The sequence below is a fragment of the Sphingobium sp. JAI105 genome (assembly GCF_015752145.1).
Taxonomy (GTDB): domain Bacteria; phylum Pseudomonadota; class Alphaproteobacteria; order Sphingomonadales; family Sphingomonadaceae; genus Sphingobium; species Sphingobium xenophagum.
Map to the genome: position 1 here is coordinate 2238293 of NZ_JADOUC010000001.1, position 56570 is coordinate 2294862.

The 56570-nt window shown below is 62.9% G+C and carries 57 protein-coding genes and 1 tRNA gene (2 of these 58 running past the window's edge); 32 read left to right on the top strand and 26 right to left on the bottom strand.

Annotation, left to right across the window (positions count from 1 at the left end; translation table 11 throughout):
* From sufB to IWY39_RS10730, 9 genes are all read left to right on the top strand, one after another.
* On the top strand, positions 1-854 hold the 3' portion of the coding sequence (gene sufB / locus IWY39_RS10690) for a Fe-S cluster assembly protein SufB (protein WP_107124984.1). The gene continues 634 nt to the left of window position 1, outside the view; the window shows 854 of its 1488 coding nt (coding positions 635-1488); its start codon lies off the left edge, out of view; it ends in the stop codon at positions 852-854.
* Positions 855-903: 49 nt separating this feature from the next.
* Positions 904-1359, top strand: coding sequence for a hypothetical protein (locus IWY39_RS10695; protein WP_019053173.1), 456 nt, complete (start codon positions 904-906; stop codon positions 1357-1359).
* 3 nt (positions 1360-1362) lie between these two features.
* Positions 1363-2121 (top strand): Fe-S cluster assembly ATPase SufC, encoded by a 759-nt coding sequence (sufC, locus tag IWY39_RS10700; RefSeq protein WP_107125032.1) that lies wholly within the window; start codon positions 1363-1365, stop codon positions 2119-2121.
* A gap of 128 nt (positions 2122-2249) precedes the next feature.
* On the top strand, positions 2250-3002 hold the full coding sequence (locus IWY39_RS10705; protein WP_026002476.1) for a SufD family Fe-S cluster assembly protein: 753 nt from the start codon (positions 2250-2252) through the stop codon (positions 3000-3002).
* Positions 3003-3132: 130 nt separating this feature from the next.
* Positions 3133-4344: a cysteine desulfurase gene (locus IWY39_RS10710; protein ID WP_107124985.1), complete on the top strand. Its 1212-nt coding sequence runs from the start codon at positions 3133-3135 to the stop codon at positions 4342-4344.
* Entirely contained in the window at positions 4341-4793 is a 453-nt protein-coding gene (locus IWY39_RS10715; protein WP_019053175.1) for an SUF system Fe-S cluster assembly protein, read from the top strand. The genes IWY39_RS10710 and IWY39_RS10715 overlap by 4 nt, the downstream gene beginning before the upstream one ends.
* Positions 4793-5152 carry a HesB/IscA family protein gene (locus tag IWY39_RS10720; protein ID WP_107124986.1) on the top strand — a complete coding sequence of 120 codons (360 nt, stop codon included), beginning with the start codon at positions 4793-4795 and terminating at the stop codon, positions 5150-5152. Before IWY39_RS10715 ends, IWY39_RS10720 begins: the two co-directional genes overlap by 1 nt.
* A 121-nt stretch (positions 5153-5273) precedes the next feature.
* Positions 5274-6080 carry an NAD(P)-dependent oxidoreductase gene (locus IWY39_RS10725; RefSeq protein ID WP_107124987.1) on the top strand — a complete coding sequence of 269 codons (807 nt, stop codon included), beginning with the start codon at positions 5274-5276 and terminating at the stop codon, positions 6078-6080.
* A gap of 87 nt (positions 6081-6167) precedes the next feature.
* Positions 6168-6323 (top strand): hypothetical protein, encoded by a 156-nt coding sequence (locus IWY39_RS10730; RefSeq protein ID WP_181316766.1) that lies wholly within the window; start codon positions 6168-6170, stop codon positions 6321-6323.
* A 4-nt stretch (positions 6324-6327) separates the two neighbouring features.
* On the opposite strand, the gene IWY39_RS10735 is transcribed toward IWY39_RS10730, so the two are convergent.
* The 10 genes from IWY39_RS10735 to IWY39_RS10780 all read right to left on the bottom strand — a co-directional run bounded on the left by IWY39_RS10735 (position 6328) and on the right by IWY39_RS10780 (position 13795).
* The gene (locus IWY39_RS10735) at positions 6328-6744 is read right to left on the bottom strand and encodes a hypothetical protein (protein ID WP_019053178.1); all 417 of its coding nucleotides are present in this window, start codon (positions 6742-6744) and stop codon (positions 6328-6330) included.
* A 73-nt stretch (positions 6745-6817) separates the two neighbouring features.
* Positions 6818-7351, bottom strand: a complete 534-nt coding sequence (locus IWY39_RS10740) for a hypothetical protein (RefSeq protein ID WP_019053179.1) — start codon at positions 7349-7351, stop codon at positions 6818-6820.
* A 13-nt stretch (positions 7352-7364) separates the two neighbouring features.
* A complete protein-coding gene (locus tag IWY39_RS10745) occupies positions 7365-7919 on the bottom strand; it encodes a demethoxyubiquinone hydroxylase family protein (RefSeq protein WP_017183579.1) in 555 nt (184 codons plus the stop codon).
* On the bottom strand, positions 7916-8401 hold the full coding sequence (locus IWY39_RS10750) for a disulfide bond formation protein B (RefSeq protein WP_026002472.1): 486 nt from the start codon (positions 8399-8401) through the stop codon (positions 7916-7918). The genes IWY39_RS10745 and IWY39_RS10750 overlap by 4 nt, the downstream gene beginning before the upstream one ends.
* A 96-nt stretch (positions 8402-8497) precedes the next feature.
* Positions 8498-9844, bottom strand: coding sequence for a S41 family peptidase (locus tag IWY39_RS10755; RefSeq protein ID WP_019053181.1), 1347 nt, complete (start codon positions 9842-9844; stop codon positions 8498-8500).
* A gap of 121 nt (positions 9845-9965) precedes the next feature.
* Positions 9966-11183 (bottom strand): murein hydrolase activator EnvC family protein, encoded by a 1218-nt coding sequence (locus IWY39_RS10760; protein ID WP_107124988.1) that lies wholly within the window; start codon positions 11181-11183, stop codon positions 9966-9968.
* Between the two features lie 22 nt (positions 11184-11205).
* The gene (locus IWY39_RS10765) at positions 11206-11628 is read right to left on the bottom strand and encodes a 23S rRNA (pseudouridine(1915)-N(3))-methyltransferase RlmH (RefSeq protein ID WP_107124989.1); all 423 of its coding nucleotides are present in this window, start codon (positions 11626-11628) and stop codon (positions 11206-11208) included.
* A gap of 117 nt (positions 11629-11745) precedes the next feature.
* Entirely contained in the window at positions 11746-12135 is a 390-nt protein-coding gene (gene rsfS, locus IWY39_RS10770; RefSeq protein ID WP_017183718.1) for a ribosome silencing factor, read from the bottom strand.
* Between the two features lie 12 nt (positions 12136-12147).
* Positions 12148-12777: a nicotinate-nucleotide adenylyltransferase gene (locus IWY39_RS10775; RefSeq protein WP_107124990.1), complete on the bottom strand. Its 630-nt coding sequence runs from the start codon at positions 12775-12777 to the stop codon at positions 12148-12150.
* Positions 12778-12829: 52 nt separating this feature from the next.
* The gene (locus tag IWY39_RS10780) at positions 12830-13795 is read right to left on the bottom strand and encodes a PQQ-dependent catabolism-associated beta-propeller protein (protein ID WP_107124991.1); all 966 of its coding nucleotides are present in this window, start codon (positions 13793-13795) and stop codon (positions 12830-12832) included.
* Positions 13796-13934: 139 nt separating this feature from the next.
* Here IWY39_RS10780 and pedF point away from each other — a divergent pair, with 139 nt between their 5' ends.
* The 4 genes from pedF to IWY39_RS10800 all read left to right on the top strand — a co-directional run bounded on the left by pedF (position 13935) and on the right by IWY39_RS10800 (position 17874).
* Positions 13935-14360 (top strand): cytochrome c-550 PedF, encoded by a 426-nt coding sequence (pedF, locus tag IWY39_RS10785; protein ID WP_107125033.1) that lies wholly within the window; start codon positions 13935-13937, stop codon positions 14358-14360.
* A 4-nt stretch (positions 14361-14364) separates the two neighbouring features.
* The gene (locus tag IWY39_RS10790; protein ID WP_107124992.1) at positions 14365-15219 is read left to right on the top strand and encodes a substrate-binding periplasmic protein; all 855 of its coding nucleotides are present in this window, start codon (positions 14365-14367) and stop codon (positions 15217-15219) included.
* Between the two features lie 113 nt (positions 15220-15332).
* Positions 15333-17078 carry a methanol/ethanol family PQQ-dependent dehydrogenase gene (locus tag IWY39_RS10795; protein ID WP_107124993.1) on the top strand — a complete coding sequence of 582 codons (1746 nt, stop codon included), beginning with the start codon at positions 15333-15335 and terminating at the stop codon, positions 17076-17078.
* A 13-nt stretch (positions 17079-17091) separates the two neighbouring features.
* Positions 17092-17874, top strand: a complete 783-nt coding sequence (locus IWY39_RS10800; protein WP_017183712.1) for a response regulator — start codon at positions 17092-17094, stop codon at positions 17872-17874.
* Positions 17875-17892: 18 nt separating this feature from the next.
* Here the strand turns inward: IWY39_RS10800 and IWY39_RS10805 are convergent, their stop codons facing one another.
* The 6 genes from IWY39_RS10805 to IWY39_RS10830 form a co-directional block, all read right to left on the bottom strand.
* Positions 17893-20112 carry a hybrid sensor histidine kinase/response regulator gene (locus IWY39_RS10805; protein WP_107124994.1) on the bottom strand — a complete coding sequence of 740 codons (2220 nt, stop codon included), beginning with the start codon at positions 20110-20112 and terminating at the stop codon, positions 17893-17895.
* On the bottom strand, positions 20109-21251 hold the full coding sequence (locus IWY39_RS10810; protein ID WP_107124995.1) for an FIST N-terminal domain-containing protein: 1143 nt from the start codon (positions 21249-21251) through the stop codon (positions 20109-20111). Before IWY39_RS10810 ends, IWY39_RS10805 begins: the two co-directional genes overlap by 4 nt.
* A gap of 66 nt (positions 21252-21317) precedes the next feature.
* A complete protein-coding gene (locus tag IWY39_RS10815) occupies positions 21318-21722 on the bottom strand; it encodes a DUF779 domain-containing protein (protein ID WP_019053191.1) in 405 nt (134 codons plus the stop codon).
* Positions 21723-21824: 102 nt separating this feature from the next.
* Positions 21825-23345, bottom strand: coding sequence for an aldehyde dehydrogenase (gene adh, locus IWY39_RS10820; protein ID WP_017183708.1), 1521 nt, complete (start codon positions 23343-23345; stop codon positions 21825-21827).
* A 75-nt stretch (positions 23346-23420) separates the two neighbouring features.
* Positions 23421-23864 carry a pseudoazurin gene (locus IWY39_RS10825; RefSeq protein WP_196871442.1) on the bottom strand — a complete coding sequence of 148 codons (444 nt, stop codon included), beginning with the start codon at positions 23862-23864 and terminating at the stop codon, positions 23421-23423.
* A gap of 90 nt (positions 23865-23954) precedes the next feature.
* Positions 23955-24497, bottom strand: a complete 543-nt coding sequence (locus IWY39_RS10830) for a rhodanese-like domain-containing protein (RefSeq protein WP_107124997.1) — start codon at positions 24495-24497, stop codon at positions 23955-23957.
* Positions 24498-24579: 82 nt separating this feature from the next.
* Between IWY39_RS10830 and IWY39_RS10835 the strand changes: the two genes are divergently transcribed.
* Together IWY39_RS10835 and IWY39_RS10840 are read left to right on the top strand one after the other, a co-directional pair.
* Positions 24580-25377, top strand: a complete 798-nt coding sequence (locus tag IWY39_RS10835; RefSeq protein WP_107124998.1) for a quinoprotein dehydrogenase-associated SoxYZ-like carrier — start codon at positions 24580-24582, stop codon at positions 25375-25377.
* Positions 25374-26324 (top strand): quinoprotein relay system zinc metallohydrolase 1, encoded by a 951-nt coding sequence (locus IWY39_RS10840; RefSeq protein WP_107124999.1) that lies wholly within the window; start codon positions 25374-25376, stop codon positions 26322-26324. Before IWY39_RS10835 ends, IWY39_RS10840 begins: the two co-directional genes overlap by 4 nt.
* Here IWY39_RS10840 and IWY39_RS10845 read toward each other — a convergent pair.
* The 4 genes from IWY39_RS10845 to paoA all read right to left on the bottom strand — a co-directional run bounded on the left by IWY39_RS10845 (position 26308) and on the right by paoA (position 32490).
* Positions 26308-28617, bottom strand: coding sequence for a TonB-dependent receptor (locus IWY39_RS10845; protein WP_107125034.1), 2310 nt, complete (start codon positions 28615-28617; stop codon positions 26308-26310). The two genes, IWY39_RS10840 and IWY39_RS10845, sit on opposite strands and share 17 nt — an antisense overlap.
* An 80-nt stretch (positions 28618-28697) precedes the next feature.
* Positions 28698-30905: an aldehyde oxidoreductase molybdenum-binding subunit PaoC gene (gene paoC, locus IWY39_RS10850; RefSeq protein WP_107125000.1), complete on the bottom strand. Its 2208-nt coding sequence runs from the start codon at positions 30903-30905 to the stop codon at positions 28698-28700.
* On the bottom strand, positions 30902-31858 hold the full coding sequence (locus IWY39_RS10855; RefSeq protein ID WP_107125001.1) for an FAD binding domain-containing protein: 957 nt from the start codon (positions 31856-31858) through the stop codon (positions 30902-30904). The genes paoC and IWY39_RS10855 overlap by 4 nt, the downstream gene beginning before the upstream one ends.
* Complete coding sequence (gene paoA, locus IWY39_RS10860) at positions 31855-32490, bottom strand: aldehyde dehydrogenase iron-sulfur subunit PaoA (RefSeq protein WP_107125002.1); 636 nt, start codon at positions 32488-32490, stop codon at positions 31855-31857. Before paoA ends, IWY39_RS10855 begins: the two co-directional genes overlap by 4 nt.
* Before the next feature lie 365 nt (positions 32491-32855).
* Here paoA and IWY39_RS10865 point away from each other — a divergent pair.
* The 13 genes from IWY39_RS10865 (at position 32856) to IWY39_RS10925 (ending at position 43829) form a co-directional block, all read left to right on the top strand.
* A tRNA-Gly gene (locus IWY39_RS10865) sits at positions 32856-32930 on the top strand.
* A gap of 634 nt (positions 32931-33564) precedes the next feature.
* Complete coding sequence (locus IWY39_RS10870) at positions 33565-34257, top strand: helix-turn-helix transcriptional regulator (protein WP_196871443.1); 693 nt, start codon at positions 33565-33567, stop codon at positions 34255-34257.
* A gap of 185 nt (positions 34258-34442) precedes the next feature.
* The gene (gene trbB, locus IWY39_RS10875) at positions 34443-35408 is read left to right on the top strand and encodes a P-type conjugative transfer ATPase TrbB (RefSeq protein ID WP_196871444.1); all 966 of its coding nucleotides are present in this window, start codon (positions 34443-34445) and stop codon (positions 35406-35408) included.
* Positions 35408-35740: a TrbC/VirB2 family protein gene (locus tag IWY39_RS10880; protein WP_196871445.1), complete on the top strand. Its 333-nt coding sequence runs from the start codon at positions 35408-35410 to the stop codon at positions 35738-35740. The genes trbB and IWY39_RS10880 overlap by 1 nt, the downstream gene beginning before the upstream one ends.
* Entirely contained in the window at positions 35740-36009 is a 270-nt protein-coding gene (locus IWY39_RS10885) for a VirB3 family type IV secretion system protein (protein WP_196871446.1), read from the top strand. Before IWY39_RS10880 ends, IWY39_RS10885 begins: the two co-directional genes overlap by 1 nt.
* Positions 36006-38441, top strand: a complete 2436-nt coding sequence (gene trbE, locus IWY39_RS10890; RefSeq protein WP_196871447.1) for a conjugal transfer protein TrbE — start codon at positions 36006-36008, stop codon at positions 38439-38441. Before IWY39_RS10885 ends, trbE begins: the two co-directional genes overlap by 4 nt.
* Positions 38438-39139 carry a P-type conjugative transfer protein TrbJ gene (trbJ, locus tag IWY39_RS10895; protein ID WP_196871448.1) on the top strand — a complete coding sequence of 234 codons (702 nt, stop codon included), beginning with the start codon at positions 38438-38440 and terminating at the stop codon, positions 39137-39139. The genes trbE and trbJ overlap by 4 nt, the downstream gene beginning before the upstream one ends.
* A gap of 73 nt (positions 39140-39212) precedes the next feature.
* The gene (gene trbK-alt / locus IWY39_RS24590) at positions 39213-39425 is read left to right on the top strand and encodes a putative entry exclusion protein TrbK-alt (protein WP_443019994.1); all 213 of its coding nucleotides are present in this window, start codon (positions 39213-39215) and stop codon (positions 39423-39425) included.
* Positions 39418-40698 (top strand): P-type conjugative transfer protein TrbL, encoded by a 1281-nt coding sequence (trbL, locus tag IWY39_RS10905; RefSeq protein ID WP_196871450.1) that lies wholly within the window; start codon positions 39418-39420, stop codon positions 40696-40698. Before trbK-alt ends, trbL begins: the two co-directional genes overlap by 8 nt.
* Before the next feature lie 2 nt (positions 40699-40700).
* Positions 40701-41384, top strand: a complete 684-nt coding sequence (gene trbF, locus IWY39_RS10910; RefSeq protein WP_196871451.1) for a conjugal transfer protein TrbF — start codon at positions 40701-40703, stop codon at positions 41382-41384.
* Positions 41381-42382, top strand: a complete 1002-nt coding sequence (trbG, locus tag IWY39_RS10915) for a P-type conjugative transfer protein TrbG (protein ID WP_196871452.1) — start codon at positions 41381-41383, stop codon at positions 42380-42382. Before trbF ends, trbG begins: the two co-directional genes overlap by 4 nt.
* Positions 42379-43593: a TrbI/VirB10 family protein gene (locus tag IWY39_RS10920; RefSeq protein ID WP_196871453.1), complete on the top strand. Its 1215-nt coding sequence runs from the start codon at positions 42379-42381 to the stop codon at positions 43591-43593. The genes trbG and IWY39_RS10920 overlap by 4 nt, the downstream gene beginning before the upstream one ends.
* On the top strand, positions 43593-43829 hold the full coding sequence (locus tag IWY39_RS10925; RefSeq protein ID WP_196871454.1) for a DUF2274 domain-containing protein: 237 nt from the start codon (positions 43593-43595) through the stop codon (positions 43827-43829). Before IWY39_RS10920 ends, IWY39_RS10925 begins: the two co-directional genes overlap by 1 nt.
* On the opposite strand, the gene IWY39_RS10930 is transcribed toward IWY39_RS10925, so the two are convergent.
* Entirely contained in the window at positions 43789-44712 is a 924-nt protein-coding gene (locus IWY39_RS10930; RefSeq protein WP_196871455.1) for a LysR family transcriptional regulator, read from the bottom strand. The genes IWY39_RS10925 and IWY39_RS10930 overlap by 41 nt on opposite strands.
* 443 nt (positions 44713-45155) lie before the next feature.
* On the opposite strand from IWY39_RS10930, the gene IWY39_RS10935 reads away from it, so the two are divergent.
* The 3 genes from IWY39_RS10935 to IWY39_RS10945 are packed head-to-tail and all read left to right on the top strand — an operon-like array spanning position 45156 to position 47749.
* Positions 45156-45290, top strand: a complete 135-nt coding sequence (locus tag IWY39_RS10935) for a benenodin family lasso peptide (protein WP_156358333.1) — start codon at positions 45156-45158, stop codon at positions 45288-45290.
* 54 nt (positions 45291-45344) lie between these two features.
* Entirely contained in the window at positions 45345-46007 is a 663-nt protein-coding gene (locus IWY39_RS10940) for a lasso peptide biosynthesis B2 protein (protein ID WP_196871456.1), read from the top strand.
* Positions 46007-47749 carry an asparagine synthase-related protein gene (locus IWY39_RS10945; protein WP_196871457.1) on the top strand — a complete coding sequence of 581 codons (1743 nt, stop codon included), beginning with the start codon at positions 46007-46009 and terminating at the stop codon, positions 47747-47749. Before IWY39_RS10940 ends, IWY39_RS10945 begins: the two co-directional genes overlap by 1 nt.
* 13 nt (positions 47750-47762) lie before the next feature.
* Here the strand turns inward: IWY39_RS10945 and IWY39_RS10950 are convergent, their stop codons facing one another.
* From IWY39_RS10950 to IWY39_RS10970, 5 genes are all read right to left on the bottom strand, one after another.
* A complete protein-coding gene (locus IWY39_RS10950; protein WP_331274472.1) occupies positions 47763-49904 on the bottom strand; it encodes an Atxe2 family lasso peptide isopeptidase in 2142 nt (713 codons plus the stop codon).
* Between the two features lie 5 nt (positions 49905-49909).
* Positions 49910-52480 carry a TonB-dependent receptor gene (locus IWY39_RS10955; protein WP_196871459.1) on the bottom strand — a complete coding sequence of 857 codons (2571 nt, stop codon included), beginning with the start codon at positions 52478-52480 and terminating at the stop codon, positions 49910-49912.
* Positions 52481-52573: 93 nt separating this feature from the next.
* Complete coding sequence (locus tag IWY39_RS10960) at positions 52574-53584, bottom strand: FecR family protein (RefSeq protein ID WP_196871460.1); 1011 nt, start codon at positions 53582-53584, stop codon at positions 52574-52576.
* On the bottom strand, positions 53565-54125 hold the full coding sequence (locus IWY39_RS10965) for an RNA polymerase sigma factor (RefSeq protein ID WP_196871461.1): 561 nt from the start codon (positions 54123-54125) through the stop codon (positions 53565-53567). Before IWY39_RS10965 ends, IWY39_RS10960 begins: the two co-directional genes overlap by 20 nt.
* 274 nt (positions 54126-54399) lie before the next feature.
* Entirely contained in the window at positions 54400-55329 is a 930-nt protein-coding gene (locus IWY39_RS10970; protein WP_196871462.1) for a nucleotidyltransferase and HEPN domain-containing protein, read from the bottom strand.
* 602 nt (positions 55330-55931) lie between these two features.
* On the opposite strand from IWY39_RS10970, the gene IWY39_RS10975 reads away from it, so the two are divergent.
* Positions 55932-56570, top strand: partial view of a class I SAM-dependent DNA methyltransferase gene (locus IWY39_RS10975; protein WP_196871463.1) — the 5' end (the start) only. The gene runs 780 nt beyond the window's last position; only the first 639 of its 1419 coding nucleotides appear in the window; the start codon lies at positions 55932-55934; the stop codon falls past the right edge of the window.

Consider the following 56570-nt stretch of genomic DNA (forward strand, 5'->3'; position numbering starts at 1 on the left):
AGGGCGTCCGCTGCCCGATGGAACTCAGCACCTATTTCCGCATCAATGCGGAAAATACCGGCCAGTTCGAACGCACCCTGATCGTCGCCGACGAAGGCAGCTATGTCTCCTATCTCGAAGGCTGCACCGCACCGATGCGCGACGAAAACCAGCTGCACGCCGCCGTCGTCGAACTGGTGGCGCTCGATGATGCGGAGATCAAATATTCGACCGTCCAGAACTGGTATCCCGGCGACGCGGACGGCAAGGGCGGCATCTATAATTTCGTGACCAAGCGCGCGCTCTGCCAAGGCCGCAATTCCAAGGTCAGCTGGACCCAGGTGGAAACCGGCAGCGCCATCACCTGGAAATATCCCAGTTGCGTGCTGAACGGCGAAAACAGCGTAGGCGAATTCTACTCGGTCGCGCTGACGAACAATATGCAGCAGGCCGACACCGGCACCAAGATGATCCACAATGGCAAGGGGTCGCGATCGACCATCGTGTCGAAGGGGATCAGCGCAGGACGCAGCAACAACACCTATCGCGGCCTCGTCCGCGTCGCGCCGGGCGCGGAAGGCGTGCGCAACTTCACCCAGTGCGACAGCCTGCTGCTCGGCGACCAGTGCGGTGCGCACACCGTCCCCTATATCGAGGTGCGGAACCCTAGCGCCCAGATCGAACATGAAGCGACCACCAGCAAGATCAGCGATGATCAGCTCTTCTACGCCATGCAGCGCGGCCTGGACCAGGAAAGCGCCGTAGGCCTGATCGTCAACGGCTTCGCCCGCGAAGTGCTGCAACAACTGCCGATGGAGTTCGCGGTCGAGGCGCAGAAATTGCTGGGGATCTCGCTGGAAGGCAGCGTGGGGTGATCCCCGCGATCGCCCGCATCACATATTTGAAAGCCAAGAGGACGGAAACTTGAGCGACGAAGACGATATTCAGGATGCCCTCGCGGATTTTGCGGAGGATGTTGGCAATGGCCAGTCATGGACCGCCGCGATCCGCATCCTGACCGAGGATTATGAGCTGGAAGAGGGCGAGCTGGAACAGCGCGCCCGCGCCGATTTCGGCGATCTCGACACATTCGAGGCCGACAGCCGCGCCGCGCTGGACAAGGCGGACGCCGCGATGACCGAGAAGCTGCGCAAGGACAAGGCGTTCCACAAGGCGAAGGCCCCCAACCTGGCCCGCATGGGTCCGGTCAGCGAATTCGTGGTGGCGCTGCTCGAAAAAGGCCCGCCGGAAGAGAATGTCGACTGGTGGCCCTATATGCCGATCAAGCGGCATATCGACACGCTGTTTCCGGCGCCCGGTGATGTGCGGGACATGGCCTTCTGGACCGCCCGCACGCTCCAGCGCGCGCACGAAGGATAAATGATGCTGACGATCGACCAACTGACCAACGAAATTGACGGCAAGGCGATCCTGAAAGGCCTGTCGCTCCAGATCCACGCGGGGGAAATCCACGCGATCATGGGGCCGAACGGCGCGGGCAAATCGACGCTGGCCTACACGCTGGGCGGGCGGCCGGGTTATGAAGTGACCGGCGGCACCGCGACGTTCGATGGCGCTGACCTGTTCGACCTCGACCCGCATGAGCGCGCCGCCGCCGGTCTGTTCCTGGGCTTCCAATATCCGGTCGAAATCCCCGGCGTCTCCAACCTCCAGTTCCTGCGCGAAAGCCTCAACAGCCAGAAGCGCGCACGCGGGGAAAAGGAACTGAATGGCGGCGAATTCATCCGCCTCGCCAAGGAAAAGGCCGCTTTGCTCGGCCTCGACATGGATATGCTCAAGCGCCCCGTGAATGTCGGCTTTTCGGGCGGCGAAAAGAAGCGCGCCGAAATGGTGCAGATGGGCATCCTCGATCCCAAGCTGGCGATCCTCGACGAAACCGACTCCGGGCTGGACATCGACGCGCTCAAGATTGTGGGCGCTGGCATCAACGCGATCATGCGCAAGCCCGAAAAGGCCGTGCTGCTGATCACCCATTATCAGCGCCTGCTCGACTATGTGAAGCCGGACTATGTCCATGTGCTGGCTGGCGGGCGGATCGTGAAGTCGGGCGGCCCGGAACTGGCGCTCGAACTGGAACGTGAAGGCTATTCTGATGTGGTTGGGGCCGAGGTGGTCGGATAACGGAATATCTGTCCTATCGCGGCGAAATACGGGATAATATACTTAAATTACAAAGGCTTATACCGAAAACACCGTGCATATGGACGAAGTTGGACGAGTTTGAACCGCAAGGCATTGAAAACAAAGCGATGAACATGTTGGACCTTCCCACCCGCCGCGACGAAAGCTGGCGTTATAGCGACCTTTCGGCGCTCCAGAGCGTCTGGCCGCTGCCCGCGCCGGTGCGAATCGACGTTGCGGCGGGCGAAGCGGCGCATCACCATCTGTTGCAGGACGCAGCCGATGGCGCGACGGCGGTGCATGATTATGTCGTGACCGTGGCCGATGGCGCGCGTTGCGATTTTCATGTCCTCAACATTGGCGGCCAGCTGGGGCGAGTGACAATCGACGTGACGCTGGGCCGGGGCAGCCATTTCGAACTGGGCGGCGCCATTCTGGGCAGTGGTGATCAGACGTTGGAAATCGTCACCAGCGTCACCCATGCGCAGCCCGACGCGACCAGCGGCCAGACGATCCGCTCGATCCTGAGCGAGCGCGCCACCGGCAGCTATCTCGGCAGGATCGCGGTCGCCCGCGACGCGCAGCGCACTGACGCCTTCCAGTCGGTCAAGGCCATGCTGCTGGATCGCACCGCAACCGCCAACGCCAAGCCGGAACTGGAAATCTATGCCGACGACGTGAAATGCGCCCATGGCGCGACCGTGGGCGAACTGGACAAGGCAGCGCTTTTCTACATGGCCTCGCGCGGGATGGACCCGGCGACCGCCAAAACGCTGCTGCTGCGCTCCTTCGTGGCGGGCGTATTCGACAGCGTGGCGGATGAGGCGGTGAAGGACAGGCTCGAAGCAGCGGCGATCGCCAAGCTGGAGGCGATGGTATGACACGCAACGTCATCCTCCCCTGCAAGGGGAGGTGGCTGGCCGCAGGCCAGACGGAGGGGTATCACCCTATCGATAGCACGACACCCCTCCACCACTTCGTGGTTCCCCTCCCCTTTCAGGGGAGGATCGCATGAACGCCATCCTTGCCCCCGAACGCCTGTCGCTCCGCGCGGATTTTCCCGGCGTCCTCGACTGGCATTATCTCGACAGTGCCGCCACCGCGCAAAAGCCGCAGGCGGTGATCGACGCCATCGCCCGCGCCTATGGCCCCGACTATGCCACCGTTCATCGCGGCGTCTATGCGCGGTCCGCCAACATGACGCTCGCCTATGAATCGGCCCGGCGCAAGGTGGCCGGTTTCATCGGCGCGAAGTCGGACAGCGAAATCGTCTATGTCCGCGGCGCGACCGAAGGGATCAACCTGGTCGCGCAATGCTGGGCGGGCGAACAGCTGAAGGCGGGCGACCGCATCCTCCTGTCCACGCTGGAACATCACAGCAATATCGTGCCGTGGCAGATGGTGGCGGAAAAGGTCGGCGCCCATATCGACGTCGTGCCGCTGACCGATGATGGCCGGATCGATCTTGACGCGATGCGCGCGATGATCACGCCCCGGCACCGCATGGTCGCGCTCGCCCATGTGTCCAACGTGCTGGGCAGCGTGCTGGATTGCCGCCGCGCGGCCGGCATCGCGCATATGGTCGGCGCGCGGATATTGATCGACGGTTGCCAGGCCGTGCCGCGCCTTGCCGTCGACGTGCAGGCGCTCGATTGCGATTTCTACGTCTTTTCCGCGCATAAACTCTACGGTCCGACCGGCATCGGCGTGCTGTGGGCGCGGCAGGAACTGCTCGACGCCATGCCCCCCTATCAGGGCGGCGGATCGATGATCGACAAGGTGACGTTTGAAAAAACGACCTACGCGCCCGCACCGACCCGGTTCGAAGCGGGAACGCCCCACATCAGCGGCGTGATCGGCCTGTCGGCGGCGATCGACTATGTGCAGGCGATCGGGCTGGACGCGATCCACGCGCATGAATGTGCGCTGGTGGCGCAGGCGCGCGCGGCGCTCGACAATCTCAACAGCGTGCGGGTGTTCGGGCCGGACGACAGTGCGGGAATCCTCTCCTTTGAAGTCGAGGGGGTGCATCCGCACGATGTCGGCACCATATTGGACGAAGCGGGCGTCGCGATCCGTGCCGGGCATCATTGCGCCCAGCCGCTGATGCGCCATCTGGGCGTGGAAGCAACCGCACGGGCCAGCTTTGGCATTTATAGCGATCAGGGCGACGTCGATGCGCTGGTCGCGGGTTTGGAACGGGTAAGGAAGATCTTCGGATGACCGAGGCGAACAAGATCGTGGTGGAAGAGGTAGAGGCCGTTGACGCCCCGCCCAAGGCACGGGTGGAAGAAGCGCCGCGCCAGCGCGACTATCTGGACGGCTTCCTGGCCGCCAAGCCTGCCGAAAGCCCGGCGGGGGAACCGGGCGGCGATGTCTATGATGGCGTCATCGACGCGCTCAAGGATATTTTCGACCCGGAAATCCCGGTCAACATCTATGATCTGGGGCTGATCTATGGCGTCGACGTGTCGCCCGACAATCATGTCGTCGTCACCATGACGCTGACCACGCCGCATTGCCCAGTGGCCGAATCCATGCCCGGCGAGGTCGAACTGCGTGTCGGGGCGGTCCCCGGCGTCGGCGATGCGCAGGTCAATCTGGTCTGGGACCCGCCATGGGATCCGGCCAAGATGAGCGATGAGGCCAAGCTGGAACTGGGGATGCTGTGATGACGACCGAAACCAAGACCCGCGCCCGCCCCGCCGCCGTCACGCTGACGCCCAGCGCCGAACAGCGCATCGCCGACCTGATGGCCAACGCGCCGGAGGGCACGATCGGCGTCAAGCTTTCCACGCCCCGGCGCGGCTGTTCGGGCCTGGCCTATTCGGTCGATTATGTGAGCGAGGAAGCCAAATTCGACGAGAAGATAGAGACCCCCGGCGGCACCTTCTACATTGACGGCGCGTCGGTGCTCTATCTGGTCGGATCGACGATGGACTGGGTGGAGGATGACTTCACCGCCGGCTTCACCTTCGCCAATCCCAATGCCAAGGGCGCCTGCGGCTGCGGCGAGAGCTTCACGGTCTAGTCTCTGTCTCCGTTCGTTTCGAGCGAAGCCGAGAAACGGTGCACAGGTTTCTCGACCTTGCCTGTCCTGAGCGCCTGCCCTGGCATGCAGTCGAAGCGCTCGAAACGAAGGGAGGAGTGTGTTGCCTCATCTATTGATCTTTGGCCTTGGCTATACTGCGTCCCGGCTGGCCGACCGCCTGCGATCGGATGGCTGGCGCATCACCGCCACCCGTCGCCATGCCGACGCAGACACGCTGGCCTTCGATGACGATCCCTCTGTCCGCGCCGCCATCGCCAGCGCCACCCATATCCTCTCCTCCGTCCCGCCCGAAGGCGACACCGACCCGGTGCTGGCCCGCTACGGTACCGCAATAGCCGCCGCACCGGCGCGCTGGATCGGCTATCTCTCCTCCACCGGCGTCTATGGCGATGCGCGCGGGGCGTGGGTGGATGAAGGCAGCCCGGTCGGCACGGGCATCCGTACCGCCAGGGCGCAGGCTGATCAGGCATGGGGCGCGTTGCGGCCTGATATGCGCCGTTTCCGTCTGCCGGGCATCTACGGTCCGGGCCGTTCGGCGCTGGACCGGGTGAGGGCGGGAAAAGCGCATCGCATCGATCTGCCCGACCAGATTTTCAGCCGCGTCCATGTCGATGACATTGTCGCGGGGATCATGGCTTCGTTCGATGGGCCGCCGGGCATCTATAATCTGGCCGACGACCTGCCCTGCGCGCAAAACCGGGTGATAGAGGCCGCCTGCGACATGCTGGGGATGGCCCATCCGCCCCTGCTGACGCTGGAACAGGCCGCGCTGTCGCCCATGGCGCTGGCCTTTTATGCAGAGAACCGCCGCGTCGCCAATGGACGCGCAAAACGCCTGCTTGGCTGGTCGCCACACTACCCGACCTATGTGCAGGGGCTTGCTGCCTGCGACTCGACGGGTGCGTGATTCGCTTCGGCGCAAAGGCGGGCCGCCGATTACCACTTGTTAACCACAGCGGCGCGATAGCGGGCTATCACTTGTCGGGACAGACTGATGGATCGCATCGACCATATTTTCGGCACGCTCAGCCAGCGGATGAGCAGCATGAAGCAACCCTGCCGTGCGATGCCAGCATCCGAACCGCTTTCCAGCCTGATCGACAAGGTCAACGCGGCCAAGCAGCGCTATCAGCCCGGCATAGGCCGTTAAAAGCTCAGGGTTCGCCCTTCGATTCCAGCATCCGTCGCTCGGCGAACCATTGTTGCAGCCTCTGGGCCGCACAGCCGGTAAAGCCGTTGCTGCCGATCACCGAACAACTGCCCGGCAGGGTCTGGCGCTGGACCTGTTCCATCGTCGCCACCTGACTGCCCCAGCCGGGACCACCAGCCACCGCCGGTTTTTCACGCAGCTTCTTGGGAATGCGATAGCGCTCGGCTTCGGGCCTGCGCGCACACACCACGATTTCGCTGTCATCCTTGCCCTTGGGGCAGGGATCATCGCCATAGACGATCAGATTGAATATGCGGTCGGGCGGCGGTTCAGGCTGCGCCAGCACGGGCGTCGCCGGGATCAAGGCCGCCCCCATCAAGGCCAGGGACATAGACAGACGCATCATCGGAAAATCCTTCATTCGCCCCTGTCATTGCCCGCCTTGCCCGAAAGCGGAGACTCCTTGTCCAGACGCCGTTCGGCGTCCGGACCCGTCAGGGTTGCGATGCGGGCGCCGTATCCTTGGCCTTTTCCTCCGCCACGACCCGCGCTTCGATCGCTTCGCTGTCGGCGTCGATGGTGGACAGGCGCTTGGCGCGCTCGGCTTCTACCAGATCCTTCCAGCTGGCATTGTCGAGCGCCTGCCGTTCCGCCTTGGCCAGCCGAGCCAGCTGCGCGAAGCAGCCGGTTGCGCCGCCACCGCCGACCGGCGAGCAGCTTTCAGTGCCGGACCGCCCGACATATTCCATCGATCGCACCCGCTCGCCCCAGGCCTGCTTGCTGGGTTCATTGGGATCGCCGCGCAGCGGTTCGGGGATGCGATAGCGCTCTTCCTCCCCCTTGCGCGCGCACACGACAATGTCGTCGCCCTGGCTTTGCGGGCAAGCATCGTCGCCATAAACGATGACAAGGTTGACCTTCTCCGTCGTCGGCGCGGCCGCCGCGGTGGGCGCGCTTGACGGCTGGGCCAGTGCGGGGCCGGCAGCGCCCATCAGCAACAGCGCGGCGATCATCGGTATCCTGGTCATCCGTCGGTCCTTTTCAGATGCGCTTCGACAGCGCGATGGCGGCCCGGCATCCCAAACGGATGGCGCCCGACAAGAGGGGGTAGGCAGGGGCCTGCTGCGCTCCATGCGCCAGCGCGGCATCGCGATGCTCGACTTCCTCTGCCTGAAAATCCGCGATGGCGGTGGAGAGTTCCGGATCGTCGCTGCCCAATTGCACTAATTGTTCGCCATAGTGGCGGTCGATCTCCGTCTCGATCGCGGCGGTACAGGCCATGGCGGCCTTGGGACCGATCGCCGCCGTCACCGCACCCAGCGCAAAGCCCGCCACGTTCCAAATCGGCGCCAGCGCGGTCGGTCGTACGCCGCGTCGGGCGATCATGGCGTCGAACGTCTGGCGGTGGCGCTCTTCCTGCGCGGCCATGCCCGCAATGATGCGCGCATCGGGATGCCGATCGCCCATCACGGCAAGCTGCCCTGCATAGATGCGGGTCGCGCCGAACTCACCGGCCTGATCGACCCGCAGCATGGACGCGCGATCGGCGGGCTTGGGACGGCGACCGGGTCGGGGAAAATCCTGCTTCGCGCTCATGCATTGCGTCCTTTGCGTCCCAACAACGCCAAGATGGCGAGTGCGCCACCGACCGACAAGAGGCCGTTATAGCCCGCCAGCGATATGCCCAGCAGGCTCCATGGCGCAACATCGCAGCGGGTGATGGGCGTCGCCATGATCTGGGTCAATATATCGGCCGCATTGCCACCGGTCGGCGATGTGGAGCAGGCGGTCAGCCCTTCCCACCAGCCATATTCGACCCCGGCATGAAACAGGCCGATGGCGCCGCTTATGGCGATGGCGATGGCCGCCAGCGTCGTGAACATCGCGCTGGTCCTCGGATTGCCCTTTGCCGCAAAGGCCAGCAGCGCCAGCGCGATCGCGGCCATATGCGGATAACGCTGCCACCAGCACATTTCGCACGGATGCAATCCGCCCACATATTGCGACGCATAGGCACCGCCCAGCAGCGCCACGGGGATCAGCAGCGCCAGGGCGCGAGCGAGGGGAAGTTTGCTCATCATCCCCGCTTAAACCCCCAGGCACCTTTCGTCATGCTGAACTTGCGGGATTCCCACACCATCCGCTCAGGGCGAACGGGAATGATAGGGAACCCCTTACTTCGCCCCCGGCTTCCTGGCCGCCGCCTGCGCGATGGTCGCGCCCGGCGTGCTGGCCAGGCGGCCAATCGTCTTGAGCGCATAGTCGAGCTGAAAATCCTCGACGCCCTTCTTCTTCAATTCCTCGGCCGACATGGCAAAGCGCGGATCGTCCTTGGCATCTTCCTCCAGCGTCTTGTCGTCGGTCTTGATCTCGTTGATCAAATGGCGGCGCAAGTCGCTTTCGCGATATTTGGGGCGGTTCTTGTAATCGGGGTCGGACAGCTGCGGGACGCGGATGTCGGGCTGGATGCCCCCTTCCTGCACGCTGCGGCCCGAAGGCGTATAGTAACGCGCCGTGGTCAGCTTGAGCGCGGTGGTGTTCGACAGCGGCAACATCGTCTGCACGCTGCCCTTGCCAAAGCTGCGTTCGCCCATCACCAGCGCGCGATGCTGGTCCTGCAACGCACCGGCGACGATTTCGGATGCGGACGCCGATCCCGCATCGACCAGCACGATCACCGGCAGACCCTTCGCATCGTCACCAGGCTTGGCATAATAGCGTTCGACATCGCCCTTGGCCCGGCCGCGCTGCGACACGATCTCGCCGCGTTCCAGGAAAGCGTCGCTGACTGATACGGCTTCATCCAGCAGGCCACCGGGGTTGGAGCGCAGGTCCAGCACATAGCCGGTCGGCTTGTGGCCCAGCGACTTGTCGATGCTGCGGATCGCCTGCCGTACATCGGCACCGGTATTGGCAGAGAAGCTGACGATGTTGATGACGCCGATGCCGTTCTTCACTTCCCATTTCACCGGCTTCAACTGAATGATCTCACGCGTCAGCGTCAGGTCGATCGGCTTGTCGCGTCCGGCCCGCACGATCGTCAGCTTCAGGCTGGTGCCCGGTGCGCCGCGCATCTTGTCGACCGCTTCGTCCAGCGTGCCGCCATAGATTAGCTGCCCGTCGATATGGGTGATATAGTCGCCCGCCTTGATCCCCGCGCGCCAGGCCGGGGTATCCTGCGTCGGCGCGATGACCTTGACCGCGCCATCCTCCTGCGTGACCGACAGGCCCAGGCCGCCATAGCTGCCCTCGGTCTGGGTCCGCAGATTCTGGAAATCGCGCGCGTCCAGGAAGCTGCTGTGCGGGTCCAGGCTGGCCAGCATCCCGTCGATCGCGCCCTTGATCAGCTTTTCATCGTCGACTTTCTCGACATAATCGCTGCGGACCTTCTGGAACACGTCCATGAATTCGTCGAGCGCCTTGTAGCTCGACGCCTCCCCATCGGCGAGCGCCGCGGTGGTGGCGGGAATGAGCGCAAGCGCCCCGAGCGCAAGTGCGCCCTGGAGGAAGGTGGATTTCATGGTTGTCCTTGATTCCGGCATCTGCGTTCCATCATAAGCCGATTCGCGTCCCGACGCAAAAGCGCGCTTCGACGAATGTTGCGCAGGGTCGATGAGCGTCAGGTTAATGGGCGCGCGATCCTCATCCCAGCCCCACCAGCGGCACGATGTCGACCGGACGGCCGTTGCGGCGCAGTTCTATGGTGATGGTGGGACGGCCAGGGCCGGTGATGGCGACCGGCTCGCCCTGCCGCACGCTGTCGCCCACTTGCGCGGTAATGCGATGCAGGCCGGTGATCAGCGTGGTCCATCCCTGGCCATGGTCGATGATCAATATCTGGCCATAGCCGCGATAGGGCCCGGCAAAGGCGATGCGTCCGGCGGTCGGCGCGACCGCCTGCGCCCCCGGCTGCGTTACCAGCGTCAGCCCGCGTGACCGGACGCCGCCATCATTCACCTCACCCATGCCCGTGACCAGCTGGCCCACGACCGGCAAGCGATAGGGCGGCGGGCCGCGCATCGCCACGGCCCGGTCAGGGGCAGGGGCGCCGGTCTGGTCGGGGCGAGCCGGGCGCAGCAGCGGACCAGGCAGCGCAGCCAGCTTGTCGCGCAGGTCGCCCGCTTCCTCCAGCCGGTCCATCAGGTCGACAATGTCGCGCGCCCGCTCGCCCAGCGCCAGCGCCCGCTCGCTCTCCATACCCGCATTCGTGCGATAGTCGCGCGCGGCCACCCGCTTCTGCGCCTCCAGCGCGGCGAGTTGGGCCTGTCTTTCCTTGCGCTGTTGCTGGCTGCTGGCCAGCGCATCGGCCGCCTGCTGGGCCGTGGCGCGCAGCGCCCGGCTGCGTTCCAGCTCGGCGCGCAGCCCGGCGGTACGCTGGCGGATCACCGGGAGTATCTGCCCCAGCACCGCGCGCATATGCACGGCATCGGTGATCGAGCCGGGCTGGACCAGCGCCAGCGCCAGCGGGCGGCGCGCCATCATCTGGAGCGCGGCGGTCAGGCGCACGACCGGTTCCTGCTTGGCCGCCAGCCGGGCCGCCTGCGCGCGCTGCATCCGCGCGACGATGGCGATGCGCGCCTGTGCGCCCGCTATGTCGGCTTCGGCCTGCTGGATGCGCGCGGCGATCGCGGCGGCGCGGCGGCGCGCCTGCTCGGCCTCGTCGCGCGCTGCGCTCGCCTGCTGGTCGAGCCGGGCGGACCGATCGCGCGCCTCGTCCGACTGGCGGCGCGCGGCCTTCAGCGCGGCCTGTTCCTGTTGCAATGTGGTGCCGGCGGTGCCGGGCAGGATGATGGCGTCGTCATCGGCGGCGGGCAGGCGCGATGCGGCCAGGACGCCAAGGCCCGCCATCATCGCGATCATGATCCTGCCCCGTGTCACCCGCCTATCCTTCGCGATGATAGGGGTGATTGGCAAGGATCGAGCAGGCCCGCCACAATTGTTCGGCCAGCATCGCGCGGGCCATCATGTGCGGCCAGGTCATATTGCCAAAGGCGATCAGCAGGTCCGCATTCGCCCGTTGGGTATCGTCAAACCCGTCCGCCGCGCCGATCAGGAAGCGACATTCGCGCGTTCCCGCGTCGCGCCAGCCTTCGATCCGCCGGGAAAAGTCCATGGAGGATAGCTGCTTGCCCTTTTCGTCCAGCATCACCGTGACAATGCCGGGCGCCTGCGGGGGCAGCTTGCCGCCCCGATCAGGCATTTCGGTGATCTTGTGCGGCATGGTCAGCCGCTTGACATAGCGGTCGACCAGTTCGGCTTCGGGCGACCGCCCGATCTTCCCGCGCGCGATGATATGGAGGAGCATTCAGCCTTAATCCGTTCACCCTGAGCGAAGTCGAAGGGTTCGGCTGAGCCGCAGGCGAAGCCACTTCGCTACGCTCAGTGGAAGGCTTCGGCTTCGCTCAGCCCGAACGGCGTCGGGTTATGCCGTCCCCGCCACTGGCGCGTCGACAAAGCCCCACATCCGTTCCAGATTGTAGAAGCTGCGCACTTCGGGCCGGAACAGGTGGACGATCACGTCGCCCGCGTCGATCAGCACCCAGTCGGCGACCGGCAGCCCTTCGATGCGGCACGAACGGCCCGTGCCTTTCTTGACCCGCTCGGCCAGATGCTCGGCGATCGCCGCGACCTGGCGCGACGAACGACCGCTCGCAATCACCATATAATCGGCGATGCTGCTCTTGCCTTCGAGGGGGATGGAGATGGTTTCCTGGGCCTGGTCGTCGTCGAGCGACTGCATGACGAGGGCGTGCAGGGCGGCCACGCTATCGGCCGCTGCGGCCGTATCGTTGGCAATAAGGGGTCTGGTCAAAAAAGCTCCATTCTAGACGATCAGCCGACGCGTGAGCGGGTCCCGCACACGTGCATGTTCATATTCGCGATGCCAGAGGGGGTTCGCCTGCCGAAACAGGGTCGCCGATCTTGGATCAGGGCGAAAGCGCAATAGCACGAGCGCCGGCGGTCTCCAATTCGTCCAGCCTGCTTTCTGGCAAGCGGGCAGGACGAAGCGCCGCAGCCAGTTCATGGCCACAGAGCCACGAGCAGCACCATCATAGCCCGGACGGGCGATCACGGCAATGGGCATTTGACGCGCTATGCCGCGCCAGTCCCTCCACTGGCTGAACTGCGCCAGATTATCGGCCCCCATCAGCCAGATGAAGCGGTTGCGCGGGTAGCGGCGGGTCAGCGCGCGCAGCGTGTCTGCCGTGTAGCGCGTGCCCAGCTGCGTCTCGATCGCGGTGGCGCGAATCGGGGCGCGCCGCGCGACCTTGCGCGCACGGGCCAGCCGGGCGGGCAGGGGCGCCATGCCTGCGCGGGGCTTCAGTGGATTGCCGGGCGACACCAGCCACCATATCTCGTCCAGCCCCAGCGCCTTTGCCGCGAACAGCGAAATCGCGCGATGCCCGCCATGGGCCGGGTTGAAGGAGCCGCCGAGCAGGCCGATGCGTGTCATAGCCCCGCCATGCCATCTGGCGCGGGTCGCTGCAATCGCGCTGCTTGCCCGGTCAGGGCGCGGCGACGATCCCCCAGGGCGCGCTCCCGACGGCGATCGTCGCGCTCACCTGCGCTTTGGCCAGATCGATCACCGATACCGAATCGGACAGGCCATTGGCTGTATAGGCTTGGGTGCCATCGGCGCTGACCGCGACATGCCAGACCCGCTTGCCCACGGGCACATAGGCGCGGACTTTGTGGGTCGCGACATCGACCAGCGCGACATGATCGGCTCGGCCCAGCGCGACGATGGCGGTCCTGCCATCGGGGGTGAAACGGATGCCGCACGGCAGGATGCGATGCGCCGGGACGCCCGGTATCTCGAACCGCAGCGTCTCGCGCACCGCACGGCTTGTCGTGTCGATGATCTGGACCGTCCCGCCAATTTCGGCCGCGACCCATAATTGCGCGCCGTCGGCGGTGAATTCGACATGGCGCGGGCGCTGGTCGGTCGGGGTTTCGGCGACCATCTGGCGCGTGCCAAGGTCGATCCAGTTGACGACATTATCCTCTTCGGACGTCACCGCCACCCACTGGCCGTCCGGGCTTTGCGCCACCCCTTCCGGTTCGCCGCCGACATCGACCTGAAAGGCGACGGTGCGGCTGGCCAGGTCTATCGCCGTCAGCGCGGCATTATCCTCATTGGCGACGAACAGCGTCCTGCCGTCGCGGGAGAGGGCAAATTGCTCCGGGTCTTGCCCAGATGGCAATTCCGCGACCAGCTTGCCGGTTGCACGGTCGATCACCTGCACCGCATGGTCGGTGCTGGCGCACAGATAGAGGTAGCGGCCATCCTTCGACAGGGTGATGCCACGCGGGCGGCCGCCCACGGCCCAGGTCGCCGTCACCTGCCCCGACGCGGTATCGACCACGGACACGCTGTCCCCGCGCTCGTTGGAGACATAGAGGGTTTCCCCCTGCGCGGCGGCGGGGAGCGCCAGCCAGACGGCCCCGACGGCAATGCCGATGCGCTTCATATCCTGATCCTCTCACCGCTTTGGCCGTCATCCTATCGGCTGGTAACGATCGACGGGATTGTACCAATGGCCAATGGGCCGCGCGCCTGCCTTAGCCGATATTCCGGTCAACGAGAATCCGCGTGAGAGGATGACGCATATGAAACTGGGACGGATCGCGCTGCTGGGCGCCATTGCCACGCTGGGCATGACCGGGGCGAGCGCGCTGCTGGCGCATGGCGACGTCACGCCGCAAGCAGTCGACACGAGTGCGCTGCCGGAGATTGGCGAAACCTGGCTCGAAAAAAACCCCTATAGCGGCAACGCCAAGGCGATCGAGATCGGCCAGTCGGCTTATGGTCAAAATTGCGCGCGCTGCCATGGGCTGGATGCGGAATCCGGCGGCATCGCGCCGGACCTGCGTTATCTGGAGGAAGGCGAATCCGGCGATCAATGGTTCGCCGAACGCTTCCGCCACGGCTCCAGCCATGACGGCAAGGTCTATATGCCGCCCTTTGGCGACGTATTGGGGCAAAAGGCCGGCTGGGCCATCCGCGCCTGGCTTGAAACCAAACATGAGGGATAGGGCGATGCTCACCCGTCGCGCCTTGATTGGCGGGGCGGGTGTGGCGCTCGCGCTGGCTGCGGGCCGCGGCGGCGCGGCCCCGTTGGCGAAGGTCAAGGCGCTCGGTACGTTGCGCGTGATCGTCTATCAGGACAACCGGCCCTGGTCGTGGGAGGAGGGCGGCAAGATCGTCGGTCTGGACGCTGACCTGGCGCAGGCGATCGCGGGCAGGCTGGGCGTGCGCGCCGATGTGGCCCAACTGGTCGCGGACGAAAGCGCCGATGACGATCTGCGCAACGGCGTGTGGAAGGGCGGCTTGCTGGGCTTCATGCCCGGCGACCTGATGCTCCATGTCCCCTTCGACCGGACCTTCGCGGCGCGCAATGATCAGGTTGCGATCATCGCGCCCTATTATCGCGAGAGTTTCGCGCTGGCCGGTACCGGTGGCGCGGTCGCGCTGGAAGGGATGCCGACCGAGTGGCGCGGTCGCAAGCTCGCCGCTGAACTCGACTCCATCCCCGACTTCTATCTGACAGGCTCTTTCGGCGGCGTTTTGGCGAAGGATGTCGTCCATTATCCGACCGGATCGGCGGCGGTGGCGGCGGTGCTGGCCGGGCAGGCGGACGCCGTGCTGGCGAGCCGGGCGCAGATCGAACACGGACTGCACGGTGCGGGCGCTGGCCGTGTCACGCTGCGCAAGGGGCCGCTGCCCGCTTTCACCTCGCCCGGTTGGGACATCGGCATGGCGGTCAAGGAAAACAGCCGCACGCTGGGCGATGCGGTGGAGGAGATCGTTACCGCCATGGCGGCAAGCGGCGAGATGAAGGCGTTGTTCGCGCGCTACGGGGTCAACTGGACTGCGGCCAACGCCGCAGGCTGAGCGCGGACCGTCAATATCCCGACCCAAGGTCTAATTGTCGCTGATCGGGAGCGGCATAGTCTGCACAGAAATCGTGGGCGCCCAATGCGCCCGATTACACAGGGAGGATGGTTATGAAAGGACCGATCATGCGGGCGCTGTCGGGCGTCGCTGCGATGGCAATGGCGATGGGGGCCGCGCCGCTGGTGGCGCAAAGCGGGCCGACCGATGCCGATCTGATGAACGACGCCAAATCGACGGGCGACGTGCTGACATATGGCATGGGACCGCAGGCGCATCGCTTCAGTGCGCTCAATGCGATCAACAGCGGCAATGTGTCGAAAATGGTGCCTGTCTTCTCCGCCTCGCTGGGTGGTGAAAAGCAGCGCGGCCAGGAAGCGCAGCCGATCGTCTATGACGGCACCATCTATGTGACCGGCAGCTATTCGCGCATGTTCGCCTTCGACGCGCGCACTGGCGAGGAAAAATGGCAATATGACGCCCGCCTGCCCGACGGCATCATGCCCTGCTGCGACGTGGTGAACCGGGGCGCGGCGATCTATGGCGACAAGATCATCTTCGCCACGCTCGACGCGCGCCTCGTGGCGCTCAACCGCCTGACCGGCAAGGTGATCTGGAACAAGCAGATCGCCGACTATAAGGAAGGCTATAGCGCCACCGCGGCGCCGCTGATCGTCAACGGCATGGTCATCACCGGCAATTCGGGTGGCGAATTCGGCGTGGTCGGCGCGGTCGATGCGCGCGACGTCAACACTGGCGAGCTGATCTGGCACCGCCCGGTGATTGAAGGCCATATGGGCACGCTCAATGGCAAGGATAATGGCATCACCGGCAAGCTGAACGCCAGCTGGCAGGGCGACCAGTGGAAAACCGGTGGCGGCGCGACCTGGCTGGGTGGCACCTATGATCCTGAAACCAATCTGCTCTTCTTCGGCACCGGCAACCCTGCGCCGTGGAACAGCCATCTGCGTCCCGGCGACAATCTCTACACCGCATCCACCATCGCGATCGACCCGGCCACTGGCGTCATCAAATGGCATTTCCAGACCACGCCGCACGACGGCTGGGATTTCGACGGCGTCAACGAATTCATTCCCTTCGACGCCACCATCAACGGCAAGCCGATGAAGCTTGGCGCGAAGGCGGACCGCAACGGCTATTTCTTCGTGCTCGACCGGACCAACGGCAAGTTTGTCAGCGCCAGCAAGTTCGTGATGCAGACGACCTGGGCCGATGGCTTCAACAAGAATGGCAAGCCGAATTACATCGTGGAAGGCCGTCCGCCGGCACCGGGCGATGCAAAGGGCAAGCCGGTCTTCGCCTCGCCGTCTTTCCTGGGCGGCAAGAACTGGATGCCGATGGCCTACAGCCATGACACCGGCCTTTTCTATATCCCGTCCAACGACTGGGGCATGGACATCTGGAACGAGCCCATCGCCTACAAGAAGGGCGCGGCCTATCTGGGCGCGGGCTTCACCATCAAGCCGATTGCCGAAGATCATATCGGCGTGCTGCGGGCCATGGACCCCAAGACCGGCAAGATCGTGTGGGAATATAAGAACAAGGCGCCGTTGTGGGGCGGGGTGCTGACGACCGGGGGCAATCTGGTGTTCACCGGCACGCCCGAAGGCTATCTGAAGGCCTTCGATGCCAAGACTGGCCAGGAATTGTGGAAATTCCAGACCGGGTCCGGCGTGGTCGGTTCGCCTGTCACCTGGGAACAGGATGGCGAACAATATGTCGCCGTCATGTCCGGCTGGGGCGGCGCTGTGCCTCTGTGGGGTGGCGAAGTCGCCAAATCGTTCAAGGACATCAATCAGGGCGGCGCGCTCTGGGTGTTCAAACTGCCAAAGTCATAAGGGAGAGAGTGTCATGATCGTCATGGGACGTGGCAGCTATGCAATGCAGGCTCCGGTACTGCCGCCTTGCGCTTTGCGGCTTGCCACATCCCATGACTTGGTCGATCATTCGGGCCAGGGGCAGGATATGGGCCAATATATGGGCGGCGAAGCGATCATGGAACGCGTGCTGATCGTCGATGACCATCCGCTGGTGCGCGACGGTTTGCGCAGCGTCATCGCGATCAGTTTCGACAATATCGAGATTTTCGAGGCGGCGACCCTGGACGAGGCGATCGCCACGCTGGAAAAGCAGGATAATTTCGATCTCATCCTGCTCGATCTCCACATTCCCGACGTGCGGCGGCTTGATGGCCTCAAGCTGCTGCGCGATCGCTTCCCGATCCTGCCGGTGGTGATGGTGTCGGGGGCGTTCGACCGCGCGATCGTGCAGGAGGCGCTGGCCGCCGGCGCGGCCGGGTTCATCCCCAAATCGCTCAAGCGCAGCGCCATCGTCGACGCCTTGCATCGGGTTGTGTCGGGCGAAATCTATCTGCCCGAAACCATGGGGGAAGGGGCAGCGCCGTCCGCCGACGAAGATGACATCACCCGTCGCATCGACAGCCTGACGCCGCAGCAGAAGACGGTCCTCGGCCATCTGGTGAACGGTCGCCTCAACAAGCAGATTGCCCACGACCTCAATGTGTCGATGACGACGATCAAGGCGCATGTATCGGCGATCCTGCAAAAGCTGGGCGTACTCAGCCGCACCCAGGCAGTGATCAAGGCGAACCGGGTACATTTCCGCGCCGACTGACCCGGCACGACCTTCCATCTATTTCAGCATCGTCCGCAACAGCGCGCGCAACTGTGCAGGCTTGACCGGCTTGCTCAGCAGCGGGATGCCGCAGGCGTCCAGGCGGACCTTCAGATCCTTGCCGCGATCGGCCGAAATCATCACCGCAGGCACCGGCCCGCCGAAATGGGCGCGCAGCCGGTCGATCACATGGTCGCCCGTCTCCCCGTCATTCAGATGATAGTCGATCAGGATGATGTCAGGCTTGGCATCGTCTGTGAACAGGGCGGTCGCATCGGCAAAGCCGCCCGCCGTCCGCACACTGCATCCCCAGCCGCCGAGCAGGGTCGACATGCCGGTCTGGATCGCCCGTTCATTGTCGATCACCAGCACGTTGAGGCCGCGCATCGTGCGATCGCGTCCGGATATGTTCGGCTCGCTGTCGGGATCGGTCACCGGCTCACCCGCCGGCAGGCAAATCGCAAAGGTCGATCCACGACCGGGCGTCGATTCGAGCGTGATCGGATGGCCCAGCATATCGCTCGCCCGCTTGACGATGGCCAGGCCCAGCCCCTTGCCGCTGGTGCGGGTGTCCAGCCGGCGAAACTCCTCGAACACCAATGCCTGCTTGTCGAGCGGAATGCCGGGGCCGCTGTCGGTCACGCTGATGCGGACGCCGTCCGGCCCGCTTTTGCAATCCACCCGAACCGATCCCTGCTGGGTATAGCGCAGCGCGTTGGACAGGAAATTCTGCAGGATGCGTCGCAACAGCCGGATGTCGGATTGCACCCATGCCGGTTCGCTGGCGATCACCAGTTCCAGCCCGCCAGCGCGGGCCATCGGGGCAAATTCGACGCGCAGCGTGTCGAGCAACCTGTCGAGCCGGAAATCGCCAACCTCCGGCTGGATCGCGCCTGCGTCCAGACGGCTGATTTCCAGCAGAGCCTCCAGCAGATCCTCGACCGAATCCAGCGCCGTCGACGTCTGGTTGACCAGCGCGCGGGTCGGCAGCGCCAGTCGCCGGTCGCCCAGCGCGGCGACAAACAGCCGCGCGGCGTTCAATGGCTGGAGCAGGTCATGGCTGGCGGCGGCCAGAAAGCTGGTCTTGGACAGGTTGGCCTTTTCCGCCGCTGTCTTGGCGTCGCGCAACTGCGCCTCGATCGCGCGGCGTTCGGCGATCTCTGTCTCCAGTTCGGCGGTCCGCTCGGCCACCCGGCGTTCCAGCGTCTCGGCCGTTTCCTGCAGGCCTGCCTGCGCCCGCAACATCGCGGTGACGTCGGTAAAGCCGATTACCTGCCCACCCCGTTCCAGCGCAGTGCTGCGAAGCTCGAAGCTGCGCGTCCCTGCATGGACCAGCGCGTGGCGCGGATCGCCGCCGGGCTGGTCGCCCCGCCAGTCCAGGCACCCTTCATCCACCATGCCCAGATGCTCGCGGCACCAGGCGACCAGCGCGCCATGGCTGCCGCTCTCCTGCGCCCAGCCGCCGGGCAGGTCGAGCAGATGCTGGAGCGCGTCGTTCCACGCCGCCACGCGCCCCTGCGCGTCGAACAGGCAGACGCCTTCGGACAGATTGTCGAGCGTGGATTGCAGGATCAGGTTACGCTCGGCCAGTTCCAGCGCCCGGTTGCGGGCGTCCTGCGCCTTCACCTCGGTAATGTCGGTATAAATGCCGACAATACCGCCTTCGCTCGTGCGCAACTCGTTGATCTGGACCCAGCGGCCATCCGACAGCGCCTGCACATGCCCGCCGTCCGCAATGCTGTGGCGCGCCAGCCGGTCCGATACCCAGCGGTTGGGCGCGACCAGCGATCCGAGCGCGTGATGATGCGCGGCGGCGAGCCGGACAATCTCGTCGAAAGACTGGCCTTGGCGAATCTGGTCGGCAATTTCGGGCCAGAAACTCAGATAGGCCTCGTTGAACAGAACCAGCCTGTCCTCTGCATCGAACAGGACAAACCCCTCATTGATCGAATCGATCGCGTCGCGCAGCCGGGTCTGGGCTTCCTCGGCGGTTGCATGGGCCTGGGCCAGCTCCGCATTGGCGGTGGCCAGACGGCCCAGCGCATCCTCCAGTTCGCCCGTCCGCTCCCGCACCATGGCTTCCAGCGTGATTGCGGTCTCGAACATCGAAAAGGCATTGCCGACCATATCGCTCGACCGTTCGACCCGGTCGATCAGCGCGGCATTGATCTTGCGCAGCTTGCGATTGTCTTCCCGCAACCTGTCCAGTTCAGTGTCGGTTTCCGCCCGCTTGCTCATTTCCCGATCGCAAGTCCGCTAAAGGTCTGGTTGACGTGCAACGCATGATATTGTTCGCCATAGGTATTGAAGCCGATGACGCGATGACGGCCATAGAGCTCGGATACGGCCCGGCTGATCTGCCGCTGTTCGGCGTCGATCCGGTTCAGCACGCAATCGAACGCTATGATCCGGTCGACCGTGCCGACATGGGCGGCAATATCGGTGAACATCGCCTCCATCCCCGCGATCCGGTCCACCGGCTCACCCACGGTCAGCACGATGCCTTCGTCGATCGCGCAGTAGAAGGTCAGGCTGCCGTCCGGGTTGGCACTCTGGATCGAGCGGACATGATAGTCCCCGCCCGCCCGCACCATCGGCGGATGGGCGGCGTAGAATGCCAGGCCCAGCGCTTCCCCGGCATGGCCCGCCAGCCGCAGATATTCCTGCGCAGCAGGCTCGGCATTGATTTCGGTGACGATCCGGTCCTGCGGGACAGCGCCCGTCACCACCATCTTGGCCGCGCCGGGGCGATAATGCTGCCCCTTGAACACATGGATCGGCCGGGGGGTGGACAGGATGGCGATCACGGCGGCGCGATGGTGGAAACGGCCCCCGTGGAAGATCGCTGTTTCGCGGAAATCCAGTCCGTCACCTGACGATCCGCCGATCAGCGGTACATCGCCCAGCGCATCCTGGATCGTCATCGTCAGCAGTTCCTCGCGATGGGACAGGCCATCGACCAGAAACAGCGCGACATGATTGACCCGGTCACCCAGATGGCGGCTGTCGCGCTCCGCCACCGCTGCAAGCGATCGGATGGCTTCCCGCGCTGCGACCGGATCGAACGCATCAATATCGTCGAAACAATGGGACACCATATGAAAGCTGGCGGCCGGAAAGCCGATGACGCTCAGACTATCCTCGTCATAGCCCTGCTCGGTCAGTTCGCCCGAACTGGTACAGCCGATCGCGACCCGTTGTTCGCCATGGCGGTTCACCGCACGGGCCAGCGCGTCGCGATCGAAACGGTGCGAACAAAATAGCAGCATGCCGGCCAATGGTGAATCACCCATGGCATGGGCGACTTGCGCCATCGCATCGGCCGGATCAGGCATGTGGCTCGACGCAAAGACAATATCCGCCGCCTCCACACTCATTTCGCTCTCTCCCATCGCATTCCCCTTTTTCTTAGGGGTTATGCACTGTGCTGCGCATTTGTCACGTCAGGCGATGGCGTTGCCTCTTGGCGGATCGCCGGCCGCTTCCAGCAGGGCGTTTTCGTCGTCGGTAAAAATGCGCGACCGGACGATGAAGCGCATCCCTTCCGGGCTTTCCAGCGACATGCCCGCGCCGCGCCCTGGCACAATGTCGATCGTCACCTGGGTATGGCGCCAATATTCGAACTGGGCCGCGCCGATCCATACCGGCACATCGCCCCCGACATGCCCCAGCAGCACGTCCTGCGCCCCCACCTTGAATTCGCCGCGCGGAAAGCACATTGGCGCGGACCCGTCGCAACAGCCGCCCGACTGGTGAAACATCAGCGGCCCATGCCTGTCGGTCAGCTGCGCGATCAGCGCCAGCGCTGCATCTGTCGCCAATATGCGGGGCGGAAGCGGGTTCGTCACAGCCAGGCTTTCCTTTACAAAAAGGGGCGGACGTCCGTTGGGGACGCCCGCCTGGGACGAAGGCGCTTACAGGGGAAAGGCAAGCGCCTTCGTTGCGACCCTTTAGAAGAAGCCCAGCGCCTTGGGGCTGTAGCTGACCAGCAGATTCTTGGTCTGCTGATAATGGTCCAGCATCATCTTGTGGTTTTCGCGACCGATGCCCGACTGTTTGAAGCCACCAAAGGCGGCATGGGCCGGATAGGCATGATAGCAGTTGGTCCACACCCGACCGGCCTGGATGCCGCGGCCCATACGATAGGCGCGGCTTCCATCGCGCGTCCACACGCCTGCGCCCAGACCATAGAGCGTGTCGTTGGCGATGGCGAGCGCTTCGGCCTCATCCTTGAAGGTGGTGACGGCCAGAACCGGACCGAAAATCTCCTCCTGGAATATCCGCATCCTGTTATGCCCCTTCAACACCGTCGGGGTGACATAATAGCCTTCGCTCAGTTCGCCATCCAGCTGCGCACGCGCGCCGCCGGTCAGCAATTCCGCGCCTTCGGCCAGACCAATCTCGATATAGGAGAGGATCTTTTCCAGCTGGTCGTTCGACGCCTGCGCGCCGATCATCGTCGCCGGGTCGAGCGGGCTACCCTGCTTGATCGCCTTCACGCGCGCAATCGCGCGTTCGATGAACTTTTCGTAGATCGATTCCTGGATCAGCGCCCGGCTGGGGCAGGTGCACACTTCGCCCTGATTGAGGGCGAACATCGCAAAGCCTTCCAGGCACTTGTCGAAATAATCGTCGTCTGCATCCATCACGTCAGCAAAGAAGATGTTGGGCGACTTGCCGCCAAGTTCCAGCGTGACGGGAATCAGGTTTTCCGACGCATATTGCATGATCAGGCGGCCGGTCGTCGTTTCGCCGGTGAAGGCGATCTTGCTGATCCGCTTGTTGCTGGCCAGCGGCTTGCCCGCTTCGACGCCAAAGCCGTTGACGACGTTCAGCACGCCGGGTGGCAGCAGGTCGCCGATAATGTCCAGCAGCACCAGAACCGACATCGGCGTCTGTTCGGCGGGCTTCAGCACGATGCAATTGCCTGCCGCCAGCGCCGGGGCCAGCTTCCACACCGCCATCAGGATCGGGAAGTTCCAGGGAATGATCTGGCCGACCACGCCCAGCGGCTCGTGGAAATGGTAGGCGATGGTGTCATGATCGATCTCGCTGATCGACCCTTCCTGGGCGCGAACGCAGCCTGCAAAGTAGCGGAAATGGTCGATGGCCAGCGGAATGTCGGCATGGGTCGTTTCGCGGATCGGCTTGCCATTGTCGATCGTCTCGGCCATCGCGATCAGGTCCAGATTGGCTTCCATCCGGTCGGCAATCTTGAGCAGGATGTTCGAGCGTTCCGTCGTGGAGGTCTTGCCCCAGGCATCCTTCGCCTTGTGCGCCGCGTCGAGCGCCAGCTCGATATCCTCGGCCGTCCCGCGCGCGATGGTCCCGACGACCTGGCCCGTCACGGGGGAAATATTTTCGAAATAGCCGCCCTTGACCGGGGCGACCCACTGGCCGTCGATATAATTGTCATACTGGTTGCGGATCAGCGTCTTGCCGGTGAACCGCTCCATCGCCTGCTGCAGCATCGTCCTACTCCTGTCCTGTCGAAATTGGCTGAAAACATGGCGCGGCGACCTGTGCCGGGCCATTGCACCTTGGATCTATTTCACTTTTGCGAGCGCCGCCGTCATGCGCTTGGCGGCAAAGGGGGGCAGCTTGACCGCCTTGGCCGCTGCCAGGTCGGCGGCGGACACCTTGCCCACCTGGACCAGCGCGACCATGCCCATCGAATAATGGGGCATGCATTTTATGCCGTAGAGGCCGGACTTGGCGACGGTCAGCACCATCTCCTTGTTCATCGCGCCCTTCACCGGGGTTACGCCCGCGGGCAGCATGTTCGCCATCGTTTCGGCATTGTGGCTGGCGTCGGTCGGCTTGAAATGGATGGTATCGCCCGGCGCAGCTTTCACGAAGGATGGTTCAAACACCATCGCCCCGTCCGCGCCCTGATTTTTCATATGGACCACAATATCCTTTGCCGCAGCGGGCAGCGGCGAAAGGAGCAGGGCAGCGGCAAGGCCAGCTGACAGGCGCAGATGGATCACATCACTCTCCAAAGATGCACGCGGCTAATGGCCGCCAGATTGCGCCAAGAGTGCGTCCGGAGCGCGCCTGCGCACAATGGGCCTTTGGTCCTATGTGGCCGTGCCGCCTTCGGGTTGGACTGGCGTGAGCGGCAGGCCAAGGTCGCGCCAGCCATCCGTCCCCTCCGCCAGCCACCAGACATTGGCAAAGCCCATCGATCGCAACCTTTTGGCAGCGTTCCAGCCCATCCAGCAGTCGGAGCGGCAGAACAGAATCAGCATCCTGCCGCGCGCGCGCGCCTTCAACCGGACAACGCCGGTGGCAAAATCCCCGGCAATGGCGGGATCGGGCTGGCCACGCCCGGCATCGGGAAACCAGTGCGCACCAGGGATGGAGTCATGCGATGACGCCAGCCGCCAGCGCCCGTCCGGTTCACGATGACCACCTTCGGCCGGCAGGACATCGATGAAGATGGCATCCCTGTCCGGCACAAGCTGCGCCGCTGCTGCAAGCGCGATTCGACCGACGCCGGCGGGCGGCTGGCGCACTGGCGCGCGATAATGCGCGATGCGATAGCCCTCCGTGTCGAACAATGGCTCCTGCGCCAGCGCGGGCAACGCAACCAGCATCGCCGCCATGATGAAGCGCCGCATGATCCTCTCCCCGGCTTATGACCCAAGGGCCAATGGTAGCGCGTCGCGCCCTCCATTAGACCCTGTCATAAGGGAGAAGGATATGCGCAGGGCAAAGAGCCTATGGGTCGCGATCATGCTGACGCTGGCGCCGGCCGGTGCCGGGGCCACTCCGCCTGCCGATCCGCTCGGCTCACCGATGTGGATAGCCCATGCGCGCACCCTGTTCGATGATGATCCAGTGCGGTTCGACCCCCGAGTCCATGTGTCCTTCCCGATGATCGCGGAAAACCAGCGCGCCTTTCCGGTGGTCATTGATGCGCGCGGAATAGCGGGGGTCAGGCGGATGATCCTGCTCGCGGACCTCAATCCCATTCCGGTCGCGATCGACTATCGCCCCCTGCATGCCGCGCCCTATGTCGCGACTCGGATCAAACTGGATCAGCGCACTCCGGTACGCGGCGCGGTGCAACTGGACAGCGGGCAATGGCTGGTGTCGGGCGGCTGGGTCGATGCCGCGGGCGGCGGCTGTTCCGCGCCACCCGTCAGCCGGGTCAAGGGCGACTGGGCTGACCATCTGGGCGAGATACGTGGCGAAGTCTGGCCCATGGCGCAGGGTTATAATCGGGTGCGGCTGAGCTTCCGGCATCCGATGGACACCGGCCTTGTCGAAAATATCGCCACTTATCATCTGGAGGCGTTGGCGGTGACCGACGGGGACGGGCGTGTGCTGGGCGACATGGATATATGGGCATCGGTGGCGGAAGACCCGGCGATCACGCTGATGGTGGACGGCAGCCCGGATGCGGCGCTGCGGGTCGCGGCGCGTGATACCAACGGGCGCGACTACCGGGCCAACCTCATTCTGGCGCGTCAGTCGCCGATGCCGGGCGGACGATGAAGCTTTCGCGACGCGCCATGCTGGGCGGGATAGCGGGTCTGGCGACGATGCCCGCTCGTGCGGCCGACTATAGCATCACGGCGGTGCCGGTCGGCGATGGCATCTGGATGGTGCGCGGCGCGGACGAGCCGATCGAAGAGCATAATGGCGGGGCGATCGCCAATATCGCCATCATCGCAACGCCCGTGGGGACGGTGCTATGGGAATGCGGCCCTTCGCTTCGCTATGGCCGCGCCCTGCGCCAGGTGGCCGAGCAATTGACGGGCCAGCGCATAATACGGGTCTATGTCAGCCATCTCCATCCCGATCATGGCCTGGGGCTGGCCGCCTTCGATCCTGCCATCGTCGCCGCGCTGCCGGGCACGATCGCGGCGTTGGCGGCGCAGGGGCAGGGTTATGCCGATGGCATGTACAGGCTGCTGGGCGACTGGATGCGCGGCACGGACCTGATCCTGCCGGGCCGGACCATCATGGCGGCGCAGGAGGATTTTGGCGGGCGGGTGCTGCGCCTGCTTGCGCTTTCCGGCCATAGCAGTGCGGATCTGGCGCTGCTGGACGAAAGAAGCGGCCTGCTGTTGGCGGGTGATCTCGTTTTTCATGATCGCGCGCCCAGCACCCCGACCGCCGATCTTGCGGCCTGGCGCGCCAGTCTGGACCAGCTGAAGGCCTTGCCCCATGGCGGCGTCCTGCCTGGCCATGGGCCGCTCGACCCGACAGGAACGGCGGCCATTGCCCAGACGCGCGACTGGATCGACTGGCTGGAAGGCGCACTGACGCAGGCGGTGCGCGATGGTCTCGACATGGTGGAGGCGGGCGACCTGCCGATCCCCGCCCGCTTTGCCGGGATGGCTGCCGCCCGCTACGAAGTGCAGCGCAGCGTGTCGCATCTCTATCCTGGCATCGAAGCGGCATTGCTGCCGCGCATCGACGTCAAAAGCGCGCCCTGATCCCCACCTGCCAGCGGCGCGGCGCGCCCGGTCCATAGGCACGGGGATTGGATGCGCCCGGCACCTCCTCCAGTTCGATCTCATCGACTTCGCTGAACGTGCCAAAGGTCGCGTAGCGCCTGCCCAGGGCGTTGCGCACCTCGCCAAACAGGCTGACGCCGCGCACCACATCCACGCTCGCGCGCAGATTGACGATGGCGTAGCCGCCCAGCCTGGGCGTATCATTCCCTTCGTCGCCGACCAGATATTGGCCCGATCGCGCGATCACATCGCCGCCAATGCTCCAGCCCTGACCGGCATAGTCCAGGTTCAGCGTCGCGCTATGCCGGGCTATACCGGGCAGGCGGTCACCGCGCTCGACTGCGATCAGGCCGTCCTCGTCCGCTGTCGGATTGGCCGGGCTGGATAGGCTGAGCGGCGCGCGATAGGTGGCGTCGGTAAAGGCATAGCTGAGGCCCGCTTGCAGCCCGCCCCGCTGTGCGCTGATCGTCGCTTCCACCCCCTGCCGCCTGGTGCTGCCGATATTGCGAAAATAGGCGCGGCCCCGAATTTCCGAGGCGACATATTGAATGTCGTTGCGATTGTCTGTCCGCCAGGCCGACAACAGCCAATCAACTGCAAAGCCGCCAAGCTGCGCCTTGCCCTTTGCACCCGCTTCCCAGCTTTTGGCGACCACCTGCTTCAACGGCGGATCGGCGATGAAGAAATTGGTCAGGCTGCATGGCGCATTTTCATCGGCGCAGGACAGTTCGGCCGGAGTCGGCACGCGGTTGCTTTCCGCATAGCCCGCCCGCAGCGCCAAAGCGTCGGACAACTCATAGTCGAACTCGATGCCGGGATTCAGCCGGGAAAAATGATGCCGGCCATTGAGCGCGGTGCCGATCTGGTCCTGCAACACCACCCGCGCCCAATTATATCGCAGTGCGATTTCGGCTGACAGGCGCGGGGTGATGGGTAACCGATCCTGGGCGAATACCCCCCAATAATCGGTATGGGCGACCAATCCCACCGGCGCGATGGCGCCGTCTGGCTGGATGATGATCGGTCCCAGCCCTTCGACGCTTCGCTCCTCGGTCATCGCGCCGAGTTCGGTCGATGTGTCGAACCGGGTGCGGCTTGTGTCGTAACTCAGCCCCAGCGCCAGATGATTGTCCCCCGCGCCCAACGCCCGCTGGTCGATCAGTTGCACCAGCGCCCCCATCGCCCGCGTCGCGGTGCGCCCGCGATTGAGGACGCCATAGCCTTTACCCCCCAGGCTGTCGGCGATCGGATCGCCATTGGCGTCCGTCAGGACCGCCTGTTCCTCCTCACATTCGGTATCCCCCACCGTTTCCAGGCATAGCAGGCCAGCCTCATCCTCTTCCTCGCAACCCTCGATATCGGCAGCATCGCCATTGACGCTGCGCAGCGTCAGTTTTTGCGCGTAGAGCGTCCCTTCGATCCGGGTCGTATCCGATAGCGCGACCCAGGGATGCAGGCTGACCCGGCCATAGCGGCTGGCGCTATTGTCGGGCCAGGTGAATACCGCGCGCCGATCGACCGCGAGCAGTTCGACCGGCGAAACGCCATTGCCGGTCAGGTCGGTGTCCGCCCCGACCAGCTTGAGGTGCAGGCCACCACCAGGCGTGTCGAAGCCCAGGTCGAGATAGCCATTATATAATGTCGAGGGCGAAAAGGCGCGCCAGCCATCGTCCCGCGTGTATTGAAACGCCGCGAAGGCGCTGAAATCGCCCCGTGCCCCGCCCGCCGCGATGCTCGCTTCGGTCATGCCGAACTGGCCCTGTGAAACGCTGGCCTCCAGTCCGGGATCGCTCAGCCCTGTCTTGGTGTCGATCAGCAACGCCCCGCCCAGCGCGTTGAGGCCATAGACCGCGCTTTTGTCGAGCAGGCTGATCCGCGCAATGGCGGCTTCGGGCAACAGGTCGAACTGCATGGTGTCGCCGAACGGCTGGTTGAAGCGCGCGCCGTCCAGATAGGTGGCGATCCCCTGCGCCTGTCCCTGAAGCGGCGAAGCGACAAAGCCGCGATAGACCAGATTGGGTTGCCACGGGTTGTTTTGCGCGTCCTGCAAGGTGACACCGGCGAAGTTACGGACCAGCGCGCCCAGCAGATCGGGACTGCCGCCTTTGGCGATGTCGGCGGCGGACAGCGACAGGCCGTCGTCGCTGTCGATGCCGCCGCCTGGCGCCGTCACGATGATGGGCTGGCGACCGGCATCTGCCTCATCCGCCCGCGCGATGCCGCCGCACAGCGCCATCGCACTGGTTGCCAACAGCGCCGTCACACCCCTCATGCCATCCTCCATTATGTCTATGGGAGGAAGGCTAGGGGGGCAGGTGACGGCGCTCCATTAGACCTTGGGTCGGTCCATCCTCAGATCATCTGCGCTTTCAACAGCTTGTCGATGGTAAGCGGATAGTCGCGCAGCCGCAGGCCAGTAGCGTTGTAGACTGCATTGGCAACCGCTGCGCCCGCGCCGCAAATGCCCAGCTCGCCCACGCCCTTGGCTTTCATCGGTGAACTTTTGTCGTCCAGTTCGTCGATGAACAGTACATCTTGTTCGGGTATGTCTGCATGAACCGGCACGGCATATTCGGCCATGTCATGATTGATGAACAGGCCAAAGCGGGTGTCGACCTCCAACGCCTCCATCAATGCCGCACCGGCACCCATGGTCATCGCGCCGATCACCTGGCTGCGCGCGGATTTGGGATTGAGAATGCGCCCGGCCGCAAATGCCCCGACCATGCGGCGGATGCGCACTTCGGCGGTGTCGATGTCCACCCCGACTTCGCAGAAATGCGCGCCGAACGTCGCCTGGGCATAGCGTTTGTCCAGATCACCAAATTCGATACTGTCCTGCGCCCATAGACCCTCGCGACCGGCGAGCGCAGCCAGCGTTTGCGACTGATTGCCCAATTTCACCAGACCATCTTCAAACTGCGTCTGGTCGACCGGATAGCCCGCCTTTTCCGCAAGCTTTGCCCGCAGCGCCATGGCGGCGGCATAGACGCCGGCTGTAGAACTGTTCGCTCCCCATTGACCGCCAGACCCGGCGGATGCGGGGAAGCGGCTGTCGCCCAGCCGTACGATGACGTCATCCAGCGATACGCCCAGCATTTCTGCCGCGGTCTGGCCGATGATGGTATAGCTGCCGGTGCCGATGTCCGTCATGTCGGTTTCAACTATGACCTTGCCGGCGCCATCCACGCCGATCCGCGCACCCGATTTGCCGACCATATTGTTACGGAACGCGGCGGCCACCCCCATGCCGACCAGCCAGCGACCATCGCGCACCTTGCCAGGCGTGGGATTGCGCTTGCTCCATCCAAACCGGTCGGCCCCGGCGCGCAAACATTCGACCAGTTTGCGGCTGGAAAAGGGGCGTTGCGGCCCCGCTTCGGGATCATATTGCACATCGTTGCGGATGCGCAGTTCGACCGGATCGACGCCGCATGCTTCCGCCAGTTCGTCCATCGCGATTTCCAGCGCCAGCAGACCGACGGCTTCGCCGGGCGCGCGCATCGCATTGCCTTCGGGCAGGTCGAGCGTGGCGAGGCGATGCGCGGTCAGGCGGTTCGCGCCACCATAGAGCAGCCGCGTCTGCATCGCGGCCGTCTCCGGGCCGCCGCCGGGCAGGTCACCCGACCATACTTCATGGCCGATGGCGTCGATCACCCCATTCCTGTCGGCGCCTATGCGGATGCGCTGGACCGTCGCGGGACGATGGGTGGTATTGTTGGGTATCTGGTTGCGGGCGATCATGACCTTGACCGGACGTCCGACTTCCCTCGCCCCCAATGCCGCAAGCAATGCGTCGGCGCGCAGGAACAGCTTGGCGCCAAAACCTCCGCCAATATAGGGCGAAACGAGACGGACATTGTCTTTGGGAATGCCCAGCGTCTTGGCGACTTCCCCCACGCTCCAGGCAATCATCTGATTTGCCGTCCACAGCGTCAGCTTGTCGCCGTTCCACGCGGCGGTGGTAGCGTGCGGTTCCATCATGGCATGGCTGTGGTCTGGGGTAGTGTAGCGCTCGTCGATCCTGACCGCTGCCTTGGCAAAGGCTCCGTCAAAATCGCCAACGGCAGTGTCGGCGGCCCCGCCGAAGCCGCTGTCTGGTGGTTTGACGGCATTGTCCAGTTCGGTGTTCAGATCGAACTTGCCATCCTGCGGCGTATAATCGATCCGCACCAGCTTGGCGGCTGCGCGCGCATTTTCAAATGTGTCGGCGATCACCAGCGCCACCGCCTGATCATAATGCATGATCGCCGGGCCGCCCAGCAGCGGAGCGGTATTATAATTTCCCTTGCCCAGCTTACCGGCATTGGCGTGGGTCACTATCCCCAGCACGCCGGGCGCTGCTTCAGCCGCGCGCAGGTCCATGGCCGCGATCCTTCCCTTGGCGATCGCGGACCCGACGATCCAGCCATAGACGGCGTTGGGCGCAGCATCATGCCGTTCATAGGCATAGGGCGCACTGCCGGTCACCTTGGCAGGGCCGTCGATACGGTCCTGCGCGACGCCGACGACGCGGCCCTTGTCGATGGGGTTGGTGGTGGCGGGCGTATCGAATTTCACGACCGGGCCTCCTTCTGCCGATAGAGCGACGCCAGCGTCCGTTCGACCAGCGTTTTCTTGAATGCATTGTGATGGGTCGTGCGCGCGCCGCTCAGTGCCGCTTCCGCCACCGCCTTCGCCCCGGATGAGGCGGCAGCGTCTGCCGCTGGCGTTCGCCATGGTTTTGCGCCGATGCCGCCAAAGGCGAAGCGGCCTCCGCCGTCCTTGCCGAACACGGCGGCGACAGACACCAGCGCAAAGGCGTAGGACGCCCGGTCGCGCACCTTGCGATAGACATGGGTGCCGCCGATTGGCTTGGGCAAGGTCACCGATGTTATGATCTCGCCATTCTTAAGCGCGGATTCGACATGGGGCGTGTCACCGGGCAGCGTGTGGAAATCGGCGATGGGTATGGCGCGCGCCACGCCGTCCGCCCCGACCGTCTCGACCTGCGCGTCGAGCAATCGCATCGCCACTGCCATGTCGCTGGGATGCTGGGCGATACAGGCGTCGCTTACCCCCAATATGGCGAGGCTACGGCTGATCCCGCCGATCGCGCCACAGCCGCTGCCGGGCTTGCGCTTGTTGCAAGGCATGTTGGTGTCGTAAAAATAAGGGCATCGGGTCCGCTGAAGCAGGTTGCCTGCCGTTGTTGCCTTGTTGCGCAATTGTCCCGAAGCGCCCGCCAGCAGCGCGCGGCTCAGCACGCCATAGTCGCGACGCACCGTCTTGTCGGCCGCCAGGTCAGTATTGGGGACCAGCGCGCCGATGCGCAATCCGCCCTCTGGCGTCGGTTCGATCCGGTCGAGGCCCAGATGATTGACGTCGATCAGGTGGGTCGGCGTTTCGATCTGTAGTTTCATCAGGTCGAGCAGATTGGTGCCGCCGGCAATGAAGCGCGCGCCCTGCATTGCGGCTGCGGTCTTGGCGGCATCCGCAACGCTGGTCGCGCGGCTATAGGTAAAAGGCTTCATGCCTTCTTCTCCCCGGCCACTTCATTCATGGCGGCTATGATGTTGGGATAGGCGGCGCAGCGGCAGATATTGCCGCTCATCCTTTCGCGCAATTCTCGGTCGGATAGCGCAACCCGATCCAGATCATCGGTCACATGGCTGGGGACGCCCGCCGCGATCTCTTCCAGCACCGCGACAGCCGAGCATATCTGTCCCGGTGTGCAATAGCCGCATTGATAACCGTCATGCGTGATGAAGGCGCGCTGCATCAGATGGAGCTTGTCGGCTGTTCCCAACCCCTCGATCGTCGTCACCGTGTCGCCATCATGCATGACCGCCAGCGTCAGGCAGCTGTTGATACGCCTGCCTTCGACGATGACGGTGCACGCACCGCACTGCCCCTGATCGCAACCCTTCTTCGTCCCGGTCAGATGCAGATGCTCACGCAGCGCGTCGAGCAGGGTGGTGCGCGGATCGAGTTGCAGATGCACCTCGCGCCCGTTCACGGTCAATTCCACGGGGATCATCCCGGTTTCTCCCTTGGCTGTGGGTCGTGCAGTGGCCGCACCGGCAGACGCCAGCGTGGGGGCCGCTGCGGCAACCGCCGCACTTCCCTGCAACAGGGAACGGCGCGTGAGATGATCGGATGGCATCGCGGGTGCTTCCTCTTGCTTGGACTGTCATACGAAGGGACGCGACAAATGATCCGCCGCTGGACATAAATATGGAGTTTGATCCCCAGATTAACAGAATGACCACCCAGGCAAAGTTGCGAAATGCCACCCACGTTGATTTTTCGGACAGAGCGAATCAATCATGGGCAGCAGCGGCGGCCCTGGCATTGCCGCGCATGCCTTTCGCTTCGGGTGACACGGGCGCAAAGCCCTGCAAAGTCGCCCACTTTGCCAGTCGGAGCAGGAATTTCACGATCTTGGCAATTCTCCCCTTGCCCATCCCGAAAAAGCGCTGCTAGTTGCCCGCCTCACCCGACGGGGACAGCGTCTCCATCAAGCGTCGAGCGGGCGTAGCTCAGGGGTAGAGCACAACCTTGCCAAGGTTGGGGTCGAGGGTTCGAATCCCTTCGCCCGCTCCAGAAATCATCGTAAAATCAATGGTTTCTGGGGCATGATGCGATCAAAAAGTTGGAGACAAAGCTCCTTCTATTGGTCGCTGTCTCCACATTGTCTCCACCGAATTTGTAACTGCGGCGCTCTTTTGCGTTGGGTGGCGTAGCTGGTTTGCCGTTGGCATTTCGCGCTCGACGTTGATTCAAACAGGTGGGCGTTAAGGTTCGCTGCTGCGTTACAAGGGGTAAGAGACGGGCTTTGGTCAGCGGCTGACTGGCAGTGATCGTATCGGCACCTCATGCCATGGCGCGAAGCGGATGTGCTGATATCCCAGGTTAGCTTGCGGTGGACCAACCTGAAATCGGCCAAACTGTGTATCAAACCTTCGGTCCAGATGTGTGCAGGCGCATCTGCATGCACGGATGGCAAAGCCATATGACCGTCATGCAATTGTCACATAGCGAAAATCCCATAAGCTGTCCGCTCACCTCGTTTCACCGATCGTTGTGAGGACGAACGGGGAGCGCATAGATTGAGGAAGGCGAATCGCGAGACCTGCGGGTTGGGAACGCCCTTGCGGTCGATTATGCTACTATCATGGGTCGTTATCGAAGGTTGGATGCCCTTGCCGCTGCGTTAGCAGAGGCATCGGATATGCACATGCTCTACGAATTCCTGGCGAGGATCGTGCGGGAAATGGGTTTCGACTATTTCGCGCTGGCTGAGCACATCGATCTGAGGATGCCACAACAGCAACCTCTTCAAATCCACAATTATCCACGCGGCTGGGCCGCCTATTATGTGGACAGGGACCTGGGGCCGCGCGATCCCATCCGACGGGCCAGCCACCGGACCCATCTGGGCTTTGCCTGGCTCACCATTCCACGATTTCTAACACTGACGCCCGCCGATCGCGCGGTACTCGCTGCCGGACAAGCTCATGGGCTGGGCGAAGGTTTTACGGTCCCTTCGCACATTCCTGGCGAAGTCAGTGGATCCTGTACATTCGTCACCCGAGCCGACGAGCCGCTGCCTCGCGATCAGATCTGGACGGCGCAACTCATCGGCGGGCTCGCGTTCGAACGCGGGCAACGCCTTTTGGGCCGCACGACCCTGTCCGGGGATTCCGCGATCACGGAGCGCCAACGCGACTGCGTGCTATGGGCCGCCCGTGGAAATACTGACGGAGAGATTGCCGAGATATTGGGCATCTCCAAGGAAACAGTGATCCAGCATCTCAAGTTCGCGCGCGAACGCTATGGCGTGCGCAAGAGAACGTCGCTCGTGATCCGGGCGCTGTTCGATGGCCTCATCTCTTTTTCCGAAATCTTCCAGCGACACCGATATTGGTAACGTCATGTCGAGGGGGCGGTGCGCCGTCCCCTCATCAAATGGCTCCTGTAAAACCGCCGCTTCCCTGTCTTTCTGCGCCAGCCTACGCCGAAGCGATTTCGATGTTGCGGACAAGGGCAATGTGGCTTTCTTGATCATCCCCTGAGCTGGACCGCCAACGGTCCGGCAATTGGCAGGGTCGATCCATGAGCATATATTCGCTCCGTACAGAAGCCAGGACACGCGGCTCGCGCATGCTCCGCACGGCGCTTGGTTCGGCGATCATCGGCTGGCTCGACGATGCGTGCGTCATCGAGATCATGCTCAATCCCGACGGGCATATCTGGATCGACCGGCTGGGCGAAGGCCTCAGCGATACCGGAGCCTGCCTGTCGGCCGCCGACGGCGAACGGATCATCCGTCTGGTCGCGCATCATGTCGGCGCGGAGGTTCATGACGGAGCGCCTCGCGTGTCGGCCGAACTTCCCGATACCGGCGAGCGGTTCGAGGGGCTTCTCCCGCCCGTCGTCCAATCGCCAACATTCGCCATTCGCAAGCCCGCCGTCGCTGTGTTCACGCTCGCGGATTATGTCACCGCCAATATCATGTCTGCGCGCCAGGCCGACATATTGGCGCAAGCCGTCTCCACGCGCCAGAACATCCTGGTGGCCGGTGGCACAGGGACCGGCAAGACGACGCTCACCAACGCCCTTTTGGCCGAGGTCGCCAGGACGACCGACAGGATCGCCCTCATTGAGGATACGCGCGAGCTCCAGTGCACATCTCCCAATCTGATCGCGATGCGGACCAAGGATGGCGTCGCCACGCTGTCTGATCTCGTGCGATCCGCCCTGCGACTGCGGCCCGACCGCATCCCCATTGGTGAGGTGCGCGGGGCCGAAGCCCTCGACCTTATCAAAGCATGGGGGACGGGCCATCCGGGCGGGATCGGCACCATCCACGCGGGATCGGGCATGGGCGCACTGCGGCGAATGGAACAGCTCATCCAGGAAGCCGTCGTCACGGTCCCTCGTGCCCTGATCGCCGACACGATCGACATCGTCGCGGTGCTTGTGCGCGACGGCCATGGCCGCCGTCTGGCCGAACTGGTCCGCGTCGATGGCCTCGATCCCAGGGGCGAATATTTCCTCACCAGCCAAGGAGACGTTTGATGATCCAGCCTGTCCCGCCAATCCGCCTGAGTGCCAGTCATCTGGCGCTCGCTGGCATCATAGCCATGGCGTCCGTGATCCCGGCCTATGCGGCCGGATCGTCGATGCCCTGGGAAGCGCCGCTCCAGTCCATCCTGGAATCGATCGAAGGGCCGGTCGCCAAGATCATCGCCGTGATGATCATCACGGTAACCGGCCTGACCCTTGCATTTGGCGATACATCGGGCGGCGCGCGAAAGCTCATCCAGATCGTATTCGGTCTGAGTATTGCGTTCGCCGCAACGAGCTTCTTCCTCTCCTTCTTCTCGTTCGGCGGTGGAGCGCTTGTCTGATGGATAGGGTTGGACAGGTTCCAGGCTTTGACGTGCTGGTCCATCGGTCCCTCACCGAGCCGATCCTTCTGGGCGGCGCGCCGCGCGCGCTGGCAATCGTCAACGGGACGCTCGCGGGCGCCGTCGGCCTCGGGCTACGGCTATGGATCGCAGGCTTGGTGCTTTGGGCTATCGGTCATGTGCTGGGCGTATGGGCCGCCCGCCACGATCCGAACTTCGTCGATGTGGCCCGTCGCCATGTTCGCTATCCGACCTGGCTACGGGGATGATGTCGCTGCGCGAATATCGTTCGACCGCGAGCAGCCTGAGCGATTTCCTGCCTTGGGCCGCTCTGGTCGCGCCGGGCGTCGTCCTCAACAAGGACGGCTCGTTCCAGCGCACCGCCCGTTTCCGGGGACCGGACCTCGATTCCGCGACGCCCGCCGAACTGGTGGCGACGACTGCGCGGCTGAATAGCGCCCTGCGTCGGCTCGGCTCGGGCTGGGCCTTATTCACCGAGGCGCAGCGGGTGCCGGCAAACGACTATCCCGACGACGTCTTTCCCGATCCGGCCTCGCGACTGCTTGATCGGGAACGGCGCGAGCAATTCCACGAAGAGGGCGCACATTATGACAGCGCCTATTATGTCACCCTGCTGTGGATGCCACCTGCGGAAGACAGCGCCCGGGCCGAGCGATGGCTCTACGAAGGGCGATCGACGACGGACTCGAACGGTGCTGAACTGCTAGCCGGTTTCATCGACCGCTCACATCGGATCGTCCAGTTGCTCGAAGGCTTCCTGCCGGAAATCGCCTGGCTCGACGATAGCGCGACGCTCACCTATCTTCACTCGACGATCTCGACCAAGCGTCAGAACGTGCGCGTGCCTGAAACACCGATGCACCTCGATGCGCTTCTCGCGGATGAACCGCTGGTCGGTGGCCTCGAACCGCGTCTCGGCAACAGCCATCTGCGCAGTCTGACCGTCACCGGCTTTCCGACCTCCACCTATCCTGGCCTGCTCGACGAACTCAATCGTCTGGCCTTTCCCTATCGCTGGTCGACGCGGGCGATCATGCTCGACAAGGCCGATGCCACCCGGTTGCTGGGCAAGATCCGGCGGCAATGGTTCGCCAAGCGCAAGTCGGTCGCGGCCATTCTCAAGGAGGTGATGACCAACGAAGCCTCGGCCCTGCTGGACACGGACGCATCGAACAAGGCTGCAGACGCCGATCTTGCCTTGCAGGAACTGGGCTCGGATATGATCGGCCAGGCTTATGTGACCGCCACGGTTACGGTTTGGGACACCAACCCTGCAATCGCCACCGAGAAGCTCCGGCTTGTTGAAAAGGTGATCCAGGGCCGGGATTTCACCTGCACGAGCGAAGGTCTCAACGCTGTGGAGGCCTGGCTCGGATCGCTGCCGGGCCATGTCTACGCCAATGTCCGGCAGCCGCCGATCAGCACGCTCAACCTAGCGCATTTGATGCCGCTGTCGGCCGTCTGGTCTGGACCGCCGGGCGATGCGCATCTCGATGGTCCGCCGCTATTTCACGCCAAAACCGAGGGCTCGACGCCCTTTCGCTTCTCGCTGCATGTTGCCGATGTCGGGCATACGCTGGTGGTGGGGCCGACAGGCGCGGGCAAATCGGTCCTCCTCGCCCTGATGGCGATGCAGTTTCGCCGCTATCCCGGCGCACAGATTTTTGCCTTCGACTATGGTGCCAGCATGCGCGCTGCGGCGCTGGCGATGGGCGGTGACTGGCAGGATCTGGGGATCGGGCTCCACGCCGAGAATGCGGCTGTATCACTCCAGCCTCTCGCAAGGATCGATGATCCGGCCGAACAGGCATGGGCGTCGCAATGGGTCGGTTCGATTCTGGAGGCGGAGGGGATCACGCTCGATCCCCAGGCCAAGGACCATCTGTGGGCAGCGCTCCGATCGCTCGCCAGCGCGAGGCCCGACGAACGGACGCTGACGGGTGTTGCGGTGCTGCTGCAATCCCAAGCCCTCAAACAGGCGCTGCAGCCCTATTGCTTGGGCGGCGCCTGGGGTCGCCTGCTCGATGCCGAGGCAGAGCAACTGGGCGATGCCCATGTTCAGATATTCGAAACGGAGGGATTGGTGGGCTGCGCCGCAGCCGCCCCGGTGCTGGCCTATCTTTTTCACCGGATCGAGAACATGCTCGATGGATCGCCCAGCCTCGTCATCATCGACGAGGGCTGGCTGGTGCTCGACAGCCCGACTTTTGCCGCGCAATTGCGCGAATGGCTCAAGACGCTGCGCAAGAAGAATGCGAGCGTGATCTTTGCGACGCAAAGCCTGGCCGACATCGAAACCAGCGCCATTGCGCCAGCCATCATCGAAAGCTGCCCGACCCGGATATTCCTTGCCAATGAGCGGGCGACCGAACCTCAGATCAGCGCCATCTATGCAAGGTTCGGGCTCAATGCCCGGCAGATCGAGATATTGGCGAGGGCGACACCAAAGCGCGATTATTATGTCCAGTCACGCCGCGGCAATCGCCTGATGGACTTAGGGCTAAAGGAGGTGGCGCTCGCCTTTACCGCCGCGTCCTCCAAGACCGACCAGCGCAGGATCGACCAGATACTGAGCCAACCGGGCGACGAACAGTTCGCCGCGGCCTGGCTGCGCGCGTGCGGTCACGACTGGGCGGCAGACCTGCTTTCCACGCAAGAGCCAAAGGATCAAATCTCATGAAACCGCGCTTCATCGTTCACCCGCTTGGCCTGTGCGCTGCTGCGCTCGCATTGGCCATGACACCGGCACAAGCACTGGTCGTCTATGACCCCACCAACTATGCCTCCAATGTGATGCAGGCGGCGCGCGCGTTGCAGCAGATCAACAACCAGATCCGGTCGTTGCAGAACGAGGCGGCCTCGCTTCTCAACGACACGAAAAACCTCACCAGTTTGCCCTTCAGCAGCCTTCAGGCGCTCCAGCAGCAGGTGCGGCAGACCCAGCGCCTGCTGGGGCAAGCACAGGGCCTGGCCTATGACGTGACCCAGATAGAGCAGGCCTTCTCGACCAAATATGGCGATATAGCGCTGTCGAGGTCAGACGCCGATCTGGTCGCCGGCGCCCGGGACCGTTGGTCCACCAGCGTCGATGCGTTCGAGGATGCGTTAAAGGTCCAGGCCGGGGTGGTCGGCAACATCGACGGCACCCGGACCTCGATGGACGATCTTGTTTCAGCCAGCCAGTCGGCATCGGGCGCGTTGCAAGCCGCCCAGGCCGGGAACCAGCTTGTCGCTCTTCAGTCCCAGCAACTCGCCGATATCACCGCCATGCTCGCAGCGCAGGGCCGCGCACAGACGATCGAAGCGGCGCGCGCCGCTACCGCAGAGGCGGAAGGCCGCGTCCGATTCCAGCGCTTCATGGCGCGTTCGGGCCAATAGGATGCAAAGCGGACGCCTGGCGCTGGTGGGCCTCGTCGGCGGTGGCATGCTGACGGTTGCAGCGCTCACGGTCATGCACCAGCAGCGAGGCACGCCCACTGAACAGATACCGCTGATGCCGGTGTCGACCGGGAAACGCGCGGCCGCCCTTATTCGCTGTCGGGACGTCATGACACAGGATCCAACCTGCGCAGCGGCCTGGGAAGCCGAGCGACGCCGCTTCTTTGGCACAGATGATGGCCGCAACGCCCGATCCGATCTGCAGGAGCGTGCCGGACATGAATGATGTCGGCGTCATCGACGGGTTCCTCGCGACCTTCACGGCCTATATCGATTCCGGTTTTGGCCTGCTCGGCGGGGAAGTCGGGTTTCTCTCGACCACGCTGATCGCCATCGACGTGACACTTGCCGGGGTGTTTTGGGCATGGGGTGCCGACGAGGATGTCCTGCAACGCCTAGTCAAGAAGACGCTCTATATCGGCTTCTTCGCCTTCATCATCGGCAACTTCTCGTCGCTCTCGCAAATCCTGTTCCAGTCCTTTGCCGGGCTCGGTCTCAAGGCGAGCGGCGCCGGCATCAGCCTCGCCGAGTTCATGAAGCCAGGTAGCGTTGCCGCGGTTGGGCTTGATGCAGGCGAACCGCTGCTCACGTCCGCGTCCGAGATGATGGGGTTCACCTCGTTTTTCGCCAATTTCGTCCAGATCGCCGTGCTGCTGCTGGCCTGGATAATCGTAATCCTCGCCTTCTTCATTCTTGCCGTACAGCTGTTCATCACGCTGATCGAGTTCAAGCTGGTCACGCTGGCAGGGTTCGTCCTGCTGCCCTTCGCCTTTTTTGGGCGGACGGCATTCATGGCGGAGCGGGTGCTTGGCCATATCGTATCGAGCGGCATCAAGATCCTGGTCCTCGCCGTCATCACCGGCATCGGCACGGGACTGTTCGACCAGTTCATCAATGCGCTGGGTGGAACAGCGCCGACTGCGGAACAGGCCATGTCGATTGCGCTCGCCTCACTGGCGTTGCTCGGTCTGGGCATATTCGGCCCCGGCATCGCCAATGGCATCGTGACCGGAGGTCCGCAGCTTGGTGCAGGCGCAGCGGCGGGTACCGCGATTGCAGCCGGTGCCACCCTGGCCGGCGGGGCCGCGGGCGCACGGCTCGCGGGCGGCGCTGTCGGCGGGGCCGTAGCGAGCGCATCGAGCGCCGCCGCCCGTGCGGCCGGATCGACCAGCGCCACCTATACCGCCGGTGCAGCGGGCAAGAGCGGGGGAGACGCCGTCGCGGGCGGCATTGGTGCGCTGGGAAGAGCGGCCGGCTCTGCCGCCACGTCCCCACTGCGCCGCGCTGCCGATGCAATGAAGCAAAGCTTCGAAGCGGGGAAATCGGGCGCATCGACCAAAGGCACCGGTGCTGAAACTGCATCCGGGCCGCCCAAATGGGCGACGGCAATGCGCCAGCGGCAGGCGATCGCCCACGGGGTTTCGACCGCCGCCCACACATTGCGCGGCGGCGACAGCGGTGGTGGTGGCGCTTCAATTGATCTGAGCGGAAGGGACTGATCATGTTCAAACGACCATCCATCCGGTACGGCCAGACCCCGGAGCCGGTCACGCCTTACCAACGTGCTGCGCAAGCCTGGGACGATCGCATCGGCTCGGCGCGCGTCCAGGCGCGCAATTGGCGTCTCGCCTTTTTCGGCACGCTGATGCTGTCTGGTGGTCTTGCCGCCGGCTTGATCTGGCAATCAGCGCGCGGCTCGATCGTGCCCTGGGTCGTGCAGGTGGACAAGTTCGGCGAAGCACAGGCCGTCGGCCCCGCCGATGCGGGATACCGTCCGACCGATCCGCAGATCGCCTTCCATCTTGCGCGCTTCGTCGAGCAGGTTCGCAGCATCCCGGCCGATCCGATCGTCCTGCGCCAGGCATGGCTGCGCGCCTATGACTTCACCACGGATCGCGGCGCCATGGTCCTCAATGATTATGCACGGGCGAATGACCCGTTCGCGCTTGTCGGCAAGACGCAGGTTGCGGTCGATATATCGAGCGTGATTCGGTCGTCGGACAGCAGCTTTCGCGTTTCCTGGACCGAGCGGCGATACCAGGATGGGGCACTGGCTGAGACAAGCCGGTGGTCGGCCATCGTGACGGTCGTGATCCAGCCACCCTCCGCGCCCGATGCCCTGCGCAAGAACCCGCTCGGCCTGTTCGTTAACGCCATCAACTGGTCGAAGGAGCTTTCCCAATGATGCACGTTCATCGTTCCGGGGCCGCAATTGCGGCTTTGCTGATTTCCGTAAACACGACCACGGCCTGCGCGGCGACGCGCCCAGCCCTGTATGGGGCAACGCAGACGCCTGCAGTGCGCATCGCGGAACCTGAGAAACAGGTGGAGATCGTGACTGTTGCAAAGCCGCTGCCGTTGCCAGGGCAACTCAAGCCGGTGCCGCCCATAGCCCCCGACCATGCCCTTGCTGATCCAAAGACCAGGATCGTCGCCGCCAATGCCGCGGCCCGCATGGAGCCCGCGCCCGATGGCTTCATCAACGCCATGCAGCAATATCCCTGGGCGGAAGGCGCTCTTTATCAGGTCTACACGGCACCCGGCCAAGTGACGGACATCGCCCTTCAGCCGGGAGAAACGCTTGTGGGCGCAGGTCCCGTCGCTGCGGGTGATACAGTGCGATGGATTATCGGCGATACGATCAGCGGTGCGGGTGAGTCGCAACGCGTCCACATCCTGGCAAAGCCGACCCGGCCCGATCTCCTGACCAACCTGGTGATCAACACCGATCGGCGGACCTATCATCTCGAACTGCGCGCCACCCCGACCACCTATATGGCGTCAGTATCCTGGTCCTACCCACAGGATGAACTGATTGCGCTGCGACAGCGCAACACCGCTATCGCCGCAAAGACGCCGATCGCCGCGGGCATTAACATCGCTTCGCTCGATTTCGGCTACGCGATCGATGGGGATAAGCCGAGCTGGCGACCACTGCGCGCGTTCGACGACGGCAGCCAGGTTTTCATCGAGTTTCCTGCAAGCGTTGCGCAGGGCGAAATGCCGCCAGTCTTCATCCTGGGCGGCGGCGGCAATGCCGAACTCGTCAATTATCGGGTGCAGGACCGTTTTATCATCGTCGACCGGCTCTTCAGCGCAGCCGAGTTGCGTATGGGGGACAAGAAGACGGCGCAGCGGGTGCGTCTGACACGGATCGCAAGCGGGAGGGGAACCCGACCATGAGCGACCGTAGCGAACAGGATAGTTCGCCCGCGCCGTCGTCGGCGGCCCCGTTCAAGTTGGGAGGCGATGCACCGACGGTAATGCGCCTGTCGCGCAAGACATTGGCCGGGGTAGGCGCGATTGCAGGACTGAGCATCGGGGGCGCTCTTATTTATGCGCTGCAGCCGCCGGAGAAACCGGTCGGCCAAGAAGTCTACGCGACCGAAGGCCGGGCAAAGGCCGACGGGCTGGGATCGGTGCCCAAGGACTATAGCCAGGTTCCGCAATTGGGACCGCCACTTCCGGGTGACCTGGGACGGCCAATCCTTGCTGCGCAACAGGGTACCAACGGCGTCCCGGTTTCCGGGCAAGGCTATCCATCCGATCGCCAGGCCATCGATCCGGCCGTCGCAGCACGGCAAAAGGCGCGTCAGGAACGGGACGCTGCGCATGCAAGCCAGTTGTTTACAGGACATGTGGGCGCCGAATCGACGGGTGCCGCGCCGGAGCATGTCGCCACGGGGGCGCCGACCAGCGCGCCAGCGTTCGAGCCAGACCTTGCCGCGCCACCGGGAATGACGGCTTTGGGTAGCGCTGCCAAACGTGCTTTCATGACGGGCACCATGGACACACGCTCGCTCGCCTCATCTACCGTCGAACCACTGGCGTCCGCCAACATCCTGCAAGCCGGCAGCATCATACCCGCCGCCTTGATCACGGGCATCCGATCCGACCTGCCCGGTCAGATCAGCGCCCAGGTCACGCAGAATGTCTATGACAGCCCGACGGGGCGCATCCTGCTCATTCCGCAAGGCGCAAGGTTGATCGGGGACTATGATTCGCAAATCGATGCCGGTCAGTCGCGGCTTCTGATGGCATGGACGCGACTCATCATGCCCGACGGGCGTTCGATGATGCTCGAGCGTCAACCTGCTGCCGATGCAAGCGGCTTTTCGGGCTTGCAGGACAGCGTAAACAATCATTGGGGTGGCGTTGTGCGCGCTGCCATGATCTCCACTCTTTTGGGCCTTGGCACGGAGTTGGCGGCCGATAGCGACAACGACATCATCCGGGCGCTGCGCCGCGGGTCGCAGGACAGCTTCAATCAGGCCGGGCAACAGATCATACAGCGTCAGGTAGCGATAGCCCCGACCTTGACCATCCGTCCGGGCCATCCGCTGCGCGTCATGATCACGCGCGACCTTATCCTTCCCCCTCTGGGCAATCGGTGATGGCCAAGCTGCGCCTGGGATCGCTGGCGGACGACAAGCCCGTCAAGATCAGTCTGGAACTGCCTGCCAATGTCCATCGCGACCTTGTGCGCTATGCTGCGGCGTTGGCCACTGAAACGGGCGAAGCACAGGTTTCGCCTGAGCGACTGATCGCCCCGATGCTGGAACGATTCATGGCAGCGGACCGCGCCTTTGCTAGGCATCGCAGCGGTAAGTCTTCCCGGACTCCGTCATGATGGTCCGAAGCAATGAGGCGAGCGCGGGATTGCTAGCGTCTTCGCGCCAGCAGAGGCCAAAATCGATGCGCGCATGGCCATGGGGCTCGTGGATGGGCAAGGCGGCGAGATGCGGGGGCAAGCCAGCGAACGCGCTCTCCTGCACGATGGTAAAACAGCCTGTATCTATCAGTTGGTAGAGCCCATTCAAATTCAACGGGCTACGGACGATCGCCGCGCGATCCAGACCAGCCGGCGATTGGGCTAAGGTAAGACGTCCCGCAAGCTGAAAGAGCAGATCGTCCCCGCGCGCGCTGTCCACAAGTAGAAGGGTAAGGTCGCGCAGATCCGACCAGAAGAGCGGCGCACGCAATGCCAGAGGATTGTCGTGGACCATGACGGCAAAAAGCCGGCTGCTGCCAATAGCATGATAGGCCGCGCCCGGCGGGGCCAGGTGACCGGCAACAATGATGGCGTCGAGGTGGCCGCGCTCGACGTCGCGCACAAGCGCCTGTCTGTCACAGACTGCAGCAGATAGCTGGATGTCTGCATGGCGTTTGCTGAATTCCAGCATTAATGACTGCACCGCGCTGCTGGGCACTGCGCCTGAAAGGCCCAGCTTCAGGGCACCGCGGCGCCCTTGTCCAAAGATGATCGTGTTGCGGTGAAGGCTGTCGAGATCAGCCACAAGCTGGCGCGCCCCCGAAATAAATTGATCTCCCGCGCGTGTCAGTCGGGCGCCGCGGGTCGAGCGCTCGAACAGGTTGGTGCCAAGCCGCTGCTCGAGATGGCGGATCCGTTGGCTCAACGTCGATTGCTTGATGCGCAGCGACTCGGCCGCTTGGCTAAAACTCCCAAGCTCCGCCGTCGCTATGACATATTGAAGGTGACGGATTTCGATCATGCTCCAACCCTCGCCGCATTGGTTCTTCAGACAAACCCAATGTTTCGCGATTCACTCATGCTGAAAATCCCCAGAAATGGGGGAAAAACGAACCCTCGCGGCACCTCCTACAGATGGCAGAATTTGCGATTGCAGAAATGTCGGGATAGATTTGGATCAATGCCGCCGGCAGAGCGGGCGTGACCGGGTCGCTGTCGTGTATGTCCAGGCTTTGCTAAAGACGGCGGCGCATGATCCCAACTCATGTCTCACAGCACGGTCACGTCCCGCGTCGGAAATAGGCTGGCTTCTCCCTATTAGCATTCGCTCAGAGGTCCATTATGCGTGGGGATCGAAGGTCGGTCGCGATTATAATCGGATTATAAAATTCTTATAATCGATCGGCGGGCACATCCTTGTTGGTGCCGCGAAATGGATCGCGGTCTATCGAAGAGGAACGTGTGATGGAAAACACTGTCGAACGTCGCAACGACGATATGATCGACCTCGGCGCAATCAGCGTCGAGACGAAGGGCCCAGGCCTTGGCCAGGGTGACGAGATCGGGCTGCAGAACCCGGTCGGCCTTTCCGACGACTGACACCACTGCCGGTGCGCGGTGCTCCCGCGCACCGGTTATCGGAAAGGCGCCTTCATGGCCTTGTCGCTTCGCCCCGGACTGACATTCTGCGAAATCCAGCATCACCTCATCTTCATGGATTATGAGGCGGATCGCTATTTCAGTCTGACAGGGCCTGCGCGCGACAGTCTTCAAAAGCTCCTGAAGTCCTCCGATATGGGCCTTACGGAACAGGAGATAGCGCCGCTGCGCGCGGCGAGAATCATTGGCCACGGTGAAGGCGTCAAGCCACTCAAACCCTGCCAGCACGTACCAGCGGGGCGCAGCATCTTCGACGAAGAGGATGGTGCCTCACGCATGACGGCCCAGATTCCTGAAATCATTGTCCGTTTGGCGGCAATGCGGCGCACATTGAAGCGGCAGGGTTTGCCGACTATCCTGCGTTGGCTTAGGGAAGCAACGCCACGGCGCGTTGTCTCTGGATCGTCCGCGCCCGGGATTCGGCGCCTGTGCGCTGCCTATGAAGCATCGCGTCGCTACTATCTCCCAGTCGATCATTGCCTGATCCGGGCACTGGCGCTCTATCGCCACGCGCAGCAGCGCGGCCACGATGCGAGGCTGGTCTTTGGTGTGCAGTTGCATCCCTTCTCGGCGCATAGCTGGGTTGAGCAAGACGATCTCATTCTCGACGATCGTGTCGATCATGTGCGGCGTTTCAAGCCAATACTGGTTCTGTAATGGCGCTTCGCTACATCGCGCTCGTCTTTCCAGGCAATCTCCTCGAAAGCATCGACACGGCGGTGGATCGCGTCATTGCCGTGACGGGCTTTACAAAGGTCGCCGCATTCGGCCGCGCGGTCGTGTTGGTTGAACCCGGCAGCCCGTTCGTCATCGCGGATGACCGCGCCGGGATCATTCTGGGCTATATGTTCGAAAAGGTTGGCGGTGGCAGCCGCCAGGTCGAGGCCATCTCCCAAGCACCGCCGACCAGTCGCGGGTCGTCGAACTGGGGGGCTTATGTCACCATCCGGCAGAACCCGGACGATATGGCGATCGAGATCGCCCGCGATCCCTCCGGCATGATCCCCTGTTATCATGTGCGGCATAAAGGAATTATTGCGTTTGCGTCCGAGCCGGCTTTGCTTGTCGAGGCGGGTCTTGCCGGGACCAATATCGATTGGCGGGCACTCACGCGGTTCCTGATCACCGATCAAATGCGTCCGGCGCAGACCTGTATCGAAGGCCTGACCGAACTGCCCGGGGGCTCGCAGATGCGGGTTGCCGAGACGGGTTCCCAAGATGTTGCGGCCTTTTGGTCACCGTGGCAGCACACCGATCGCCTTTCGCTCATCCGCGATGAGGTTGAGGCTGTCCGCCTGCTGCGCGAGACTATCATGGACTGCGTCCAGGCGTGGACGCAGCCGTTCGCGCATGTCCTCCTCTATCTGTCGGGTGGGCTCGATTCCTCCATCGTCGCGGCGGCCATGCCCCAGGACGTTCGAGCAAGCCATATGACGTTGGTGACCGCCGATCCGTCGGGAGACGAGCGGGATTATGCCCGGCAACTGACCAATCAGCTCGGGCAGCCATTGTTCGAAAGAATGCTGGAAGTGGGCCTCGTTGACCTGCATCGCTCAGGTGCCGCCCGCTTTCCACGTCCCTCGGTCCGATCCTTCGCCCAGGCAGGTGACGCGCTGGGGATCGGGCTTGCAGACGAGATAGGGGCAGATGTCTTCTTCAACGGCGGCGGTGGTGACAATGTCTTCTGCTATCTGCAATCCGGGGCGCCGATCGCCGATCAGATGCTGGTCGAGGGCATCGGTGGTGGAACATTGCGGGCGATCATGGACATGAGCGCGCTCGCCCATGCAGATATCTGGTCTGTGGCCAGAAGCGGTTGGCGGAAGAGTCGGCAAAAGGCAGCTCGTTATGTCTGGAAGCCGGACCTGAGCTTTCTGTCTCCCTTTGCCACGCAGGAAGCGACGGCAGCCTGCAGGCACGATTGGCTGGACGCGCCCGACGGTGCGCTGCCGGGAACGGCAAGCCATATCGCCCTGCTCTTGCGTATCCAGAACCATCTCGACAGCGAACGTGGTTTCAATAGGCCCGTCATCTCGCCCCTGCTGTCGCAGCCAATCGTGGAACTTTGCCTGAAAATTTCATCCTGGCTCTGGTGCCGCGACGGCCGCAATCGCAGCGTCGCCCGTAAGGCGTTCGAAACTACCTTGCCCCTGCCGCTTATCGCTAGATTGTCAAAAGGTACGCCCGACAGCTTCGTAGCGACCCTGTTCGAAGCCCATCAGAATACCATTGCGGCCATGCTACGGGAAGGTCTTCTGGCACAGGCGGGCCTTCTGGATATGGGCGCAATCGAGCAGAGCGTCGATCGATCGCAACATGCCCGGAACGGCGATTTCTGGCGGCTGATGCGCCTTGTCGATGCGGAAGCATGGGCGCAGTCATGGGCAGCGCGCCAATGATGAATCCATTCCATTATGGACGACGTTGCGATTTCAGCCGCCGCCACCGATCATATTGCGCCGCCTTCTCCGGTGCCGGATCGACGGCATCGCGCAACCAGAAATTGAACCAGTCGATATTGCGCTGATAGATCGCCATGCGGTGAGCCGGTTGCCACTTGATGTGGTGATCGCCGAGAAAGAGGAACATCTCGACCGGCGGGCCGATCTCGCGGAAGGCGGTATAGGCCTCGAGCGCGCGCAAATATTCGTCGCTGGCCAGTTGCATCAGCACGGGTCCCTTGATCCTGGCGGCATTCATGGCGGGCGAGATGGGTTTCCAGAAGGCGGGATCATCGGTGGTCGGCGCGGGGTAACCGAAACTCCGTCGTTCCTTTTCCCAGGTCGGTCCACCCATGATCAGGTCCGTCTTGGGGTCGGCGCAACAGGTGCTGACGGATGTTGCAGCGAACAGATCGGTATTGATGAGCAGATACCAAGCGGTGGTTGAGCCATCGCTCAGCCCGGTCAGGCCAATCCGCTTCGGATCAATCACGCCTGTCGCCATGGCCGTCTCGACGCCGCTGACGATGGACGAGGCGACATTGTGCCGTTCACGCCATCCTTTCACATTTTCCGATTCGGCATCCTTCCACGTCCGCCAGTTGCCTTGCTTCAGGCTGGTAGCAAAGAATGGCGGGCTCTCGACGCTTAGGACGGCGAAGCCCTGCGCGGCAAAGGCATGGATGGGATATTCATCACCGATACTGCCGCGCAGGAAACCGCGTGTTCGATATTGGACGACGATCATCGGCAGTTTTGCGCCAACGGAGAAGCTGGCGGGCAAGACAAGATCGCCGAACGTCTCAAAGCCCAACGGATTCTTCCAATAGAGGCGTTGGACTTTTCCCATCTGCAGATGCTGGAATTCCGGGTTGGGATCGAAGATTACCGTTGATCGGCCGGTATCGGCATTCAGCGCCACGATGCGCCGGGGCTGGGTCGATCCTTCCTGGGCGCAGATGAGATGATCCTCCGCAGGGAGGCAACCCGTCAGCAGGCCATCGGTACCCCACATCTTTCGCGGGGCGGGGCGTCCCGGCGTCCATAGATAGAATGTCAGGCGACTGCCGCCATAGCCGTCGCGGCGCAGATACCGGACGGCTCCATGTTTGGCGGACCACCACATGCCGATGATGCCATCGGAACAGTCGCTGTGCTGACACTGCCATTCACGTCCCTGCCGGTCCTTGCCCCACAAGCGGATGGGACTGAGATAACGATCGGGCACCTCCGCCTTCACCCACCCTTCCTCTCCAGAAGGCCCGGTGATGGCCAAAGGACGTCCCAGCAGCATGCCCGGACCGATCCTGTCGAGCGCGGTCCGCTCGGCTGGCGTGGCGGCGCGATCCGATGAGGACGTCGAAGAAATATCTGCAGCGGCATAATGAAGGGGCAAAGGCCCCCGGATCATCGGTCGGTCACCATAGATGGGCATCGCCCGATCGTCGAAAAGGTAGCCCGTCAGGCTTTCCCGATCGAGCTTTGCATTCTCTTCGATCAGGGATGGCCGGTTGGCATAAATGAGCGCCGTCCCATCATCCGACCAGGCAACGGCTTCGACATCGACTGGCGAATGGGACACCTGCGTTCCGCTTTTGCCATATACGCTCGCTCGCCAAGCCTGCGTCCTGCCCTGATCTTTGCGCAAATAAGCGATCTGGGAGCCATCGGGCGACCAGCGCGGCTGGTTGATCGCGGCGATACCCGTGTCGGTCAGAAGTCCGCGCTGCTCGCTCTGGAAGGTGACCCGGATCAATTCTCCACCTTGATCGACGAGCCGGGCCACGCTCCCCGGCCGAAGGTCGACCACCACGAGGCCCTGGCAATAGCTGTTGGTCTCAGGATGTGCCCGGGTCAGGATGAAAGCGACCGACCGCCTATCGGGTGACAGGGCAAGCGGACTCTGTCCTGTGGGCATGCCGCCGATTGGTCCTATGTCCCGCAACTTCGCGATATCGCCCGCCGTTACCGCGCGCGCGACGTCCTGCCGCAGACCCGGGAGCAAATCCGCGCATTCCGAGGCCATGGCTCGCGTTCCGCAGACACTGCCCAAGAACAGGCCGATGCCCACGATCAACGACTGCGCGCGATGGTTCATGCATACCAATGCCATGGCGATCACCAATGCTTGGTGATCGAAAGGCTGACGAAGCGCCCGATCGCTGAATTGTTGGTGGAGTCATAGGGCAAATCGTAGACTTGCGAGCGGCGCACGACCCCCGGCTTCTCATTGAGGATATTGAGAAGGGTCAGCCCCACATCCATGTCCGATAGCAGACCCGCCTCACCTATATGATGCCGCGCTGTAAGATCGATCGTCGTCATCTCGCCCGATCGGATGACAGGCGTGAAGCGAAGGTCTTCCGTCGATCCCATATAGCTCAGGGTCGTCGACAAGGATGTGGCGGCGTTGGTCCAGGTGACGGCACCGCGACCCCGATAATGGGGCGGATTGAAGATGGTGCCTGCCAGAGCCACGAGCGGCTGGCTGGCACTCAGCTTTTGCGCGCTATGCAGATAGCTGCCGTTGGCACTCAATGTCAGTCGTTGCCCGCCGCCAAGGGCGAGCGCGTAGCGAACGGACAGATCCGCGCCCTTGATATTCTGCCGCGTAGCATTGGCGTTGCGATTATCCACAATGGCGACAACGGTCGCCGGGTCGTAGGCGCCAGTCAGATAATTGATCGACTCGGTATTCGCCAGAGCGGACGCCTTGTCAGCCTCGGACGGCAAGACATTGATCAAATCCGCATAGATGGGATTGCTCAGCGACTGACTGCTGTAGGTGATGGGTGCAACGATGCGATCGCGATAGGCAATGTCGAAATAGCTCAGTTCGATCTGCAGGCCTGGGACTGCTCGTGGGTGGAGATCGAGCGTCGCTGTCCAGCTCGTGGCGCGCTCGGGCTTGAGATCGGGGTTCCCCCCGGTCACCAATAGCGCGGTGGCGTTCGCCGGATAGCCCGATCCGCCCACATTGCGCACCGCGGTGACCGATACGAATTTCCCCGAATATTGCTGGAACATGGTGGGCGCCTTGAACGATTTCCCCCAGGATCCCTTTAATGAGAAATCGGGCGTGGGCGCGTAGATCAGGCCGAGCTTGGGCGTGGCGATCTTGTCGATGCCCGGATAATCCTCATAGCGGATCGCGCCGCTAAGCGTCAGTTGATCGACGAAGCGTACGCCCATCATGCGCGATACAAGCGGCAGGTTCAGTTCTGCAAAACCATAATAGCTGTCCTGAGACACATTGATGTTCTGCGGCGAGCCGGTAGTCCGATAGGCATGAAATCCATTGCGTCGATAGCCGCCGCCGATGGCGAGTTTGGCCTCGCCACCGGGCAACTGCATCAATGGCCCGCTGGCATTCAGTTCGATCGACTGGGCATCGTTGCAATAGCAGGCGCGGACCGACGAAAAGAGGGATCCGCCGATATAGGTATCGGAATCATAGTGCGTCTTGTCCTCGCCGTACATGCCAGCGAGGGAGAGCGACCAGCCCTGGCCGATCGACCAGTCCAGCGACGGCGCCAGAGCGAAGGAGGTATTGCGCGGGAACAGCAATGTTCCCAACTGGCGATAGTCTCCGGTTGCGTTCAGCGGATAATTGTAGAGGCTGGTACGGTGGTTGTAGAGCGCATCGAGCGAAAAGGTGAGATCAGCGGTCAGTGCCTGATGGCCACTCATGATCAGGTTATGCCGTTTTACAGCAGGAAAAAGGGATTGCGCGCCATAGCTGGCGGTATAGCTGCGCTGGCGCGCCTCGATCGCCGTGTCGCGTTCGAAATCATAGGCTATGAAAGCCCCGCCGCTGCCCCATTTCTTCCCCACGATAACGCCATATTGCTGCTGCTCGTTGCCGCCGTCGGTCGACATCCCTAGCCGGGCGCTGGTGCTGACGCCGTCAAAGTCGCGTTTCAGGATGATGTTGGCAACGCCGGCGACAGCGTCCGATCCGTAGATCGCGGACGCACCGTCCGCCACGATCTCGAGGCGATCGACGGCCAGCATCGGGATGGCGGACACATCGACGCTTTGCCGCGACACATTATAGGCCAGCCGATGACCGTTGAGCAGCGTCAGGGTCGCATCCGATCCCAGGCCGCGCAGATTGATGCTTGATCCCGACCCGACATTGACGCCGCTGGCCGAAGGGACATTCAGGCCGACGCCCACATTCTGGCCGCCGCCGAAACTCTGTGGGATGCTCCGGACGACGTCGCCGAGATTGGTTTGCCCGGCGTTGCGCATGTCGTCCTGATCGAGCATGATGGTGGGTGATGGCGACGTAACACCCTTCAGCCGGGATCCGGTGACGACGATCGCGTTCGCCGTTTCACCCGAGGTGAGGGCATCCGCCGCCCCGTCTCGCCCCCGAACGAAGATAGTCCCGTCCGTAATGCGTGCATGCAATCCGGTTCCGGCCAGCAATCGATCGACGGCAATCTGCGGCGTGAATTGTCCCTGGAGCGAAGGCGCAGTAAGCCCGGCGACATCGGCAGGTACGAAGAGTATCTCCATCCTGGATGCAGCAGCGGCCTCGCGCAGCGCATCGGCCATTGGCTGGCTGGACTGATTATAAGGCACCGCGACGTCGGTTTGCGCCGTGGCACATTGGTACACCGCCAGCGTGGCCAGCGCCGCGCTGGCGAGCAGAGTAGAATGCAGAATTCCGGAAATACGCATAGTCAGCCCCTTGTGTGACGCCTGCCGTTGGCGGTCGTTCAAGGGGATCGATGTGGGGGTGGGCGAAGACCTTAAGGGGGACGTAAAATAATTTCAGCGTCGCAGGATAATCGCGCCTGAGGGTTCATGTTCTACGGTCAAATCGAGACTTTGGGCCAGGTTGTCAGCGAGCCGGTCGGGATCGTCGATCCGAAACCGGCCGGACAGCCGCACATCAGGAAGGCCGCTGCCCTCGATGCGGATCGGCGCGCGGGCGTACCGGTTGGCGATCGCGATGATTTCCGAGAGGGGGGCGGACTCAAATGCCATCATGCCATCGACCCATTCGATGTCGCGCGGGTCGATGGCGGCGATCGGCACGGCATGATCGATCCGGGTGAAGGTCAGAGCCTGACCCGCCTTCAGCTTACGCGGCGGCATTGGGCGTGCGATCGATGGTTGGACATCGACGCCCCCTTCTAGCAATCTGACCTGTACCGCGCCGCCAGGCGCAAGGGCGACGTCAAACACTGTCCCGGTTGCTGTCACGGTTCCTGTTCCGGCGTGCACGATGAACGGGCGGCCGTCATGGACAACGGAAAAGCGCGCGCGGCCGGCATCCAGCCAGATATCCCGGGCCTTCGGATTCAAGGCAAACCGCATCACGCTTTGCGTATCCAGCGATACGAATGATCCGTCGGGCAGGCGCCGACGGGTGATTGCGCCATGCTGATTTTCTATCGTGGCTGATGCGACAACTGCGTCGGTTGCAGTGATCTGCCGACCGTTGGTCTCAATGGTGGCAGGGGGTGATAGCGTCTTCCAGAGCGGCCAGGCTGCGCCCAATACCACGGCAACGACCGCGACGAGAGCCCATTGCTTGCGGCGACCGGGATTATCAATGGGTGCTGGTCGCCATCGCGTTGACCGGCTCAACATCTTCGCATCGTGAAAACGGCCGGCCGCCTTATTGTAAGCCGAAAGATTGGCAGGATCGGCGGCGAGCCACGCATCCAGATCCGATCGATACCGCTCGGCATCGGGCCGCTGCATTTTTGCCAGCCACATGGCCGCAATGGTGCGCTGGTCCAGATCAGGGGCGGGATCAGCGGGCATGTTGGTCATGCTCGTCCAGATAATGGTCGATATGGGCTATGGCGCGCATCATATGATATTCCACTGCGCCCATGCTCAACGCGACTCTCGCCTGAATTTCCTTATAGGTCATGCCGTCGCGCCTGCTCATCAGGAAAATCTCCCGCGTTTTTGGCGCTAGACCGGCGACGGCCCTTTCGTAAAGAACAAGGAGATCACTGGCTTCGATCTCCATCTCTTGTTGTGGGGGATGGGCGCAGTCGGTATCCTCTTCAAGCGCGACCATCTGCCGCTCGAAGGCTCGGCGCGGTCCACGGGCGCGGCCAAAGAGGAGGTTTCGGGCAACGCGTTGCAGATAGGCGGCGGGATTAACCAGATCGCCAATACGCGGGACGCGCGCGATCTGAACGAAGCTCTCCTGGACAAGATCATTGGCCGCTTCGGCATCCCCGGTCTTTCGCCGGAAATAGGAAAGCAGGCGTGAAGACTCTTGCCGAAAGAGCGTGTCGAGCAGTGCGCTGTCCGCGCTGGGCGCCGTTAGCCCCGGCCGGTCCTTTGACCCGGCGCTCATGGCAATGGCTCGCAGTTCGTCCGCGCAGGCGGGCAAAAATGATAAGGCATGGAAAGCGTCCACGCGGCACGCTGGAATATCCGGAATACCGGACAGCCAGATCAGCGATGGTCGCCGTCGTCCAGCGCGGTGTGCGCCTTATCCCGAAACGGCCACCCGTCCGGACAGGACAGGTGTGCATGATGCTGGCAGGGAAATCCTACACCCGGTAGCCAGATCGATCCCGTAGTGCCCGGCTATCATGCCAACTTGGCAAAAGTCATGCAAGGGTGGGTCAGCCCGCCTTGCGGACCTCGCCTTCGAGGACGGCCAAGCGTTCCAAACACACAATATGTACGACGCGACCCAGTTCCTCGACCTGCTCCGCCAGCCAGTTGAGCGGGTCGAGAGAGACGCGATAATGTTTGGAGTAACGCGCCTTCACATAGGCGTCCTTCAACTTTTCGAAGGCTGCGCGGTCCTTTTTCGTGTCCCCCGGCCAGACGTGGACGAGACGGCGGTCGATGCGTTCGGCCTGCGTCCGCAAGAACCCGAGATTATGTACATGGGGGGTATAGAAAGTGCAGACGAGGAGTACGCAATGATACAAAAATTCGGAAGCTTGATGCAGATCGAACGCTGCCGGCTTTAGAAAGCCCTTTTCCATCGAAAACTTTGCAACTTCGAACCGCTGCATTGAGATCGGGAACCACTCATCATAATACTCCCGCGCCATATCTAACGCCTGAACTGGCGTCTTCGGCTTGGGCTGGTGAAGTTCGGTGTCCTCGGCCTCATACAGCGCGATACCGTCCCGCGCGACGTCCATGAAGAAATAACGCCCGTGAGCCAAGCCATCGTTCACTTCCTGAAGGGTGTGAACAATGAAATTCACGGGTGTCCGTAGACCCTTGGTAACGGTCAGCTCGAGGATGAGGCGTTGATCGAGTTTGGACCAGTAGGTGACGCGATCGGTTAGACGCTGATCGTTGACGATGATCAGGACATCATAGTCGGATTGATAGCCCTTGGCCGTATGCGGCTCATCCACCCATCCGCCGCGCGCATAGCTGCCATACAGAATGACCTTCAGAATGCGGCCCTTCTTTTTCCAATCATGCCGGGCAAGCGCCAGCGCATCCTCGAATTCCTCGAAGATGATCTGCTTTACCCGGTCTAGCTCACGCTGCTTGTTGGCCGGTAAATGTTCGAGATCGGTTCGCATTTCGCCATCTTAACGTCAGAGGGGCACTGCTGCCCAGAGCAAAACGGATCAAATTGGGCCGACTACAACTGGCGCAAATTGCGTCTGCTTGTCTGGCCGGTGGTAGTGTGCGCCCCGCCCGCTTCGCGGCAATAACTGGGGCATTTTGCTCGGGCAGCTTCTGAGCAAGACAAAGTGGATGACGGACATCTGGCCGAGAGCCGCCATGTGCGATGTGCGCCACATAGCTGCCGTTAAGCTGGACTCACGGCGGCTTTAGGGTAGGCAAGGCTGGCGCTATTCAGTCAGTTGAGCAAGAACCGTCTCGATGCGTAGATCTGAAGGGGGCTTCGATAGATCGACGTTCAGTTGTGATTGGCGCTGTGATGCACACGGTTTCGGTGGCAGCTTCGAACTATCGAACGCTCAATCAATCCAAAGATGAACTCGTTGAGGAAGCAGAGCGGGTTACGCTGTCGACCGCTTGGGGTATGGCTTTCGTGTCACTACCACCATGCGCAATCTGCTGTTTCCTGTTCTATCCAATCACGGTAGGGTCGTGCTGAGGCTAGGCATCAACGGTGAATGGCTTGCGATTTTTGACCATAAGTGATTGAAATAAAATGAAAAGTGAGAGCATTGTCCAAAAAATCTGGGCTTTGTGCCATATTCTTCGCGGAGACGGGATCAGTTATCATCAGTATGTATCTGAACTTACTTATCTTTTGTTCCTAAAAATTGCGGAGGAAAACAGCGTTGAGCAGTTGCTCCCGCCGAACTATCGCTGGGCTGACCTCGCTCACCATCCCAAGGACGGCCTGCTCGGCTTCTATCAGGAAATGCTGACCCACCTCGGCACCACTGCCGAAAGCGAGGTCATCCGTGCCATCTATGCCTTTCCCACTACGGTGTTTTCGCATTCCGAGAATCTCTACGCGGTCGTTGACGGTATTTCGAAGATCGCCTGGCAGGATGTCAGCGGCGACCGGTTCGGCGAAATCTATGAAGGTTTGATCGAGAAGAGCTCGCAGGATGTTCGTTCTGGGGCGGGGCAATATTTTACGCCGCGCGCGCTGGTGAATTCCATGGTTCGAGTCTGCAAGCCCGCTCTCGGAGAACTGATCCAGGATCCTGCGGTCGGCAGTGGCGGCTTCTTGATCGCCGCCGATCGCTATCTACGTTCCAGCCAGCCTTCCAAAGTATATCGCAATAATCCACCCAGATATCAGGGCGTAGAAATCGAGAAGAACACCCGCAGAATT

Coding starts and splice junctions, on each gene's coding strand:
- sufC (WP_107125032.1), top strand. CDS start 1,363: ATGCTGACGATCGACCAACTGACCAACGAAATTGACGGCAAGGCGATC.
- IWY39_RS10705 (WP_026002476.1), top strand. CDS start 2,250: ATGAACATGTTGGACCTTCCCACCCGCCGCGACGAAAGCTGGCGTTAT.
- IWY39_RS10710 (WP_107124985.1), top strand. CDS start 3,133: ATGAACGCCATCCTTGCCCCCGAACGCCTGTCGCTCCGCGCGGATTTT.
- IWY39_RS10715 (WP_019053175.1), top strand. CDS start 4,341: ATGACCGAGGCGAACAAGATCGTGGTGGAAGAGGTAGAGGCCGTTGAC.
- IWY39_RS10720 (WP_107124986.1), top strand. CDS start 4,793: ATGACGACCGAAACCAAGACCCGCGCCCGCCCCGCCGCCGTCACGCTG.
- IWY39_RS10730 (WP_181316766.1), top strand. CDS start 6,168: ATGGATCGCATCGACCATATTTTCGGCACGCTCAGCCAGCGGATGAGC.
- IWY39_RS10735 (WP_019053178.1), bottom strand. CDS start 6,744: ATGAAGGATTTTCCGATGATGCGTCTGTCTATGTCCCTGGCCTTGATG.
- IWY39_RS10740 (WP_019053179.1), bottom strand. CDS start 7,351: ATGACCAGGATACCGATGATCGCCGCGCTGTTGCTGATGGGCGCTGCC.
- IWY39_RS10745 (WP_017183579.1), bottom strand. CDS start 7,919: ATGAGCGCGAAGCAGGATTTTCCCCGACCCGGTCGCCGTCCCAAGCCC.
- IWY39_RS10750 (WP_026002472.1), bottom strand. CDS start 8,401: ATGAGCAAACTTCCCCTCGCTCGCGCCCTGGCGCTGCTGATCCCCGTG.
- IWY39_RS10755 (WP_019053181.1), bottom strand. CDS start 9,844: ATGAAATCCACCTTCCTCCAGGGCGCACTTGCGCTCGGGGCGCTTGCG.
- IWY39_RS10760 (WP_107124988.1), bottom strand. CDS start 11,183: ATGATCGCGATGATGGCGGGCCTTGGCGTCCTGGCCGCATCGCGCCTG.
- IWY39_RS10765 (WP_107124989.1), bottom strand. CDS start 11,628: ATGCTCCTCCATATCATCGCGCGCGGGAAGATCGGGCGGTCGCCCGAA.
- IWY39_RS10775 (WP_107124990.1), bottom strand. CDS start 12,777: ATGACACGCATCGGCCTGCTCGGCGGCTCCTTCAACCCGGCCCATGGC.
- IWY39_RS10780 (WP_107124991.1), bottom strand. CDS start 13,795: ATGAAGCGCATCGGCATTGCCGTCGGGGCCGTCTGGCTGGCGCTCCCC.
- pedF (WP_107125033.1), top strand. CDS start 13,935: ATGAAACTGGGACGGATCGCGCTGCTGGGCGCCATTGCCACGCTGGGC.
- IWY39_RS10790 (WP_107124992.1), top strand. CDS start 14,365: ATGCTCACCCGTCGCGCCTTGATTGGCGGGGCGGGTGTGGCGCTCGCG.
- IWY39_RS10795 (WP_107124993.1), top strand. CDS start 15,333: ATGAAAGGACCGATCATGCGGGCGCTGTCGGGCGTCGCTGCGATGGCA.
- IWY39_RS10800 (WP_017183712.1), top strand. CDS start 17,092: ATGATCGTCATGGGACGTGGCAGCTATGCAATGCAGGCTCCGGTACTG.
- IWY39_RS10805 (WP_107124994.1), bottom strand. CDS start 20,112: ATGAGCAAGCGGGCGGAAACCGACACTGAACTGGACAGGTTGCGGGAA.
- IWY39_RS10810 (WP_107124995.1), bottom strand. CDS start 21,251: ATGAGTGTGGAGGCGGCGGATATTGTCTTTGCGTCGAGCCACATGCCT.
- adh (WP_017183708.1), bottom strand. CDS start 23,345: ATGCTGCAGCAGGCGATGGAGCGGTTCACCGGCAAGACGCTGATCCGC.
- IWY39_RS10830 (WP_107124997.1), bottom strand. CDS start 24,497: ATGCGGCGCTTCATCATGGCGGCGATGCTGGTTGCGTTGCCCGCGCTG.
- IWY39_RS10835 (WP_107124998.1), top strand. CDS start 24,580: ATGCGCAGGGCAAAGAGCCTATGGGTCGCGATCATGCTGACGCTGGCG.
- IWY39_RS10840 (WP_107124999.1), top strand. CDS start 25,374: ATGAAGCTTTCGCGACGCGCCATGCTGGGCGGGATAGCGGGTCTGGCG.
- IWY39_RS10845 (WP_107125034.1), bottom strand. CDS start 28,617: ATGAGGGGTGTGACGGCGCTGTTGGCAACCAGTGCGATGGCGCTGTGC.
- IWY39_RS10855 (WP_107125001.1), bottom strand. CDS start 31,858: ATGAAGCCTTTTACCTATAGCCGCGCGACCAGCGTTGCGGATGCCGCC.
- paoA (WP_107125002.1), bottom strand. CDS start 32,490: ATGCCATCCGATCATCTCACGCGCCGTTCCCTGTTGCAGGGAAGTGCG.
- IWY39_RS10870 (WP_196871443.1), top strand. CDS start 33,565: ATGCTCTACGAATTCCTGGCGAGGATCGTGCGGGAAATGGGTTTCGAC.
- trbB (WP_196871444.1), top strand. CDS start 34,443: ATGAGCATATATTCGCTCCGTACAGAAGCCAGGACACGCGGCTCGCGC.
- IWY39_RS10880 (WP_196871445.1), top strand. CDS start 35,408: ATGATCCAGCCTGTCCCGCCAATCCGCCTGAGTGCCAGTCATCTGGCG.
- IWY39_RS10885 (WP_196871446.1), top strand. CDS start 35,740: ATGGATAGGGTTGGACAGGTTCCAGGCTTTGACGTGCTGGTCCATCGG.
- trbE (WP_196871447.1), top strand. CDS start 36,006: ATGATGTCGCTGCGCGAATATCGTTCGACCGCGAGCAGCCTGAGCGAT.
- trbJ (WP_196871448.1), top strand. CDS start 38,438: ATGAAACCGCGCTTCATCGTTCACCCGCTTGGCCTGTGCGCTGCTGCG.
- trbK-alt (WP_443019994.1), top strand. CDS start 39,213: ATGCACCAGCAGCGAGGCACGCCCACTGAACAGATACCGCTGATGCCG.
- trbL (WP_196871450.1), top strand. CDS start 39,418: ATGAATGATGTCGGCGTCATCGACGGGTTCCTCGCGACCTTCACGGCC.
- trbF (WP_196871451.1), top strand. CDS start 40,701: ATGTTCAAACGACCATCCATCCGGTACGGCCAGACCCCGGAGCCGGTC.
- trbG (WP_196871452.1), top strand. CDS start 41,381: ATGATGCACGTTCATCGTTCCGGGGCCGCAATTGCGGCTTTGCTGATT.
- IWY39_RS10920 (WP_196871453.1), top strand. CDS start 42,379: ATGAGCGACCGTAGCGAACAGGATAGTTCGCCCGCGCCGTCGTCGGCG.
- IWY39_RS10925 (WP_196871454.1), top strand. CDS start 43,593: ATGGCCAAGCTGCGCCTGGGATCGCTGGCGGACGACAAGCCCGTCAAG.
- IWY39_RS10930 (WP_196871455.1), bottom strand. CDS start 44,712: ATGATCGAAATCCGTCACCTTCAATATGTCATAGCGACGGCGGAGCTT.
- IWY39_RS10935 (WP_156358333.1), top strand. CDS start 45,156: ATGGAAAACACTGTCGAACGTCGCAACGACGATATGATCGACCTCGGC.
- IWY39_RS10940 (WP_196871456.1), top strand. CDS start 45,345: ATGGCCTTGTCGCTTCGCCCCGGACTGACATTCTGCGAAATCCAGCAT.
- IWY39_RS10945 (WP_196871457.1), top strand. CDS start 46,007: ATGGCGCTTCGCTACATCGCGCTCGTCTTTCCAGGCAATCTCCTCGAA.
- IWY39_RS10950 (WP_331274472.1), bottom strand. CDS start 49,904: ATGGCATTGGTATGCATGAACCATCGCGCGCAGTCGTTGATCGTGGGC.
- IWY39_RS10955 (WP_196871459.1), bottom strand. CDS start 52,480: ATGCGTATTTCCGGAATTCTGCATTCTACTCTGCTCGCCAGCGCGGCG.
- IWY39_RS10960 (WP_196871460.1), bottom strand. CDS start 53,584: ATGACCAACATGCCCGCTGATCCCGCCCCTGATCTGGACCAGCGCACC.
- IWY39_RS10965 (WP_196871461.1), bottom strand. CDS start 54,125: ATGAGCGCCGGGTCAAAGGACCGGCCGGGGCTAACGGCGCCCAGCGCG.
- IWY39_RS10970 (WP_196871462.1), bottom strand. CDS start 55,329: ATGCGAACCGATCTCGAACATTTACCGGCCAACAAGCAGCGTGAGCTA.